Annotated in this window: 53 protein-coding genes (1 of these 53 running past the window's edge); 31 read left to right on the top strand and 22 right to left on the bottom strand. The window is 31.4% G+C overall.

Annotation, left to right across the window (positions count from 1 at the left end):
- Window positions 1–63: 63 nt before the first annotated feature.
- Window positions 64–1,131 (bottom strand): 3-deoxy-7-phosphoheptulonate synthase, encoded by a 1,068-nt coding sequence (locus EV01_RS00820; RefSeq protein ID WP_032518024.1) that lies wholly within the window; start codon window positions 1,129–1,131, stop codon window positions 64–66.
- A gap of 97 nt (window positions 1,132–1,228) precedes the next feature.
- On the opposite strand from EV01_RS00820, the gene acnB reads away from it, so the two are divergent.
- Together acnB and EV01_RS00810 are read left to right on the top strand one after the other, a co-directional pair.
- Entirely contained in the window at window positions 1,229–3,802 is a 2,574-nt protein-coding gene (acnB, locus tag EV01_RS00815) for a bifunctional aconitate hydratase 2/2-methylisocitrate dehydratase (RefSeq protein WP_080725734.1), read from the top strand.
- A 9-nt stretch (window positions 3,803–3,811) separates the two neighbouring features.
- Window positions 3,812–5,170 carry a ClC family H(+)/Cl(-) exchange transporter gene (locus EV01_RS00810; protein ID WP_032518025.1) on the top strand — a complete coding sequence of 453 codons (1,359 nt, stop codon included), beginning with the start codon at window positions 3,812–3,814 and terminating at the stop codon, window positions 5,168–5,170.
- A gap of 10 nt (window positions 5,171–5,180) precedes the next feature.
- Here the strand turns inward: EV01_RS00810 and purU are convergent, their stop codons facing one another.
- Window positions 5,181–6,035, bottom strand: a complete 855-nt coding sequence (gene purU / locus EV01_RS00805; protein WP_032518026.1) for a formyltetrahydrofolate deformylase — start codon at window positions 6,033–6,035, stop codon at window positions 5,181–5,183.
- Window positions 6,036–6,083: 48 nt separating this feature from the next.
- Between purU and EV01_RS00800 the strand changes: the two genes are divergently transcribed.
- Window positions 6,084–7,166 carry an FAD-dependent oxidoreductase gene (locus EV01_RS00800; protein ID WP_032518027.1) on the top strand — a complete coding sequence of 361 codons (1,083 nt, stop codon included), beginning with the start codon at window positions 6,084–6,086 and terminating at the stop codon, window positions 7,164–7,166.
- Here the strand turns inward: EV01_RS00800 and dnaK are convergent.
- Window positions 7,163–9,061 carry a molecular chaperone DnaK gene (gene dnaK, locus EV01_RS00795; RefSeq protein ID WP_032518028.1) on the bottom strand — a complete coding sequence of 633 codons (1,899 nt, stop codon included), beginning with the start codon at window positions 9,059–9,061 and terminating at the stop codon, window positions 7,163–7,165. The two genes, EV01_RS00800 and dnaK, sit on opposite strands and share 4 nt — an antisense overlap.
- Window positions 9,062–9,178: 117 nt before the next feature.
- Here dnaK and EV01_RS00790 point away from each other — a divergent pair, with 117 nt between their 5' ends.
- On the top strand, window positions 9,179–10,039 hold the full coding sequence (locus EV01_RS00790) for a shikimate dehydrogenase (protein ID WP_032518029.1): 861 nt from the start codon (window positions 9,179–9,181) through the stop codon (window positions 10,037–10,039).
- Between the two features lie 105 nt (window positions 10,040–10,144).
- Window positions 10,145–10,594 (top strand): 30S ribosomal protein S6, encoded by a 450-nt coding sequence (rpsF, locus tag EV01_RS0109215; protein ID WP_032518030.1) that lies wholly within the window; start codon window positions 10,145–10,147, stop codon window positions 10,592–10,594.
- 21 nt (window positions 10,595–10,615) lie between these two features.
- Here rpsF and EV01_RS00785 read toward each other — a convergent pair whose 3' ends face one another.
- On the bottom strand, window positions 10,616–11,830 hold the full coding sequence (locus EV01_RS00785; RefSeq protein ID WP_032518031.1) for an argininosuccinate synthase: 1,215 nt from the start codon (window positions 11,828–11,830) through the stop codon (window positions 10,616–10,618).
- Window positions 11,831–12,114: 284 nt separating this feature from the next.
- Between EV01_RS00785 and EV01_RS0109225 the strand changes: the two genes are divergently transcribed.
- Genes EV01_RS0109225 through EV01_RS0109230 form a run of 3 tightly spaced genes read left to right on the top strand, consistent with a single transcriptional unit; the run spans window position 12,115 to window position 13,708 of the window.
- The gene (locus tag EV01_RS0109225; protein WP_032518033.1) at window positions 12,115–12,393 is read left to right on the top strand and encodes a DUF3134 family protein; all 279 of its coding nucleotides are present in this window, start codon (window positions 12,115–12,117) and stop codon (window positions 12,391–12,393) included.
- Window positions 12,377–13,453 (top strand): phospho-N-acetylmuramoyl-pentapeptide-transferase, encoded by a 1,077-nt coding sequence (gene mraY, locus EV01_RS00780; RefSeq protein WP_032518519.1) that lies wholly within the window; start codon window positions 12,377–12,379, stop codon window positions 13,451–13,453. The genes EV01_RS0109225 and mraY overlap by 17 nt, the downstream gene beginning before the upstream one ends.
- 9 nt (window positions 13,454–13,462) lie before the next feature.
- Window positions 13,463–13,708, top strand: a complete 246-nt coding sequence (locus tag EV01_RS0109230) for a hypothetical protein (RefSeq protein WP_032518520.1) — start codon at window positions 13,463–13,465, stop codon at window positions 13,706–13,708.
- On the opposite strand, the gene EV01_RS00775 is transcribed toward EV01_RS0109230, so the two are convergent.
- The 3 genes from EV01_RS00775 to EV01_RS00765 form a co-directional block, all read right to left on the bottom strand.
- Complete coding sequence (locus tag EV01_RS00775; RefSeq protein ID WP_032518036.1) at window positions 13,642–15,051, bottom strand: glycosyltransferase; 1,410 nt, start codon at window positions 15,049–15,051, stop codon at window positions 13,642–13,644. The two genes, EV01_RS0109230 and EV01_RS00775, sit on opposite strands and share 67 nt — an antisense overlap.
- Window positions 15,052–15,252: 201 nt before the next feature.
- Complete coding sequence (uvrA, locus tag EV01_RS00770) at window positions 15,253–18,156, bottom strand: excinuclease ABC subunit UvrA (RefSeq protein ID WP_032518037.1); 2,904 nt, start codon at window positions 18,154–18,156, stop codon at window positions 15,253–15,255.
- A gap of 54 nt (window positions 18,157–18,210) precedes the next feature.
- Window positions 18,211–19,890: an AAA family ATPase gene (locus EV01_RS00765; RefSeq protein ID WP_032518038.1), complete on the bottom strand. Its 1,680-nt coding sequence runs from the start codon at window positions 19,888–19,890 to the stop codon at window positions 18,211–18,213.
- Window positions 19,891–19,958: 68 nt separating this feature from the next.
- Between EV01_RS00765 and EV01_RS00760 the strand changes: the two genes are divergently transcribed.
- The 7 genes from EV01_RS00760 (at window position 19,959) to purF (ending at window position 29,561) form a co-directional block, all read left to right on the top strand.
- Window positions 19,959–21,815 (top strand): ABC1 kinase family protein, encoded by a 1,857-nt coding sequence (locus EV01_RS00760; RefSeq protein WP_032518039.1) that lies wholly within the window; start codon window positions 19,959–19,961, stop codon window positions 21,813–21,815.
- Entirely contained in the window at window positions 21,816–22,388 is a 573-nt protein-coding gene (locus tag EV01_RS00755) for an alpha/beta hydrolase (protein ID WP_032518040.1), read from the top strand.
- A 6-nt stretch (window positions 22,389–22,394) separates the two neighbouring features.
- On the top strand, window positions 22,395–23,498 hold the full coding sequence (gene thrC, locus EV01_RS00750) for a threonine synthase (protein WP_032518041.1): 1,104 nt from the start codon (window positions 22,395–22,397) through the stop codon (window positions 23,496–23,498).
- 336 nt (window positions 23,499–23,834) lie between these two features.
- Window positions 23,835–25,001, top strand: coding sequence for a DNA polymerase III subunit beta (gene dnaN / locus EV01_RS00745; RefSeq protein WP_032518042.1), 1,167 nt, complete (start codon window positions 23,835–23,837; stop codon window positions 24,999–25,001).
- A 1-nt stretch (window position 25,002) separates the two neighbouring features.
- Window positions 25,003–25,710 (top strand): PRC-barrel domain-containing protein, encoded by a 708-nt coding sequence (locus EV01_RS00740; protein ID WP_032518043.1) that lies wholly within the window; start codon window positions 25,003–25,005, stop codon window positions 25,708–25,710.
- A 3-nt stretch (window positions 25,711–25,713) separates the two neighbouring features.
- Window positions 25,714–28,053: a phosphoribosylformylglycinamidine synthase subunit PurL gene (gene purL, locus EV01_RS00735; protein ID WP_032518044.1), complete on the top strand. Its 2,340-nt coding sequence runs from the start codon at window positions 25,714–25,716 to the stop codon at window positions 28,051–28,053.
- A 47-nt stretch (window positions 28,054–28,100) separates the two neighbouring features.
- Complete coding sequence (gene purF, locus EV01_RS00730; protein ID WP_032523311.1) at window positions 28,101–29,561, top strand: amidophosphoribosyltransferase; 1,461 nt, start codon at window positions 28,101–28,103, stop codon at window positions 29,559–29,561.
- On the opposite strand, the gene EV01_RS00725 is transcribed toward purF, so the two are convergent.
- The 3 genes from EV01_RS00725 to queG form a co-directional block, all read right to left on the bottom strand.
- Window positions 29,558–31,999 carry a DNA gyrase/topoisomerase IV subunit A gene (locus EV01_RS00725; protein ID WP_032518045.1) on the bottom strand — a complete coding sequence of 814 codons (2,442 nt, stop codon included), beginning with the start codon at window positions 31,997–31,999 and terminating at the stop codon, window positions 29,558–29,560. The two genes, purF and EV01_RS00725, sit on opposite strands and share 4 nt — an antisense overlap.
- A gap of 76 nt (window positions 32,000–32,075) precedes the next feature.
- The gene (locus EV01_RS00720) at window positions 32,076–32,939 is read right to left on the bottom strand and encodes a tetratricopeptide repeat protein (RefSeq protein ID WP_032518046.1); all 864 of its coding nucleotides are present in this window, start codon (window positions 32,937–32,939) and stop codon (window positions 32,076–32,078) included.
- The gene (gene queG / locus EV01_RS00715) at window positions 32,936–33,889 is read right to left on the bottom strand and encodes a tRNA epoxyqueuosine(34) reductase QueG (RefSeq protein WP_032518090.1); all 954 of its coding nucleotides are present in this window, start codon (window positions 33,887–33,889) and stop codon (window positions 32,936–32,938) included. Before queG ends, EV01_RS00720 begins: the two co-directional genes overlap by 4 nt.
- 136 nt (window positions 33,890–34,025) lie before the next feature.
- Between queG and EV01_RS00710 the strand changes: the two genes are divergently transcribed.
- From EV01_RS00710 to EV01_RS00685, 6 genes are all read left to right on the top strand, one after another.
- Window positions 34,026–34,760, top strand: a complete 735-nt coding sequence (locus EV01_RS00710) for a DUF502 domain-containing protein (RefSeq protein ID WP_032518047.1) — start codon at window positions 34,026–34,028, stop codon at window positions 34,758–34,760.
- Between the two features lie 3 nt (window positions 34,761–34,763).
- The gene (gene nusB, locus EV01_RS00705) at window positions 34,764–35,393 is read left to right on the top strand and encodes a transcription antitermination factor NusB (protein WP_032518048.1); all 630 of its coding nucleotides are present in this window, start codon (window positions 34,764–34,766) and stop codon (window positions 35,391–35,393) included.
- A gap of 58 nt (window positions 35,394–35,451) precedes the next feature.
- On the top strand, window positions 35,452–36,711 hold the full coding sequence (ftsY, locus tag EV01_RS00700; RefSeq protein WP_032518049.1) for a signal recognition particle-docking protein FtsY: 1,260 nt from the start codon (window positions 35,452–35,454) through the stop codon (window positions 36,709–36,711).
- 67 nt (window positions 36,712–36,778) lie between these two features.
- Entirely contained in the window at window positions 36,779–38,122 is a 1,344-nt protein-coding gene (locus EV01_RS00695; protein ID WP_032518050.1) for a PP2C family protein-serine/threonine phosphatase, read from the top strand.
- Between the two features lie 62 nt (window positions 38,123–38,184).
- Window positions 38,185–39,564, top strand: coding sequence for an argininosuccinate lyase (gene argH, locus EV01_RS00690; protein WP_032518051.1), 1,380 nt, complete (start codon window positions 38,185–38,187; stop codon window positions 39,562–39,564).
- 116 nt (window positions 39,565–39,680) lie between these two features.
- Window positions 39,681–40,328 carry an RNA recognition motif domain-containing protein gene (locus EV01_RS00685; RefSeq protein ID WP_032518052.1) on the top strand — a complete coding sequence of 216 codons (648 nt, stop codon included), beginning with the start codon at window positions 39,681–39,683 and terminating at the stop codon, window positions 40,326–40,328.
- On the opposite strand, the gene dusA is transcribed toward EV01_RS00685, so the two are convergent.
- Window positions 40,325–41,329, bottom strand: a complete 1,005-nt coding sequence (gene dusA / locus EV01_RS00680; protein WP_032518053.1) for a tRNA dihydrouridine(20/20a) synthase DusA — start codon at window positions 41,327–41,329, stop codon at window positions 40,325–40,327. The genes EV01_RS00685 and dusA overlap by 4 nt on opposite strands.
- Before the next feature lie 22 nt (window positions 41,330–41,351).
- Here dusA and msrB point away from each other — a divergent pair, with 22 nt between their 5' ends.
- The 5 genes from msrB to rsgA all read left to right on the top strand — a co-directional run bounded on the left by msrB (window position 41,352) and on the right by rsgA (window position 44,932).
- On the top strand, window positions 41,352–41,846 hold the full coding sequence (msrB, locus tag EV01_RS00675) for a peptide-methionine (R)-S-oxide reductase MsrB (protein WP_032518054.1): 495 nt from the start codon (window positions 41,352–41,354) through the stop codon (window positions 41,844–41,846).
- Window positions 41,847–41,921: 75 nt separating this feature from the next.
- Window positions 41,922–42,641: a nucleotide exchange factor GrpE gene (grpE, locus tag EV01_RS00670; protein WP_032518055.1), complete on the top strand. Its 720-nt coding sequence runs from the start codon at window positions 41,922–41,924 to the stop codon at window positions 42,639–42,641.
- A gap of 29 nt (window positions 42,642–42,670) precedes the next feature.
- Entirely contained in the window at window positions 42,671–43,795 is a 1,125-nt protein-coding gene (gene dnaJ, locus EV01_RS00665; RefSeq protein WP_032518057.1) for a molecular chaperone DnaJ, read from the top strand.
- Window positions 43,795–44,028, top strand: a complete 234-nt coding sequence (locus EV01_RS00660; protein ID WP_032518058.1) for a sulfurtransferase TusA family protein — start codon at window positions 43,795–43,797, stop codon at window positions 44,026–44,028. The genes dnaJ and EV01_RS00660 overlap by 1 nt, the downstream gene beginning before the upstream one ends.
- Window positions 44,015–44,932, top strand: a complete 918-nt coding sequence (gene rsgA / locus EV01_RS00655; RefSeq protein WP_032518059.1) for a ribosome small subunit-dependent GTPase A — start codon at window positions 44,015–44,017, stop codon at window positions 44,930–44,932. Before EV01_RS00660 ends, rsgA begins: the two co-directional genes overlap by 14 nt.
- Here the strand turns inward: rsgA and EV01_RS00650 are convergent.
- Genes EV01_RS00650 through murC form a run of 3 tightly spaced genes read right to left on the bottom strand, consistent with a single transcriptional unit; the run spans window position 44,898 to window position 47,583 of the window.
- Window positions 44,898–45,248, bottom strand: a complete 351-nt coding sequence (locus EV01_RS00650) for a YbaB/EbfC family nucleoid-associated protein (protein ID WP_032518522.1) — start codon at window positions 45,246–45,248, stop codon at window positions 44,898–44,900. The genes rsgA and EV01_RS00650 overlap by 35 nt on opposite strands.
- A 17-nt stretch (window positions 45,249–45,265) precedes the next feature.
- Window positions 45,266–46,159, bottom strand: coding sequence for a UDP-N-acetylmuramate dehydrogenase (murB, locus tag EV01_RS00645; protein ID WP_032518061.1), 894 nt, complete (start codon window positions 46,157–46,159; stop codon window positions 45,266–45,268).
- A complete protein-coding gene (murC, locus tag EV01_RS00640; RefSeq protein WP_032518062.1) occupies window positions 46,156–47,583 on the bottom strand; it encodes a UDP-N-acetylmuramate--L-alanine ligase in 1,428 nt (475 codons plus the stop codon). Before murC ends, murB begins: the two co-directional genes overlap by 4 nt.
- Window positions 47,584–47,777: 194 nt before the next feature.
- Between murC and gap the strand changes: the two genes are divergently transcribed.
- Window positions 47,778–48,800: a type I glyceraldehyde-3-phosphate dehydrogenase gene (gap, locus tag EV01_RS00635; protein WP_032523314.1), complete on the top strand. Its 1,023-nt coding sequence runs from the start codon at window positions 47,778–47,780 to the stop codon at window positions 48,798–48,800.
- Window position 48,801: 1 nt separating this feature from the next.
- Here the strand turns inward: gap and thiL are convergent, their stop codons facing one another.
- Entirely contained in the window at window positions 48,802–49,788 is a 987-nt protein-coding gene (gene thiL / locus EV01_RS00630; protein WP_032518063.1) for a thiamine-phosphate kinase, read from the bottom strand.
- Window positions 49,781–50,872 (bottom strand): peptidylprolyl isomerase, encoded by a 1,092-nt coding sequence (locus tag EV01_RS00625; RefSeq protein WP_032518065.1) that lies wholly within the window; start codon window positions 50,870–50,872, stop codon window positions 49,781–49,783. Before EV01_RS00625 ends, thiL begins: the two co-directional genes overlap by 8 nt.
- Before the next feature lie 43 nt (window positions 50,873–50,915).
- Here EV01_RS00625 and efp point away from each other — a divergent pair, with 43 nt between their 5' ends.
- On the top strand, window positions 50,916–51,476 hold the full coding sequence (gene efp / locus EV01_RS00620; protein WP_032518092.1) for an elongation factor P: 561 nt from the start codon (window positions 50,916–50,918) through the stop codon (window positions 51,474–51,476).
- A complete protein-coding gene (accB, locus tag EV01_RS00615) occupies window positions 51,476–51,982 on the top strand; it encodes an acetyl-CoA carboxylase biotin carboxyl carrier protein (protein WP_032518066.1) in 507 nt (168 codons plus the stop codon). Before efp ends, accB begins: the two co-directional genes overlap by 1 nt.
- Here accB and pdxA read toward each other — a convergent pair.
- The 5 genes from pdxA to EV01_RS00585 form a co-directional block, all read right to left on the bottom strand.
- Window positions 51,959–52,993 carry a 4-hydroxythreonine-4-phosphate dehydrogenase PdxA gene (pdxA, locus tag EV01_RS00610; protein ID WP_032518067.1) on the bottom strand — a complete coding sequence of 345 codons (1,035 nt, stop codon included), beginning with the start codon at window positions 52,991–52,993 and terminating at the stop codon, window positions 51,959–51,961. The genes accB and pdxA overlap by 24 nt on opposite strands.
- A 22-nt stretch (window positions 52,994–53,015) precedes the next feature.
- A complete protein-coding gene (locus tag EV01_RS00605) occupies window positions 53,016–53,894 on the bottom strand; it encodes an oxidoreductase (protein ID WP_032518068.1) in 879 nt (292 codons plus the stop codon).
- A gap of 263 nt (window positions 53,895–54,157) precedes the next feature.
- Complete coding sequence (locus tag EV01_RS00595) at window positions 54,158–54,559, bottom strand: HNH endonuclease (RefSeq protein ID WP_032518070.1); 402 nt, start codon at window positions 54,557–54,559, stop codon at window positions 54,158–54,160.
- Between the two features lie 147 nt (window positions 54,560–54,706).
- A complete protein-coding gene (locus EV01_RS00590) occupies window positions 54,707–55,156 on the bottom strand; it encodes a DUF6554 family protein (protein ID WP_032518071.1) in 450 nt (149 codons plus the stop codon).
- A 55-nt stretch (window positions 55,157–55,211) separates the two neighbouring features.
- Entirely contained in the window at window positions 55,212–55,724 is a 513-nt protein-coding gene (locus EV01_RS00585) for an AbrB family transcriptional regulator (protein ID WP_032518523.1), read from the bottom strand.
- Between the two features lie 133 nt (window positions 55,725–55,857).
- Here EV01_RS00585 and EV01_RS00580 point away from each other — a divergent pair, with 133 nt between their 5' ends.
- Window positions 55,858–56,055, top strand: coding sequence for a hypothetical protein (locus EV01_RS00580; RefSeq protein WP_025880040.1), 198 nt, complete (start codon window positions 55,858–55,860; stop codon window positions 56,053–56,055).
- Between the two features lies 1 nt (window position 56,056).
- Here the strand turns inward: EV01_RS00580 and EV01_RS00575 are convergent, their stop codons facing one another.
- The gene (locus tag EV01_RS00575) at window positions 56,057–57,193 is read right to left on the bottom strand and encodes a pyridoxal-phosphate-dependent aminotransferase family protein (RefSeq protein WP_032518093.1); all 1,137 of its coding nucleotides are present in this window, start codon (window positions 57,191–57,193) and stop codon (window positions 56,057–56,059) included.
- Window positions 57,194–57,280: 87 nt separating this feature from the next.
- Here EV01_RS00575 and cbiD point away from each other — a divergent pair, with 87 nt between their 5' ends.
- Window positions 57,281–57,671 carry the 5' portion of a cobalt-precorrin-5B (C(1))-methyltransferase CbiD gene (gene cbiD, locus EV01_RS00570; protein ID WP_032518073.1) on the top strand. 722 nt of this gene lie beyond the right edge of the window, so only the first 391 of its 1,113 coding nucleotides appear in the window; it begins with the start codon at window positions 57,281–57,283; its stop codon lies beyond the right edge, outside the window.

The following is a 57,671-nucleotide window of genomic DNA, read 5'->3' on the forward strand; positions in this document are numbered from 1 at the left end:
TTTTAGGAATAGATAATTTCATTGTTCCAATTTGTTCAGCATTATTTTTTAATTTTTTTATAACTAACTAAGTGAATTGTATAGAATAGCTAGTAAATTTTTTGTTGTTTCTATATCTATACAGGCATCCGTAATGCTTCTGCCAAACTCGAGATCCTCTTTTTTTAAAAGTTTTTGATTCCCTTCCTTCAAATGACTTTCTAACATAACTCCTAAAATATTTTTTTCACCATTACTTATTTGAGAAGCTATATTTTTTAGAACTTCTGACTGTTTTCGGAAATCTTTATTGGAATTTCCATGACTACAATCAATCATCACTTTATATGGAAGATTACATTGCCTCAATTCAGCTGAAATTCTTTTAACGTGATCACTCTCAAAATTTGGACCTTTTGAACCGCCCCTTAAAACTATATGTCCATCTGGATTTCCTGTAGTATTTACAATAGAAGCCATTCCGTTTTCATTTACACCTAAGAAATGATGAGATTTTGAAGCTGACTGCATTGCATTGATTGCAGTAGTAAAAGAACCATCTGTTCCATTTTTAAAGCCTATAGGCATTGATAATCCTGATGCCATTTCCCTATGTGTTTGACTTTCAGTAGTACGCGCACCTATAGCTGTCCAACTTATTAAATCGGCAATATATTGGGGAACAATTGGATCTAGTAATTCTGTAGCAGCGGGTACGCCACGGGTAGCTAGATATGAAAGTAAACTTCTCGCCCTTCTTAAACCAGTATTAATATCATAAGAATCATCTAGATGAGGATCATTTATCAATCCCTTCCAGCCAATAGTAGTTCTAGGCTTCTCGAAATATACTCTCATGATTATTTCTAATTTATCATTATAAATTTCTCGAAAGTTTTGGATATATTTTGAATATTCCTTCGCCGCCTCTAAATCATGAATTGAACATGGACCAACAATGACTAAAAGCTTTTGATCATTATGATGCAAAATGTTTTGTATCGATCTTCTAGTTTTAGATACTGTATTAGCAGAGGCGTTATCTAAAGGTATATCATTATGTAATCTGCTTGGAGGTATTAATGGACGCGTTTCAACAACATGTAAATCTGACGTCTTTTCTAAAGCTGAATTATTTGATGATGTCGTCATTGATTAATTAAGAAGTTTGAATATTTAAAAAAGCATTTATGAATACTCTCCTTTTCAATATTAAAAATAACAATAGATTAGGCATTAAACCTTACTAATGAAGAATTTGGAAACATTGCTAAAAGATTATGCAAATCACGTAGCAGAAAGAGCTGCCAAAGGTATACCTCCTTTGCCTTTAAATGCTGAGCAAACAAATTGTATTACAAAATTATTGGAACATGATAATACTTACAATTCATCTTATTTACTTGATTTACTGATAAATAGAGTACCACCAGGAGTTGATGAGGCTGCTTATGTAAAAGCAAGCTGGCTTACAGCTATTGTTAATTCCGAAAAATATTGCAAATTAATTAATCCTGAAAAAGCAATTGAAATATTAGGAACAATGATAGGCGGATATAATGTAAATTCTTTGGTTGAAATACTTAAAAGAGAAGATAATTTACTCGCTAAAAAAGCGGCAGAAGTTTTAAAAAATATTATTCTTGTTTACGACTCAGCTAATGAGATTTATGAATTATCTCAAAATAATACTTATGCAAAAGAAGTTGTAAATAGTTGGGCAAATGCAGAATGGTTCAAAAATAAAAAAGTTCTAGGGAAAGAGATTACTTGTTTAGTATTTAAAGTTGACGGGGAGACGAATACAGACGACTTATCTCCGGCTGTACATGCAACAACACGCCCTGATATTCCGATGCACGCATTGGCTATGTTGGAATTTAAAAAACCTGATGGACTTAAGATTCTTGATAATTTAAAAAAACAAAATTTACCAATAGCTTATGTAGGAGATGTTGTTGGAACGGGGAGTTCTAGAAAATCTGCTATTAATTCGCTCATTTGGCACATAGGAGAAGATATTGATTGTGTTCCAAACAAAAAAACAGGTGGAATAATAATTGGTAGCAAAATAGCCCCAATTTTCTTTAATACAGCACAAGATTCCGGGGCTTTACCTATTGAAGCTGATGTATCTCACATGAAAACAGGAGATGTAATAAAAATATATCCATATGAAGGTATTATTAAAAAAATTGAAAAAGAGTCAAATACTGAAGAATTAATAAGCAAATTCAACTTATTTCCATCAACTCTTACTGATGAAATTCAGGCTGGCGGAAGAATTAATCTTATGATTGGAAGATCTCTTACGGACAAAATAAGAAACAAATTAGATTTTCAACCGAGTGAAATATTTATCCGACCACAAAATCCAACCGAAAGCACTGACGGCTTTACTCAAGCTCAAAAAATAGTAGGCAAAGCATGCGGCTTAGATGGAGTTAGGCCAGGAATGACCTGCGAGCCAATTATGACGACAGTTGGTAGTCAAGACACTACTGGGCCAATGACTAGAGATGAACTAAAAGAATTAGCTTGTTTAGGATTTACTGCAGATTTAGTAATGCAAAGTTTTTGTCATACGGCTGCATATCCTAAACCAGTAGATCTAATTACACATAAAGAATTACCTGATTTTATATCTCAAAGAGGTGGAGTAGCTCTTAAGCCTGGAGATGGCATAATACATAGTTGGCTTAACAGAATGCTTCTTCCCGATACTGTTGGTACTGGTGGAGATAGTCATACAAGATTTCCACTTGGCATTTCATTTCCTGGAGGCTCTGGCATTGTTGCCTTTGCCGCTGCAATAGGGTCAATGCCATTAAATATGCCGGAATCTATACTGGTTAAATTTAAGGGTGAATTATTACCAGGAATTACTCTAAGAGATTTAGTAAATGCAATCCCTCTATTCGCTATTAAAAAAGGACTCTTAACTGTTGAGAAAGAAAATAAAAAAAATATATTTAACGGCAAAATTATGGAAATTGAGGGATTGCCAAACCTAAAACTTGAACAAGCTTTTGAACTTACTGATGCTACTGCAGAACGCTCCTGCGCTGGTAGCACAATACTTTTATCCCAAGAAACTGTTCAAGAGTACTTAAGGAGCAATATTTGTCTGCTTGAAAAAATGATCGAGAGCAATTATGAAGATTCAAAATCGATTTCAAGAAGAATCAATGATATGAAAAATTGGTTAAAAAAGCCATCATTAATTCAACCAGATTTAAACGCTCAGTATGAAGAAATCATTGACATTGATTTAGCAAAAGTAACACAACCTATAGTTGCTTGCCCTAACGATCCAGATAATGTAAAAGAAATCGCTGATGTAGCAAATACAAATATTGACGAGGTTTTTATAGGTTCTTGCATGACAAATATTGGTCACTACAGGGCAGCTGCGAAAGTTCTTGAAGGTGTACAAAATTTAAAATCTAAATTATGGATTTGTCCACCAACTAAAATGGATGAAGAAACTCTAAAAAATGAAGGTTACTATAAAATATTCGAAGATTGTGGTGCAAGGTTAGAGTTACCAGGCTGTTCTTTATGTATGGGAAATCAAGCCAGAGTTGATGAAGGTTCCGTGGTATTTTCTACAAGTACAAGAAATTTTGACAATAGACTTGGCAAGAATGCACAAGTCTTTTTAGGGAGCGCTGAATTAGCAGCAGTTTGCGCACTGCTTGGAAAAATACCTGAAGTTGAAGAATATCAGGATATTACTAAAAATAAAATTAATCCATATTCAAATGAACTTTATCGCTATCTTCAATTTGATGAAATAAAAGATTTCAGCTTGACAAAGTAATCATGAACTATGCAAAACTTTATAAAAGATAATATTCAAAAAACAAGTAATAATTCTTCTCGTAGCATCAAAAAATTATTAAAGCAGAGATCTCTAGTAGTTGCATTTTCGCTTTTATTGACAGGTTTAGGGGCCTCAATTACAAGCATATCTTTTAAAACTGGAATCTATTTTATTAATAATTGGAGATTAGCATTATTAGACCAATTCCCATCTATTGCTGTCTTACCTATTTTTGGAGCTCTGGGAGGAGCTATTGCAGGATATTTGATCAAGAATATAGCGCCTGCTGCAAAAGGTTCAGGCGTGAGTCAAATCATGGGTTTCTTAAGACATAAAAAAGTTCCAATGAATTTAAAAGTAGGTTTAGTAAAGCTCATTTCAGGAATTATTGCTATAGGTAGTGGATTCCCTTTAGGCCCAGAGGGTCCATCAGTTCAAATGGGAGGATCAGTAGCTTGGCAAATGGCCAAGTGGCTCAAAGCTCCTACAGCATTCAGAAGAGTAATAGTTGCAGCAGGCGGTGGTGCTGGAATAGCTGCGGTATTTAGCGCTCCATTAGGAGGGTTTGTCTATGCAATAGAAGAGTTATTAAACTCTGCTAGACCAGTAATTTTGCTATTAGTAGTAATTACAACTTTTATTGCAGATTCATCTGCTGATATTATTCAAGCCTTGGGTTTAGATCCTAAAGCAGGAGGCTTTGATTTTAACCTGGGATTTTTGATTCAAAAAGAATATGACCCATCGGTTTTTTTCTTGCCTGTAGATTTTATTTACTTAGTTTTATTAGGAATAATTATTGGGATGTTTGCAGAATTGTACAGCAGATATGTTTTGTTAATGCAAAATCTTGGGAAAAAATGGTACAAAAATAAATTTGTTTTAAAAATGAGTATCTGTGGACTTACTTTAGGAAGTATCTACTCTTGTTTACCCAGTACATTTCATAATTTAGATGAATTACAGAAAATAATAGCTGAACAAAATACAAGTATTGGAATTGCTTTATTAGCAGTTTTAGTACTGTTTATCACGACAGGTTTAGCTGCTGCATCTGGAGCTCCAGGAGGATTATTCTATCCAATGCTTACTTTAGGAGGATCAATAGGACTAATAATGGGAAGCGGGGTAGAAATTGCGACAGGGCATGCTCCAAGTACATACATTTTTGCGGGAATGGGAGCTTTCGTAGCTGGATGTTCGCGAACACCAATAACAGCAATGTTTTTAGCTTTTGCTTTAACAAAAAATTTATTGATAATGAAACCTGTCTTAATCAGCTGCATTGCCAGTTTCTTGATAGCAAGAGCTTTTAATGAAGAATCAATTTATGAAAGACAAATACAAATAGAATTAGAAGACTAAGAAAGTACCTTCAATCAAAAACAGCGGTTTTGCTGTTATAAACAAATACTTGATGATTTAGATGTAATCTAACCGCTCTTGCTAAAGCTATTCTTTCAATATCTCTTCCTTTTCTTATCAAATCATCAACTTCATCCCTATGACTTACATTAACAGTGCATTGCTCTATTATCGGGCCTTCATCAAGATCTTCAGTAACATAGTGAGCAGTAGCACCGATTAATTTAACACCTCTCTTCCATGCTCGATGATATGGTTGTCCTCCCTTAAATGCAGGTAAGAAAGAATGATGAATATTTATTATTGAAGGAAACTTTTTTAAAAAAGAATCACTCAAAATTTGCATATATTTGGCTAATACAACAAATTCAATTTCATATTCTTTTAATAAATTCAAAATTTGATCTTCAACAATAGATTTATCAATTTTAAAAGTATCAATATGGACAAATTTTGCATTAAAGTCATTTGCAATATTTTCAAGATCAGAATGATTAGAAATTATTAACGGCACTTTCATTTTGAGTTCACCATTTCTTACTCGCCAAAGTAAATCAATCAAACAATGATTTTGTTTACTCACGAAAATAGCAACATTTGGAATTTCATCAGAATAATTTACGTTAAATTTTCCGTTTACTTCATCTGCAATTTTTTGAAATTCATTATAAATTTCATCTCTATTAAAAAATGCTTTATTACTATTCCATTCAATTCGACTAAGAAACAAACCCGCGTCTTGGTCCGTATGATGATCAGAATGCTTTATATTGCCACCATAGTTTGAAATCCAACTTGTAAGTAAACTTACTAGACCAGGACGATCGGGACAAACAATTTTGAATATAATTGAAGGATGTTCCAAAAAATCTTTAACTATTAAGTCAAATAAGCAAGTATATCTAATATATCAATGAAAAGCTTAAAAGAAAATTTTCAAAAAAAACATATAGTTATTATTGGATCAGGAATTATTGGAAAATTTAACGCCTTAGAATTGTCAGAATTAGGTTTTCAAATAACAATAATAGATCCATCTCAACTCCAAAATAGTAGCAATGCAGCTTTAGGCTTACTGATGGGTAATATGTATCAAAAAAGAAGAGGGAGGAGCTGGGACCTAAGGAAGCAAAGCATTGAATTATGGCCAAAATGGATTGAATTCCTGCAAAAATTTAATAATAAATTAAATATCGAAAAACCATTAATACAACTTACTACGAATGAAGAAAAATTTAAAAAATTAAAGAAATTTATTTATGAAAATAATAATCTAGACTTACAAGTTCTTGAAAGAGACTCGCCTATTATTGCAAAGATAAATAGAGCATTTCAGACAAACAATATAAGAGGAATGATGTCCATCAAAGATGGAAAAATTAATGCTAAATCATTACTTAAGACATTAGATAAATATCTAAATAATAAAAAAATAAATTTTTTAAAAGAAGAAATAATAAAAATCAGAAAATCAAACAAACAGTGGATTTCTACAACAATTAACAATGAAGAAATTAAATCTGACATAGTTATTTTGTGTAACTCTTTAAAAGCGGTTGATTTAATAGATAACCTATCTCATAACATCAAATTAAAGCCTGTCTTAGGTCAAGCTATAGAAGTTGATATAAATGATGCAGAAGTTGATTTATTATCTCTACCAAAACAATTCAACATAGATGGTAAAAATATAATTCCAAAATCAAAAAACAAGCTAATTATTGGTTCAACTGATGAAAATAGTACTAAACCCGAAGAAAATATATTTGAAAAATTAACAAATTTTCTCGATAAAAAACCAAGTTGGCTTGCCAAAGGTAAAGTCTCTAAAAAGTGGTTTGGTATAAGATCAAGACCAGATGGAGAACCTTCACCAATTATGAAAAATTTAGAAGATGGACTGATTATATGTACAGGTTTTTATAAAAATGGGATTTTACTTGCACCAGCTTGTTCTAAATGGGTCGCTAATGAAATTAAAAAATACCTTTCTTAATCTTTTGTTTCAGTAAAGTCTGCATCAATAACATCATCTCCACCTTTTTCATTTGAGTCATTCTGATCAGGCCCACCAGCTGCAGGAGGCTGATTTCCAGGTTGCTGATAAACAGATGAACCAACTGCATAAAGTTCTTGCTGAAGTTCTTCAAGAAGTTTTTTCATTGATTCATAATCTTCTTTAGATGTGGCCTCTTTTAAGGCATTGCTTTTTTCTTCAACCTTAGACTTTGCCTCAGCATCAATTTTATCTCCCAATTCACCAAGTTGCTTTTCTGTCTGATAGACAAGTGTTTCAGCTTGGTTTTTTAGATCAATTTTTTCTCTTTTTTCTTTATCTGCTGAAGCATTTGATTCAGCATCTTTTACCATTTTTTCTACTTCATTATCGGACAAAGTAGAAGCACCAGTGATAGAGATACTTTGCTCTTTACCACTTCCTTTATCTTTAGCAGTAACACTAAGAATACCATTTGCATCAATATCAAAAGTAACTTCAATTTGCGGAACACCTCTAGGAGCTGAAGGTATACCATCTAATCTAAAGGTTCCTAAACTTTTATTATCAGAAGCCATTTCTCTTTCACCTTGTAATACATGAATTTCTACATTTGTTTGACCATCCACAGCAGTTGAATATGTTTCAGACTTTTTTGTAGGAACTGTAGTATTTCGATTTATCATTTTTGTCATTACTCCCCCTAAGGTCTCTACACCTAAAGAAAGCGGAGTAACATCAAGCAATAATATATCTTTAACTTCTCCTGCTAGAACTCCTCCCTGAATTGCAGCACCAACAGCTACTACCTCATCAGGATTTACAGTTTGATTTGGTTCTTTACCTATTATTTTTTTAACTAAATCTAATACAGCGGGTATTCTAGATGAGCCTCCAACCATTACAACCTCGTCAATTTCAGTAGTAGAAATTTTTGCATCACTTATAGCTCTCTCAACTGGAGTCTTGCATCTATCAATTAATGAAGCGGCTAATTCCTCAAACTTTGCTCGAGTTAGGTTCAAATCTAAATGTTTTGGACCTTCAGGAGTGGCTGTAATAAAAGGTAGATTTATCTCACTTTGGGTGGCATTTGAAAGTTCAATTTTTGCTTTTTCTGCTGCTTCAGTAAGTCTTTGTAAAGCTTGCTTATCTTGTCTAAGGTCGATCCCCTCATTTGATTTAAAGGTACTAGCTAAATGATCAACGATACATCTATCAAAATCATCTCCCCCAAGATGAGTATCACCCGATGTAGAGAGAACTTCAGTTACTCCATCACCAGCTTCAATCACTGAGACGTCGAATGTTCCTCCCCCTAAATCAAAAACAAGAATTTTTTCATTTTCTTTATCTAAACCATATGCTAAAGCTGCAGCAGTTGGCTCATTGACAATTCTTAGAACTTCTAAACCTGCAATCTTACCTGCATCTTTTGTGGCCTGTCTTTGAGAATCATTAAAATAAGCTGGAACCGTAATTACAGCCTGTGTAACTTTTTCACCAAGGTATTTACCCGCATCATCTGCTAACTTTCTTAAAACTTGAGAGCTTACTTCTTCAGGAGAAAACTGCTTGTCTAAAATAGGGCATTTTAATTTAACACTTGAGCCAGACTTTTCAACAGAGTAACTAACTTCTTTAGATTCTTCATTAACTTCATCGACTCTTCTACCAACAAAACGCTTTGCAGAATAAAAAGTATTTTCAGGATTCATAACAGCTTGTCTTTTAGCAATTTGTCCAACAAGCTGATCTTGATTCTTTGTATATGCAACAACTGATGGAGTAGTTCTGAAACCCTCAGCATTTGCTATTACAGTGGGTTTACCACCTTCCATAACAGCGACACAACTATTAGTTGTTCCTAAATCGATTCCTACAACCTTACCCATGGGTAAATTCTTATATTTGATATTCTCCATAATCGGTCATCGGGGTCATTATTGTTACTCAGAGACGGGGTGTGGTTCCCGAACAGGTCTTTATTTTTTAAGAAAAAATTTCTAAAAATGATTTCAAGCAAAACATCTTTTATTGCATTAATCGGTAATCCAATAGAGCATTCTTTGTCACCGATTATGCAAAATGCTGCACTTCAATATTTAGGTCTTGATTTAATTTATATTGCCATACCTTGCAAAGATGAAGATCTTGAATTAGTTCTGAATTCTTTAAAAAAAATTAATTGCAAAGGTCTAAATATTACAATTCCCCACAAAGAAAAAGTATTTAACCTCTGTAGTGAAATTTCGCCTATTGCAAGAAAATTGAAAGCAATTAATACTCTAAAGTTAAATTCTGAAAAAGAATGGAGCGCAACTAACACAGATGTAGAAGGTTTTATTTATCCGTTAAAAACATTGAAATTAACAAAAAAGAAATCTATTGTTCTTGGCTCTGGTGGTGCAGCACGATCAGTTATTCAAGGATTAATAAATTTAAATCTTTCAAGAATTTCAGTAGTATCAAGAAATAAATCACAACTAGATGACTTAATAAAAAATTTTGAAAATCAGATTGAACTTGAAGGTTTGTTAAACAATGATAATCAAGCTCAAAATTTAATTGAAGAGGCAGATTTAGTCGTAAATACAACACCAGTAGGAATGAACACAGCAAAACATGAAATGAATGTATTGCCATATGGGGAGTCTTTTTGGAGACCTCTTAACTCAAAAACAATAGTTTATGATTTAATCTACAATCCTTCTCCTACTCATCTATTGAAATTTAGCGCTAACAAAGGATGTATGACTATCGATGGTTTGCAGATGCTTGTTGCTCAGGGATTGAAATCATTATCATTCTGGACAAATGGCTTAGAAGTACCTTTTCATATTATGAATGAAGCAATCAAAAATTATCTTTAAAATAAATGATGCTAATTTTCAAGGAACTGCACATCATGATGTATCGTTAAAGATGAACAGACGCTCATCACATCAATTCATGAGCCAAAGACCTTGTCTGAAACTATGAAAGATCAACAATCTTATTACGAAACCATGTACATCCTCCGCCCAGATATTGCGGAAGATGAAGTAACTAACCACATTGATAAATACAATAAACTTTTAGAAGAATTTGGCGGTTCCATTCTCGATAGTCAAATGAGGGGTAAAAGAAGATTAGCCTATCCAATTTCAAAACATAGAGAAGGTATTTACGTTCAACTAAGTCATCAAGGTGATGGACAACATATTTTCAAAATTGAAAAGGCAATGAGACTTAGTGATGATGTTATAAGATATATGACCGTTAAACAAGAAGGACCTTTGCCAACTCCAAGACCTTCTACTCAAAATTCAACTCAAAAAGATGATAAAGATAAAGAAAATCCAGAAGCCAAAGCTAAATCTAAAGAAACACAACCTTTAGCGAGCGCAGATACTTCAACTTCGGCACAAGATGATATTGCAACCTAATAAAATGCATAATCTTAAATATTAATCTTTTGTTTTTGAATTTAATTCAGCCCATATTTTATTAGACATACCCCACATATAAATAAAACCCTCTGCTAAAGAGTGATTGAAAACATCCTCTTTGTTGTAAGTTGCCAAATCTTCCCTGTAAAGTGAATTATTTTCCGACATTCTTCCAATTACTATTGCGTTCCCCTTATGAAGTCTAATCTTTACTCTTCCATTAACTGAAGTTTGCGTCGATGAAATAAATGCATCTAAACTATCTTTAAGAGGTCCAAACCAAAAACCTTGGTAGACTAATTGACCCCATTTTTTTTCTACTATTCCTTTAAAGTCGATAACGTCAGGGTTTAATGTAATGCTCTCTAATTCTTTGTGAGCTTTGATTAAAAGTAAAAGGCCAGGTGTTTCGTAAATCTCTCTACTTTTAATTCCGACTACTCTATCTTCAATCATATCTATTCTTCCAAAACCATGCGCACCTGCAAGATCATTTGCTTTTTGAATAATCTCTAATGAAGTTAAAAATTCATCATTAATTCCAACTGGAAAACCATTTTTAAAAATAATTTCTATTTCCTGAGGGGAATCAGGTGCATTATCAATTGATGATGTCATCGCAAATATATCCTCAGGCGCTTCTTGCATTGGGTCTTCTAAAATCCCCGCTTCAACACTTCTACCAAGTAAGTTAACGTCTATTGAATAAGGTGATTTTTTTGATACTGGGGCAGGAATACCAAATTTTTCTCCATATACTATCGCCTCCTCCCTACTCATATTCCACTCCCTTGCAGGAGTAATTATTTTCAAATCAGGGCCTAAAGCATTAATTGCCAAATCAAATCGAACCTGATCATTGCCTTTACCAGTACATCCATGAGCTACCGCATCAGCATTAATCTCTCGAGCAATATTTACTAGATTTTCAGCAATTAAAGGCCTTGCAAGAGCTGTAGACAAAGGATATTTATCTAAATATAGTGCGTTTGCTCTAATAGCTGGAAAAGCATATTTCTCAACAAATCTATTAACTAAGTTACCAACAATTGATTTAGACGCACCAGAATTTAAAGCTTTTTGTCTAATAAATTCTAAATCCTCGCCTTGTCCAAGATCTGCTACAAAAGTAACCACTTCTGAAATTCCATATTCATTTTTTAAGTATGGAATACAAACACTCGTATCTACCCCACCAGAATACGCTAGTACAACTTTGTTTGCCTGCTGCATCTAAATTTGCTCCATAAATTTAAATTTTTTACGTAATTAAGAATTTGAAAATTTATTAAAAACTAATATTATTGTAACTAAAAGAGCTGGACCAAAAACTAGTAATAATAGAAGAAAGTTATTAATTATTAAAACATTAGGATTCAAGTATCCAATAAGTTTGAATAATCCAGACAGAGACAATGAAATTAGCCAGATAAAAAAATATTTTAAATTTGCTTTATCAAACAAAGTTTTTCGTGTGCATCATTATGTATTATCTTATATATAGAACATAACCTTTAATGGACTCAAATACACTGAAACTTAGATTAGACGATATTTCTGAAGTCAACCCTGCTTTAACTTGCTACCACAGAGATGATCCAGCTCCTGTATTGCCATTAAGGGATGAACCTGATCTACTATCTTGGCTTGAAAATACAGGAAGACTTGTTGCGGAAAAAGAAGGTGATTCACAAGAAATTAGTACTATAGAAGAAGAAGAACTTTCAGCTCTTATGGGAGAAAAAGAAGATTATAAGACTGAAGAAGACCCTTCAGAGGATGATTGGGAAGATTAAAAAGTTTAACGCTAAAACATTAATAATATTAAATACTTTCGCTTTATTAATAACCTCTTATTTTTTTAATAATTTTATTCTTCTAGGAGTTTATACATTATTTTTTTTTATTTCTTTATTAGCAACAAAAAATGGTCTAAAAATAATTAGAAAATTTAATTTAATTCAAAATATTAGAACTGAAGGGCCCTCTAATCACTATAAAAAAAGTAATACACCAACAATGGGCGGAATTTTTATGATAGTTCCTTTTTTATTTTTTCTTTTGATAATAACTGTAAATTTAGGTTCTCAAGAATTATTTCTGTTATTTCTGACTGTTTTTGGTTTCTTTATAACAGGGTTTTTAGATGATTATTTAAGTATTAAATACAAAGAAAATACAGGGTTAAAAGCAAAAGAAAAATTTATTCTACAAAGTATTATCTCAATAGTTTTTATAATACTAGCCTATGAAAAAAATTTATTAAATCCATCAATAACTATATCTCAATCCTGGGGAATAAATATGAATATTTTCATATTACCAATTTCTTTTTTAGTGCTAGTTGGCCTTAGTAATGCAGTAAATTTGACTGATGGACTAGATGGATTAGCAGCTGGATGCAGTGCGATTGTCTTTTGTGGATTAGGAACAGAAATATTAATGAAAGAACAGCAAGAACTTTTTATTTTTAGCATCTTTTGTTATTCAATGTCCGGCATATGTTTAGGATTTCTCAAGTACAATAGTTATCCTGCAAAAATATTTATGGGTGACACAGGATCTCTAAGTATTGGTGCAATACTGGGTTCTATAGCGTTATTAACCGATAGCATTTTTACCTTATCTATTTTCTCAGGAATATTTATTATTGAATCATTGTCAGTAATGATTCAAGTAAGTTTTTTTAAAATCACAAAAAAATTATTTCAAAGAGGTAAACGCATATTTTTAATGACTCCACTACATCACCATTTTGAACTTCTAGGAATTAAGGAACAAAAAATAGTTGAAAATTTTTGGAAAATCAACATTTTACTTGTAATTTTAGGTATAGTTTTAAAAATCAATCTTTAGAAATTTGTTATGAGTTTTTTTACATGGAAAGATAATGGATTAACAAGTGATTGCTCAAGTCTTGATGCAATGGCATCAAGATTCGAAGAAACTGCCAACTTAATGAAAAAACTATCTAAGAAAGGTTTCAAACTAAAAAAAACTCATAACAATCAAGTAATTCTTCACCCTGATCCTAAAGTATTCGATCAATGGGGTTTTATTAGTGAAGAACTTCCTTTTAAACAACTCTGTTTAATATCAGATGAAGAATAACTATTTGATCTTGAAAACTCTTCTGTAAGTATTGATAAATAATTTCGTACATGAGTGTTCCAACTAAAATGCCTATTAACACCTTCAATACCATTTCTGCTCCATAATTTCCACTGATTATTGTTAGAAATTCCTTTTTCAAGAATAACTTTCAACTCATTAATATCAGTAACATCAACTAAAAGTCCATTTTCACATTTTGAGCGAATTTCTTTTGGTCCTCCATCATTTGTTGATATTATTGGTAACCCACATGACGAAGCCTCAAGAAGTGTCAAGCCAAAAGGCTCTGTTAAAGCTGGATTTACAAATACACCCCCTCTGCTTGCAGCCCACCTATATAAAGCAGGTATCTGACTTGGAAGATGCTGTTTTGGATAAGCCACTTTTCCATACAAATTATATTTATCAATCGTTTCAAAAATATTATTGAAAACACTTTTTTGTTGAGGATCAAGTTTTGAAGTATTATCTCGACAACCCAAAATTAAAATTAAATTAGCTTTTCTTTTTAATTTTTCAGATCTTCCATATGCCTCAATCAAAGAGGGGATATTTTTTCTTCGTACAGCTCTAGAAATATTTAATAATGGAGGTTTCGTAGGATCCTTTAAAAAAGGTTGCATCATATTGTCAATTTCGGCTGTCTCTGTAGTCGAGTGAATATGATGAAACTTATTATGGTCGATACCAGGAGGAATTACTCTAGCTTTGTGAGGTGAAAAAGAAGAATATTGGGAATATTGATACACTGACTCTTGTTTAGTGCTTGTAACAACAATATCTGCAGACTTCAATGCTTTTTCTTCTGCCTCAATTCTTTTACTTATAGAATAAAATTTTTCTATTTGATAATTTTTTAAACCAGTATCAAGCAGTTTCCTTTTTTTCTCTCTGCCTAAAGAATGACCAGTAAAAATAAGAGGAACGTTTAAGGATTTACTTAGTTTAACTCCTACATATCCAGCATCTGCATAATGTGCATGAATGAAATTAGGCTTTTTGTTTTTTTTATAGTAAGAAATTAGTCTTTCAGTTAAATGATCTAAATAAGGCCAAAGCAATTCCTTTCTTAAATATTTATTAGGTCCAAATTTGAATCTTAAAATTCTCACTCCAGGTTCTACAAATTCTTCTTCTTGAGAATATTCATCGTCTACTTTAGGGTCTGTTATTAAACGAGTAACTAAATCTACTTGATCAACTTCTGAAGTATTAGCCAAGCTTTTAATTAACTCTAAAACATATTGTGTTTGCCCTCCTGTATCTGCATCCCTGCCTAACTCAAGATTTTTAGAACGTATAAGACCATGTAAATGTAAATGTAAAAATTTCAACCTCATTCAGTAAAACCTCCGATCAACGGCCTTTAATACAAATAAGCTGATTTTTCTAAGGAAATATTAAGAAAGCATTATGATTTGAAATTTTTTTTACATGAAAGTTTTCAAAAACGCAGTCATAGAGGAATGTTATACCCCTTTAAAAAAGAATTTCATATTACTGAAATATTTAAAATAAAAAGAAATGCAACAAGGATTTTCTTATTTCAGAACCTTTTTAAGATATTTTGCTGTATGACTTGTAGGACTTTTAGCTACATCCTCGGGAATACCTTCTGCAATGATTTCTCCTCCTTTATCCCCTCCATCAGGTCCTAAATCGATAATCCAATCTGAACATCTAATAACATCTAAATTATGTTCAATAACAATTACTGAATTACCTTTATCTACCAAACGTTGTATCACATCCATTAATTTATGAACATCATAAAAACTTAACCCTGTAGTTGGTTCATCAATCAAATATAAAGTTTTTCCAGTAGCCCTTTTTGACAATTCCGTAGCCAACTTAACTCTTTGAGCCTCTCCACCAGATAATGTAGGAGCTGGCTGGCCTAATTTGACATATCCTAAGCCAACATCAACCAATGTAGATAATCTATCAGCAGCTTGAGGTATAGCAGAAAAAGTTTCTGCAGCTTGTTCAACAGTCATCTCTAAAACGTCAGATATATTGAAACCTTTATATTTCACCTGAAGAGTTTCCCTATTAAAACGAGCTCCTTTACATACTTCACATTGAACATACACATCAGGTAAAAAATTCATTTCAATTACATTGACTCCCTGACCTTTACAAGCTTCGCATCTTCCTCCTTTCACATTAAAGCTAAATTGACCAGCCTGATAACCTCTTGCTTTTGCTTCTACTGTGGCAGTAAATATCTGCCTTATAGGATCAAAAGCACCTGTATATGTAGCAGGATTTGATCTTGGAGTTCTTCCTATTGGAGATTGATCAATAACGATAACTTTGTCAATTGCCTTTATACCCTTTAACTCTTTTACACCCTGAGGAAAAGGGACTTTTAATCCTAGCGAATGACATAATGCAGGATGAAGTAATTCATTTATCAAAGTGCTCTTCCCACTTCCACTCACACCAGTTACAGCAACTAATCTTCCTAAAGGAAATTCAACAGAAATATTTTTTAAATTATTTTTAGAACAATTATTTAAAATTAAACTTTTTTTTACAGATGATCTACGTTCTTTTGGGGTAGGAATCGATTTTCTACCACTAAGATAAGCTCCCGTTAATGACTTTTCTGAATTTAAGACATCTTGATAAGATCCTTTAGCAATAATTTCCCCACCATAAACACCTGCCCCTGGTCCAATATCTACTAAATAATCTGCGGATTTCATAGTATCTTCATCATGTTCAACGACAACCAAAGTATTTCCCAAGTCTCTTAAGCTTTTTAATGTTTCTAATAATCTGTCATTGTCTCTCTGATGCAAACCAATACTTGGTTCATCTAGTACATATAAAACGCCAGTAAGACCTGCACCTATTTGTGTAGCCAATCTAATACGCTGAGCCTCACCACCAGACAAAGTCATAGCTGGTCTATCTAAAGTTAAATAATCTAAACCTACATTAATTAAAAACTTCAAACGTAAACGAATCTCTTTTAAAACCAATTCTCCTATCTGCTTTTGTTTTTCTGATAAATATACACTGTCTTTCTTTGTCTTACCTAAGCCCATGATGCGCTCTACGTGATTTAGGGTTTCAGAAACGCTTATAGAAGTTAAATCAGTAATGTTATAAGGACCAAGTTTAACTGCCAAAGCCTCAGGTCTTAATCTTTTTCCAGAACATGTCTTACAGGGAACTAATTCTAGATACTTTTCTAATTTTTGTTTAACTGATTCCCCATTGGCTTCATTTAATTGCCTTTCCAATATTGGCAAAATCCCCTCAAAAGGTCTTTCAAAACCACTAGAAGTTTTAAAACGACTATCAGCTTGAATTAATATTGGTTTATCTGATCCCAAAAGTAATACTTTTTTTTGCAAATCACTTAAATCTTTCCAAGGAGTTTTTAATTCAAAACCATAAGCTTGTCCTACAGAATAAAGTAAAGAGAAGTAATAAGTATTATCTTTTTCACTCCAAGGAGCTATTGCAGCATAAACAGGTAATATTTTATCAGGTATAACTCTATCAGCAGTAAATTTTTTTAAATAACCAATCCCATGGCAATCTGGACAGGCCCCATATGGGCTATTAAAAGAAAATAATCTAGGAGAAAGTTCTTCAACAATAGATCCATGTACAGGACATGCATAATTTTCTGAGTAAAGTTTTTCTCTTTCTAAGTTAGAAGGTAAGTTTTCTCCTTTTTTTGGAACAACTTCTACTATTGCTAAGCCATCTCCTCTTTTGAGACAAGTTTGTAGAGAATCATTTAATCTTTCTTGTATGCCATCTCTTGCAATTAATCTATCGACTACTACCTCAATATTATGAATTTGATTTTTATCTAATTCAATACTATCAGCAAGTTCTCTTACCTCTCCATTGATTCTAACCCTGGCAAATCCTTCAGCAGCTAGTCCGCTTATTAATTTTGTATGTGTTCCTTTCTTACCTCTTACAACAGGAGCCAACAATTGGTACCTTGTTCCTTCTGGTAAAAGAAGAATTTGATCCACCATTTCATCTATTGTTTGAGGCGCAATTGGAATCCCACAATGGTGACAATGCGGCTCACCAGCACGACCAAACAATAGTCTTAAATAATCTTGTATTTCCGTTACTGTTCCAACTGTTGATCGAGGATTATGACTTGTGGATTTTTGATCAATTGAAATAGCAGGTGATAACCCTTCAATATTGTCAACATCTGGTTTATCTACTTGACCTAAAAATTGCCTTGCGTATGCAGAAAGACTCTCAACATATCTTCTTTGACCTTCAGCAAAAATAGTATCAAAGGCCAAAGAACTTTTACCACTTCCACTCACACCTGTAAAAACTATAAATTTATTCCTAGGTAGAGAAAGATCAATATTTTTTAAATTATGCTGACGAGCTCCTCTAATATTAATTGAGTTATCTTCTCCAAAACCATTATCAACTTTATTAACCATGTTTAAATCTAAATTATGATTTAAAAAGGTTATTATAGTGGAATTTTTTTTATTTTACGCAGCGGAGCAATCAAGAAGTTTAGAAGCATATTCGTTTACTTCGCATGAACCTCCACCTATGAGTTCTATTAATTCATTTTTTCTTTGATTTTTTGTAGTTAGTTTTGCGATTGAAGTATAAGTTATCCCATTAATTACGTTTTTATTAACTTTGAAATGAGCTGATCCCCTAGCAGCGAGGAATGGCTGATGTGTAATACATAAAACTTGTTGATTTTTTGAAATTTCTTTTATAAGCTCCACCAAAGAAAATAGAGATTTACCACTCAAACCACTATCAATTTCATCTAAAAAGAAAGTATTGGGTTTTTTAGAAATACTAGATTTAATAGCTAACAAAAATCTTGACATTTCTCCGCCAGAAATAACATTTGATAATGGAGCAAGCTTCTGATCAGGATTAGCCGAGAACAAAAAATTTATATCATCAATTCCATCACCAGAAGGCTTACATTCAGAAAATTGAATTGAAAAATTTGCATTTTCTAAGCCTAAATTTCTTAAAATTGAAATTACTGAATTTTGTAACTGTTTAGCAATTTTTTTTCTTTCAGTAGATTGAATAACAAATAAAGAATTTAGATTACTTTGTAAATTCTCAATTTGAGCTTTTATCCTGGAAATCTCATTATCTTGATCATTTTGTTGAAAATACGTTTTTAATTGATCGCGCTTTTCAATTAATTGAGTTAAATCCAATGAAAAAGTTCTCTCTAAGTTTTTTAAAAAGAATAATCTTTTTTGTATTTCTGGAAGATTAGATTCATAATTTTCTATTTCTTGCAAATATGATTTTAGTTCAAAAATTAAATCTTCAATATCAGCATGAATATTTAATAACTTCTCTCTAAATTTTTGAATCTCTAAATCAAAATCTGCTGTTTTATTTAAAATCTTTAGTGATTGATTTATAAAAGAAGTTACTGAAGGTTCATCGTGACTGAAATTATTTAACTTTTCTAATGATGATTGAATTGAATTATTAATTTCAAGATTATTTACAAGTTTATTTTCTAATAACTCTAATTCTAAAATTTCTTCACTTGAATTTAAATCAGCTTCTTCTAAACTCTCCAACATATGTTTAATTGCCAAATTTTTTTCATCTAGCTTCTTAGAAAATTCTATTTTTTCATCCATTAAGCTTTTTAAAACTTTAGTTTCGCCCCATATACTTTTAATCCTTTCGCTAGTATCTCTTGATTCTTGAGAACATAAGTCATCAATAATTAGTCTTCTCTTATCTAAAGAATCAAAGATAAAAGTGTCAGATTGACCTGCGAAATCTATTAGAAATCGTCCAAGTTTTTCTAATAATTGTCTATTAATTGGTAGATCATTAAGGCTATATTTGGATATAATTTTTTTATTTTTTTTGTAAGATTTTCTTTTAATTTGTAGTTCTGAAGAAGATATTTCAAAACCATTACTAATTAACCAACTATTAATTTGAAAAGAAGAAGAAAATATCGCCTCAATAACGCAAAAATCTTTTCCTGGACGTAATAAATGTTTTAGAGGTATATTAGTTCCACCAAATAAAGCATTTAGGGAATCCAAAATTAATGATTTTCCTGAACCTGAATCACCAGTTATGATATTCAAACCTTTTTCGAAATTAATTTCTATAATTTCTATTAATGCAATATTTTCTATTTTTAGTTGTACTAACATGATAAATCTTCCATATAAAAAAATTAACTTCTTTTTTAAAAAAATAAAGGTTTTAAATATATAAAGTTATGAAAGAAGATTTTACTGATTTTATTGAGGTATCTGGACTCTTAAATTACGATCCAGATACAATTTCCAAAATTTACAAAAAAAATCCTAAAAGACTTTTAAAAAGACTTTGGCAAACACTCATACCTATTTTTGCTTACATATTCTCCGTGGGATGGGATAAATTAACTGGAAGATTGAAAAATGAACAGCAAGCAAGATTTAGAGCACGAGAATTAACAAATTTATTAGTAGAACTTGGGCCTGCATTTGTTAAGGCAGGCCAAGCTTTATCAACAAGGCCAGATATAATTCCAGGTATTCTTCTAGAAGAATTATCTGAATTGCAAGATCAACTCCCTGGGTTTGATGGTAATAAAGCTATGGAATTAATAGAAGAAGATTTGGGATACAAAATAAATGAGATTTTTTTAGAAATTGATAAAGAGCCAATTTCCGCTGCTTCTTTAGGTCAAGTACATAAAGCTAAATTGAAAAACGAAGAGATCGTTGCAATAAAAGTTCAAAGGCCAGGATTGAGAGAACAAATAACCCTAGATCTCTACATAGTTAGAAATATTGCTCTTTGGCTAAAAAACAATATCGGATTAATAAGAAGTGATCTAGTTGCTTTGATTGATGAATTAGGCAAGAGAGTTTTTGAAGAGATGGATTATCTAAACGAAGCTGCAAATGCAGAAAAATTTAGAGATATGCATAAACATAACAAAATGATTGCCGTGCCAAAAATTTATAAAGAAATAACTTCAAGACGAGTATTAGCAATGGAATGGATAGACGGTACAAAATTAACAAATTTAGAAGACGTAAAAAAAATAGGAATTAATCCAGATGAAATGATTGATATAGGAGTGCAATGCAGTTTAGAACAGCTTTTAGAACATGGATTTTTTCATGCAGACCCACATCCAGGTAATTTATTAGCCTTAGAAGATGGAAGATTATGTTATCTAGATTTTGGAATGATGAGCGAGGTTTCCAGAGAATCTAGATCAGGATTAATTCAAGCAGTAGTTCATTTAGTTAATAAAAACTTCGATAAATTATCTCAAGATTTCGTAAAATTGGGATTTTTATCAGAAGAAGTTAATTTAGAACCCATTGTTCCAGCATTTCAAGATGTTTTCATTAACGCAGTCGAACAAGGAGTTTCGAAAATGGATTTTAAAAGCGTTACAGACGATATGTCTGGTGTTATGTATAAATTCCCTTTCAGGCTACCCCCATATTATGCGCTTATAATTAGATCATTACTTACTTTAGAAGGAATAGCTTTAAGCGTTGATCCAAGCTTTAAGATATTAGGCGCGGCTTATCCATATTTTGCAAGAAGATTGATGGAAGATCCTGATCCACAATTAAGGGAAAGCCTTAAAGAAATGCTTTTTGATAACAAAAAATTTAAATGGGACCGTTTAGAAGATCTACTTTCTAACGCTGCAAAGCAAACAAATCTCGATTTAGAAAAACTATTAGACGAAGTTATAAATCTTCTCTTTTCTCCAAATGGAGGATTTCTTAGAAATGAGATAGTTGAAGGTTTAACAAATCAAATAGATTTACTTAGTCTAAAAATATTGAAAAGTTTGAATAACTATCTTCCGCAATCAATTAAATTAAATACTATTAACGAAAATAACAACTTGAATGACCTTGTAATGTATGTAGAGCCATTAAGAAACTTTTTAGAAATTTTACAAAAAGTACCCGGATATTCAATTGACATTTTTCTAAAAAGGGTTCCAAGACTTATAAATGAACCATATACAAAAGAAATGGGTATAAAAATTGCAAAAAAAGTAACTGAAAAAGGAGTAGTTAGACTTGTTAAGATTGCTGCTGGTGCAAATATCTAAATGAAGCTTAGTAAAATTTTAATATTTAAAATATTTTTAATTTTAGTAATTTCTCCATTATTTTTAAATGTTCCAAAAGCTAATACTGCTGAAGAAATTAAAATTACATACAGCATATTTTCTAGAACTATTAAAGTGAATTCTTTAAAAACTTTTGCTAAAGAAGGTAAAGCTACAAGAAAATTAAAAAGAATTTTGAAAGCAACTGGTTCTTCTGACAAAGAAATTAGATCAGTATTAAATAAAGATTTTGAGATTCCAATTACAATTGCAAGCAAATTAGTTTATTCAGAAATAGGTAATATTGTTTTATCAAGGCTTTCATCAATTATCCATCCACCCAGAGCAGATGACGAGAAAACGGGTGTATTAGCTCTCAGATCAAGCGTTATAAAAGGTATTGACTTGGGAAATGGCAAAATAAATCTGATCAGATTTTTTGAAGGTTATCCAACTAAAACTGTTATTTTAGATGTAAATGCTTTAAGCAAAGTTATGAATAAAGTAGAATCTATTTCAGAATTATTAGATTTTTTCACAAATTCTCCTCTTGATAAAATTAAAACAAATTAAACAATTATGGTGTTAATAAATAAAATCAAAAATAAACTTCGTATTAATTACAGAAAAAAAAAGTGGCCAGGTCTTATAGAGGCATACAAACAATATCTCCCAGTGACGAAAAAGACTCCTATTATTTCTCTAAATGAAGGAAATACACCCCTTATTTTTAGTGAATCAATTAGTAAATTAATTGGAAATGGAATAAAAGTTTTTTTAAAATATGATGGTCTCAATCCCACAGGATCTTTTAAAGACCGTGGAATGACTATGGCCATAAGTAAAGCAAAAGAAGAGGGTCGTCAAGCTGTTATTTGTGCAAGTACAGGAAACACTTCTGCTGCAGCTGCTGCTTATGCATCCAGAGGAGGATTAAAACCTTATGTTTTAATCCCAGAAGGATTTGTTGCACAAGGAAAACTTGCACAAGCTTTAATGTACGGAGCTGAAATAATCTCAATTAATGGAAACTTCGATAAAGCCCTTGAAATTGTAAGAGATTTATCTTCTGAACATCCAATAGAACTAGTAAACTCTGTAAATCCATATCGGATACAAGGACAGAAGACAGCAGCGTTTGAAATTGTTGATGATTTAGGTATTGCACCTGATTGGCTTTGTATTCCAATGGGAAACGCAGGAAATATAACTGCTTATTGGTTAGGGTTTAAAGAATATTCGAGAATAACAAGAAATTTAAAATTGCCAATTATGATGGGTTTTCAATCGGAAGGATCTGCTCCATTAGTAAAGAATATAATAGTTAAAGATCCTGAAACAATTGCAACTGCTATAAGAATTGGTAATCCAGTTAATAGAGAAAAAGCAAAAATCGTAAAAAAAGAAAGTAAAGGTGACTTTCAGTCTGTCACAGATGAAGAAATCATCAATGCTTATAAAATTCTTGCTAAAGAAGGAGTATTTTGTGAGCCCGCTAGCGCGGCATCACTTGCTGGACTAATAAAAAATAAAAATAGAATCCAAAAAGAATCAACCGTAGTTTGTGTTCTTACTGGAAACGGTTTAAAAGATCCTGATTGCGCTATTAAAAACAATGACGCTATTTTCAGAAAAAACATTGAACCATCGTTAAAAAACATAACAAAAATCTTAGGATATTAAAATCCAAAAAGATAACTGTCTGTGGAAATCAATTAAAAACGGTATTTTTTTGTGGAATAAAATATAAAAATTTATTCAAATTGTTGAATAATTATTTTTTTATTTAGAAAATTTACATTTAATAAACAAATTATAATATTTTTCCACTTGTTCAAATATTTATAAAGAAGCAAAACAACTGTTTTAATTCAAAAATTCCACAATTTCCACAGTAACTACTACTATTAAATTATTTTTTATTAAATAGTTAATTTATATTAGAAAAAAAGAAAAGAAGTTCATTGAATTTAATTTACGAAAAAAGTATATTGTGTTTGTAAAAAGTAAAAAATTCCGATGGAGATTATTTGTAATCAAAATGAGTTAAATAATGCCATTCAATTAGTGAGTAAAGCAGTGGCTTCCCGGCCAACTCATCCCATTCTTGCAAATATACTTTTAACAGCTGATCAAGGAACAAATAAAATTAGCTTGACAGGATTTGATCTTAATTTGGGAATTCAAACTTCTTTCGACGGAACTGTCAAAAATAGTGGAGCTATTACGATACCTTCAAAACTTTTATCTGAAATAGTAAACAAATTACCTAATGAAACTCCAGTTAATCTTGAAGTAGATCAGAATTCAGAAAATATTCTAATAAAAAGTGATAGAGGATCTTTTAACCTCAAAGGTATACCGTCTGATGATTACCCTAATTTGCCATTTGTCGAAAGTGGTACTTCTTTAAATATTGACCCAATTTCTTTTTTAAAAGCTTTAAAATCAACAATTTTTGCTAGTAGCAATGATGATTCAAAGCAATTGCTTACAGGAGTTAATTTTACTTTTAAACAAAATTATTTAGAGTCTGCCTCTACAGATGGTCATAGACTAGCGGTTGCTTTGATAGGTAATGAAGAATATTTAAAAAACATACAAAATAAAGATAACTTAACCTCAGATGAAAATGATTTATCAGTTACTATTCCTACTAGATCTTTAAGAGAAATAGAAAAACTAGTAACCTTAAGAAACTCAGAAAATTTACTTAAGTTTTTTTATGATAAGGGACAAGTAGTATTTATTTCTACTAATCAATTAATTACAACAAGAACTCTTGAAGGTAATTACCCTAATTATTCACAATTAATACCTGATACTTTTTCCAAGATTTTAAATTTTAATACCAAACGATTAATTGAAGCCCTAGAAAGAATAGCTGTTTTAGCAGATCAACAGAGTAGTGTTGTTAAATTTAAATTGGATAATACAGATTTAGCTTCAATAAGTGCTGATGCACAAGATATTGGAAATGCCAATGAATCAATACCAGTTTCTTATTCTGGAGATGATTTTGAAATTGCCTTTAATGTTAGATATCTATTAGAAGGTTTGAAAGTAATCACTTCTGAAAATGTAATTTTGAAGTGTAATCTTGCAACTACACCCGCTGTTTTCGTACCAGAAGATAATCTAAATTCTTTTACTTATTTAGTTATGCCTGTTCAGGTTCGTTCTTAAGTTGAAATTACCTAAAGAAATTTTATTAAGTGAATTATTAAATTATAATGTTAAAGGCAATATGGCCCTTAATTATGGAAATGGTGAAAATGTTTGGATGCATCCTCCTGTTCATCGAATTCTAGGATGGTTTTCTAGACCTTCAAATTTTAATTTAAAAAGAAATGTTTGGAGATTAAATCAAATTAGTCAAATAATAGATAATGAAATTTATGTCAAAGGTGATCCAGCTATTTCTGATTTAGCAACTTTAAATAGGTTTCCAACTTTAATTGAAGCTAATTTGATAAATAAAGATGGATCGAAAATAGGTTTAATAGCAGATTTTTTATTTGAAATAAAAACGGGGAAAATTAAATATTATTTAGCCTCTCGATCGAATCCTAAGATTCCAGGCTCTAGTAGATGGAAATTAAATATTGAAAATATTACTGATCAACAACCTGGTTTAGTATTTTGTAATTGCGATTCTTTAGATGATTTATCTTTAATGAAATCTAGTTTAAAAAATGAATTTTTCCAAAAAGGAAAAAAAATTATTGATAAATTCGATGATATGAAAAATATAGCCTCAAGTAGATTAGAAGATTGGCTTGAAGAAGATGAAGATATAAACCAAAACTTGGATTTTAATCAAAAGACTTTTTATAATGAAGAGATATCATCAAGATCTTTCAGAGATAATAGCGAAGATGACCCTTGGATCTAAATAATGATAAATTCAGAAAAAAATGATCTATACGATCTCAATGAAGTTCTTAAATTTGAAAATTTAACAATTAATGATTACGAAGAAATTTGTAATAGATTAAAGAGAAAACCAAACAGGACAGAATTAGGAATGTTTGGTGTTATGTGGTCCGAGCATTGTTGTTATAGAAATTCAAAACCTTTATTATCTAAGTTTCCAACAACAGGAAAAAATGTTTTGGTTGGTCCTGGAGAAAATGCTGGCGTTATTGATGTTGGAAATAATCAAAAACTTGTTTTTAAAATTGAGAGCCACAACCATCCTTCAGCAATTGAACCTTTTCAAGGAGCGGCGACAGGTGTCGGAGGAATATTAAGAGATATTTTTACAATGGGAGCAAGGCCAATTGCAGTATTGAATTCATTGAGATTTGGCAATCTTGATAAATCATCAAATATCGATCTACTAAGAGGAGTTGTATCTGGTATTGCACATTATGGCAATTGTGTGGGTGTGCCTACTGTTGGAGGGGAAATTGACTTTGATGATAGTTATTCTGGAAATCCGTTAGTTAATGTTATGGCTTTAGGATTATTAGAAACCAATGAAATTGTTTGCTCTGGAGCTAAGAATGTAGGATCGCCAGTACTTTATGTCGGCAATACTACAGGAAAAGATGGTGTCGGTGGAGCTAGTTTCGCAAGCTCAGAATTAACTAGTAGTTCATTAGATGATAGACCTGCTGTTCAAGTTGGTGATCCTTTTATTGAGAAAAGTCTTATAGAAGCTTGTTTAGACGCTTTTAAGACTGGAGATGTAATTGCAGCTCAAGATATGGGAGCAGCAGGTCTAACTTGCAGCAGCGCAGAAATGGCTGCAAATGGAAATTTAGGTATATTTATAGATTTAGATTTGGTTCCCTCCAGAGAAGATAATATGTCTTCCTATCAATATTTATTATCTGAATCTCAAGAAAGGATGTTGTTTGTTGTTAAGAAAGAAAAAATTAATGATCTTATTGAAAAATTTAATAAATGGGGATTATATGCCAATGTCATTGGTGAAGTAATAGAGAATAATGAGGTCGTTATTTCTCATAAAAGTAAAATTGTTGCTCAGATACCTACTTCTGCTTTATCAGATGATACTCCTGTAAATGTCCATAATGTAATTAATAAACCACCTGATTACTTGTTGAAGAAATGGGAATGGAAAGAAAATAATTTACCAGAAATTAAGCAGCAAAAAATATTTTCAATGAAGGAAAATAAGAATTTGTCTTTTGCACAAATTATATTTAAGCTTCTTTCAAATCCTTCGATAGCCTCTAAAAGATGGATTTATAAACAATATGACTCTCAAGTTCAATCAAATACAGTTTTTAAACCTGGAGAATCAGATGCAGCTGTTATAAGACTAAGAGAACAAAATGAAAAAAATAAAAATAAAGTATTTTCTGGAGTTGCTGCTTCAGTAGATTGTAATAGTAGATGGGTTTCTCTTGATCCTTATAGGGGTACCATTGCTGCTGTTGCCGAGTCTTCGAGAAACGTTAGTTGTGTAGGTGCTGAACCAGTTGCAATTACAAATAACTTGAATTTTCCCTCTCCTGAAACTGAAATAGGATATTGGCAACTTTCATCTTCATGTGATGCAATTACTGAAGCCTGTAAAGTTTTAGAAACTCCTGTTACAGGGGGCAATGTTTCTTTATATAACGAATCAAAAAATAAAGAGAATGACATTACTCCTATAAATCCTACTCCTGTAATTGGAATGGTTGGGAAGATAGATAATGTTCTAAATGCCGTAAGTAGTGGATGGAAAAATATTGATGATCAAATTTGGTTAATTGGTTCACATGAATCAGAAACAACAATAGCAGCAAGTTCTTATTTGGAATATATTCATGGAGAAATTACAGGTCGTCCTCCAAAATTAGATTTGTTAGATGAAAAGTTTTGCCAGAGTTTTTTAAGAAATGCAATTTTAGAAGGTTTTGTAGTTTCATCTCATGATATTAGCGATGGCGGTTTAGCTATAGCTTTATCAGAGTGTTGTATTTTATCTTCAAAAGGTGCAATGATAGTTTTACAAAAAGATATTAATAGAAATGATAATTTATTATTTGCAGAAGGTGGTTCAAGGATAATTTTTTCAATAGATAAAACGAAAGAAAAAGAATGGCTAAATTATCTTAAAAAAAATCAAAATAATTTCAAATCAAGTGTTTATGTAGAAAAAATAGGTAATGTTATTAACGAAAGTCTAGAAATAAAAGTTCAAGATAAAAATATATGCAATATTAGGGTTGAGGAATTAACCGAAAAATTTAATAATAGTATTTCAGATAACTTTTAAATATGAAGAAATTTTTTCAACTATTAAAACTTTTGAGTAATTAAGTTATGTGCGGAATAGTTGGAATCGTTTCTTCAGATGACGTAAATCAACAAATTTATGATAGTCTTTTGCTTCTCCAGCATAGAGGTCAAGACTCAACAGGCATAGCAACAATGGAAAATACTATTTTTCATATACACAAGGCTAAAGGTCAGGTTAATACTGCATATAGAACGAGAGATATGAGAAATTTAATAGGGAAAATTGGCTTGGGCCACGTTAGATATGCAACAAAGGGATCAGCAGAAAGTGTAGAGGAAGCACAACCTTTTTATGTTAATGCTCCTTATGGAATTGTTTTGATACATAATGGCAATTTGACAAATACAAGAGATTTAGAAAAACAATTATTTAGTATTGATAAGCGGCATACTAATTCTTCAAGTGATACTGAGATGCTACTAAATGTATTTGCGACAGAATTACAAGAACAAATTCATAATCAAGAACTAGAACCTGATATAATTTTTGATGCTGTTAAATCTTTACACCAAAGAATTCAGGGTTCATATGCTTCGATAGCATTACTTTCTGGACATGGTTTATTAGCATTCAGAGATCCTTTTGGGATAAGACCCTTAGTGATAGGAAAAAGAGTTTCATCAACCACTAAAAAAGAAGAATGGATGGTTGCTAGCGAATCTTTAGTGCTTGAGAACAACGATTATCAAGTGGTAAGAGATGTTGATCCAGGAGAAGCAATTTTTATAAATCTTAATGGCGAGTTTTTTTCTAAACAATGTAGTGAAAATCCAATCTTAGTTCCTTGTGCTTTTGAATATGTTTATTTAGCAAGGCCAGATTCAATTATGAATGGGATTTCTGTGTATAAAGCTCGTTTAAAAATGGGAGACTATCTTGCGGAAACAATAAAAGAAACAATAAATTCTGGAGATATTGATGTTGTAATGCCAATTCCTGATTCATCGCGACCTGCAGCTATGCAAGTTGCAAGGCAGTTGGGTATTGAATATAGAGAAGGTTTTTTTAAAAATAGATATGTTGGGAGAACATTTATTATGCCTGGCCAGCAGAAACGTAAGAAATCCGTAAGACAAAAATTAAATGCTATGAGTGCAGAGTTTAAAAATAAAAATGTATTAATTGTTGACGATTCTATTGTTAGAGGTACTACTTCAAAAGAGATTGTTCAGATGGCTAAAGATGCAGGAGCAAATAAAGTTTTTTTTACTTCAGCAGCTCCACCAGTTCGTTTTCCTCATGTTTACGGAATTAATATGCCTAATAGAGATGAATTAATTGCTCATGATAGAACAATCAGTGAAATTGCTAACCAACTTGCAATTGATGATCTTGTTTATCAAAGTGTTGAAAATTTGCGCAAATCTATAATAAGTGAATCTATTATTCAAGATTTGGAGATGAGTTGTTTTACTGGATCTTATGTAACAGGTACAGTAAATCAGGAATACTTAAATTGGGTTGAAAATGAATATAAATCTTAGTTGAGAATATTTTCAAGTCGAAAACAATTTTCAAGAAATTCGTCTTTATTTAATTCTAAAAAATCAATTAAAAAATTTGTTTTATTATATTTAAAATTCAATTTATCAAGATTTAATCTTGCAGATTTATTTTTATTAGTTTCAATATCAAGGTAATGTTTGCTAGGCAATATTTTTAAAAAGAAATCGTTTTTTAGTTGCGTTTTTTCATTTAAATATCCCAAACGCGATTCATTAGCGTTATAAATTTCATTACTACTTAAGCAAAAAATTGTGCCAAGCTTAGTAACCAAATAAATATTGTCTCCGTCTTGTAATGGACAACAAGAAACAATCTTTTCAGAAGGTAAAAGTTTTGCAAGCGTTAATCCTTGAGATTGTTTTGTAGTTGGGGTTAAGAATTTATTTGTTAAATTAAATTTAAAAATTCTTCCTATTGAAGTTAATATTATTAAATTTTTTTCTTCATTAAAAATAAATGAATCAATAGTCTTTACATCTTTTTTTAATTTTGTAATTGTGAACGATCTATTACTTTTAATCATATCCTTATCAAATAAAACTTTTTTGAATCTTCCATCCGAATTTAAGACACATAAATAATTGTTAATTCCTTTTTTGATTGAATGGAAATTTATTATTTCATTTGGATCAATATTTCCTAATATTTTTTTATCTATTTTAAAGTCATTATTAATATTAGACTCCCAATCAATGTTAAAAACTTTTCCAGTACAAGTGATTCCAATAATTTTGATATCCTTTTCAATATTACATATAAATTTTTGAATATTTTTATTATCTATCGCTTTATTCGTTTCATCAAATGATTTCTTATAATTATTTAAAATCATCTTCCTTAAATAAAGTCTATTGTCGATGCATAATTTAGTTTTTTTATTTATAAAAATTTCTAATATTTGATTATTTAGTGTTTCTAATTCCTCATTCTGATCAATATTTTTAAGTATTTTCGTTTTTCTTTTTACATTATATTTTTTCTTTAATATTAATAATTCTTCTATTAGTAATTCTAGTAATAAGTTTCTTTCATTCAATAACTTTTGATAATAGTTCTTTTTATCTTGTAAAAATCTTATATCATTTTCAATTTGATTTTTTTCTAGATTTGTTAATTTTTTTAGTGGCATATCTAATACCGAATTTGCTTGTTTTTCACTTAGAAAAAACTTATTAACTAATTTTGATTTAGCTTCTGCAGAATTCTTTGATTCTTCAATAATCTCAATAATTTGTTTTATGTTTTTTGTTGCTTTGGATAAACCTTCTGATATTTCTAGTTTTTCAAGAGTATTTTTAAGAAAATAATTTGTTCTTTTTCTAATTGTTTCTTCTCTAAATTTAAGAAAATAGTTTAAATATTGCTTTAGGTTTAGTTGAACAGGTTTTCCTTTAATTAAAGCTAAAAATATTGCGCCAAAGTTTGTTTGGAGAGTTGTTCTTTTATATAAACTAGAAATTATAAATTCAGCATTAGAGTCTTTTTTCAATTCTACTACTATTCTCATTCCATCTCTGTCGCTTTCATCTCTAATATCAGAGATTCCATTAATTTTACCGGAATTAACAAGTTCAGCTAGTTTTTCAATCCAACCTGCTTTACTGATTTGATATGGAAGTTCTGTAATTATTAATGCATTTCTTTTGTGCTTACCTTTACCTAAATTTAATTCTTCTGTATTTATAACCCCTCTTATTAATATTGATCCTTTACCCGTTTTATAAAGCTTTTCTATTTCTTCACTGTAAATTAATTCCCCTCCTGTAGGAAAATCAGGCCCTTTAATTATGTTAGAAAGTTTTTTATCACTTAAATCCTTATCCTTTATTAAAGCTATCAAAGCATCTACCGTTTCCCCTAGGTTGTGAGGAGGAATGTTTGTTGCCATTCCAACAGCAATACCTGATGATCCGTTCAACAATAGAAAGGGAAGTTGGGCAGGAAGAAAATCCGGTTCTTTTTGAGAACCGTCAAAATTATTTGAAAAACTTACCGTTTCTGATCTAATTTCCTCAAGAAATCCTTTATGGGCTATAGGCGCTAATCTGGTTTCTGTATATCTCATTGCTGCTGGTGGATCATTATCTACGGATCCAAAATTTCCATGTCCATCTAATGTGGGATAATTTGTTGAAAAATTTTGTATTAGCCTTACTAGCGCATCGTATACTGCTTGATCTCCATGAGGATGGTACTTTCCAAGTACATCTCCAACAACTCTTGCACACTTTCTAAATGGTCTATCTGGCGTTAAACCTAATTCGTACATCGCAAATAGTATTCTTCTCTGTACAGGCTTAAGTCCATCTCTTGCATCGGGCAGAGCTCGCCCAACTATCACACTCATCGCATATTCCAGGTAAGAACGTTGCATTTCTTCTTGGAGAGAGATAGAAGTAAATTTTTTCTTATCCATTAGAGAGCGAAATGAATATGTATTGATTAACTAAGTTAAGACTAATAGGTAAACAAATATTTACCAGTATTGAAAATTAAGAAGATGTATTGATTTTAGATTTCGCCAGTATTATATCTTTTTCAAGTTGTTCATTTGCTAAAAGTAATTCAGTTGAGGTTTGTATTTTTTCCCCCCATAACTGTTCTTTTCTATAATCATAATCAACATATTTGGGATCTTTAGATAATGCTTTTTTTGCTAGTTGGAGCGCCAATTCAGTATCTTTAACTCTTAAACATGAGGCAAGACCTAGTAATGGTTCAGCATTGTTTTGGATTGAGATTGCTTGTTCAAAAAGTTTTATTGATAGATTTATATTGTTTTTTTCGAAATATGCTAAACCTTGATTATTAATTGCTTGCCAGAAATCAGGTTTAATTTTTAAAGATTTATCAAAAATCATAATAGCTTTTGAGTAATTTTTTTCCATTAATAAAATATTTCCCAATTGAAAAATAGCTCTATAGTTATTTGGGTCAAATTTTAATCCTTTTTCTAAAGCAGTCTTTGCATTTTTTTCTTGTTTAATTTTTAAGTAAATATTACTTTTAGCAAAATATATTTTGCTAGTGTTTGGATTTATTTTTTCCGCATTATTTAAGGAATTTAATGCCTGTTTGTATTGTTTGTTAGCTATCTGTGTCTCAGATAAAATTAACCACAGTTCTAGATCGTTTGGATTTATTTTTACTGCTAATTTTGCTAAGTTAAGACTTTCTTCATAAAGTCCAAAATATAGAAGTTGATATGCATTTTTTCCCAAAGATAGGCTCTCTTTTTGTAAGTTTTTTATTGTTGGGTAATAATAATATGGAATAATTGACTGAACTTTTTCTATTTTAAAAAAGAAAAAACTAATTAAAAATAAACATATTATATTTTTTAAATACTTTTTCATATTTTTGCTTTTTTCTTCTTTAGATTTGCTTTAATGTTTCTTTTCCACATCCATGGTTTAATTCTTTTTAATGTGGTGTTTTTAAGATTGTCTTCCCAAGTTTTATCATCCCAATATAATGATTCAATATTAAGATTTTTAATCCATTCTTTTGGAGCAGTCTCAAAAGTATTGTTGTATGGTACTGATTTATTCCAAGGGCATACATCTTGACAAATATCACATCCCGCAACCCATCCATTTAATTTTTCTTCTATTTTTTTTGGAATAGTTTTTTCCCTGCTTTCAATCGTATGATAAGCGATGCATAGATCAGATTGTATTACAAAGGGTTCTACTATTGCCTTTGTAGGACAAGTTTCAATACACAAATCACATTTTCCGCAAAGTGATTGATGAGGTTTATCTGGTATTAAATCTTTTGTAAGAATCATAAAACCTAAAGTAAACCAAGAACCATTTTTCGTACTAATTACATTACTATTTTTACCTATCCAACCAAGACCTGATTCTTCGGCCCATGCTTTTTCAAGAAGCGGGGAGGAATCAACACATATCTTCCATTTGCAATCAGGAATTTCTAGATTAATCCAACTACCAACATTTTTTAATTTTTTGTAAATAACTTTATGATAATCTTCTCCTTGGCTGAATTTCCCTACTTTGAAGACGTTGTTATTGCTATTTGAATTAATGTAAGAAAAACCAACGCTTAGAACACTTTTTGCATCTTCAAGAAGTGAGTTTATATCTTTTCTTCTTTCTGCTTCCATCCATTTCATTTCAGCATGGTAGTTATTTGATAACCATCTTTCTAATGCATTTGTTCTTAATTTAATGCGCGAACTACCTGGAATCGAAGCAATTCCAGCCATTGAAAAACCCTCAAAAAGTGCTCTTTCTTTTAATTTGTCACTTATTTCTTTTTTGGTTTGAATGTTATCGATCATTTCTTTATTATGTATTGCATTTCTCATAACAGTTATTTTTTAAACAAGAAACTAATAAATAATTAAAAAAAACGTATCCTAACTAAGTAAAAACAGTTAAATTATTAGTAAAGTAAATATAGTTTGAAAGGTTATTTTGAGTGACTCTAATCAAAATCCAGATTTAAACCTAGGATCTAGGCTCCAACAGGATTTAAAAAATGATCTTATTGCCGGATTGTTAGTTGTCATACCCTTGGCAACAACAATATGGCTATCATCTTTAGTTAGTAAATTTGTTTTAACGTTAGTTACTTCTGTTCCTAAGCAATTAAATCCTTTTATTACTTTAAACCCTTTATTACAAGATTTAATTAATCTTACTTTGGGTTTAACAGTTCCTTTGTTAGCTATTTTGCTTATAGGTTTAATGGCTAGAAATTTTGTTGGAAGGTGGTTATTAGAATTTGGAGAGGGTACCTTATCAAAAATTCCCGTAGCTGGGGCGGTTTATAAAACGCTTAAACAATTACTTGAAACTTTTTTAAGTAATAAATCTAATCGATTTAGAAGAGTTGTTTTAGTTGAATATCCACGTGAAGGACTTTATAGTGTAGGCTTTGTGACTGGAGATGTTGGTCCGTCTCTTCAGCCAGAATTGGAAGAAAAATTGCTAAGTGTTTTTATACCCACAGCACCTAATCCAACTACTGGTTGGTATACATTGGTTCCTGAAACCTCTGTTAAGGATTTAAATATTTCTGTTGAAGATGCTTTTAGAACAATAATTTCGGCAGGGATAGTTAATCCAGATGAGAAAAATAATACTACAAATCCAACATTTTCAAAATTATTTTCTCAGTTACGTGCTTCCACTAATACTTCCTCTTAATTGATGTATTATAATAAATCACTTTCTAGAGAATTATCTTTAATTTCTCTAGGTCTGATAAAAGATAAAGGTAACCTCAAATTAACAAAAATTCAGATTGAAAATATTTTTGAATCTGCTTTAGATTCTCTAATAAACCACTGTAGAGATGAATTAGATAATTGTGAAATAGATTTAGAAAATGCATCACAAAAAATATTAGATAGTGAATTGCAGGAAGGATCAAATTCTTCTTTTTCAAACGTTAGAGACGAGTTAAAAAAATCTTTAAAAAAAATTGAAACTGTCATGAACACACTTTCATTAACCTTAGACTTTCCAAAATTAATTGTTTCTAGTGGACAAATTGATATTAGAGAAGATGTGAATAAGAGGATTAGCAAAATTATTAATAACCTCGCTACTATTGACTCTGATATTGATCAAGTCATGGATGGATGGAGATTAAAAAGATTACCAAGAGTTGATCGTGATATTTTGCGATTAGCATTTGTGGATATTAATTTTTTGGACACCCCTATTGCTGTTGCTTGTGATGAGGCTGTTAATTTAGCTAATAAATATAGTGATGTCCAAGGAAGAAAATTTATTAATGGAGTTTTAAGGAGATTACAAACAGTAAAATTGCAATAATTTTTTGATATAAATAAATAGTGCTTTAAAATTTTATTGATTACGAATAAAAATATAAATGACTAATACTGATTCTGATAATTCAAGAGAGTGGGCGGCAGAAGCTTATGCCCTCTTAAAAAAAAGACAAGAGGAGCAAAAACAAGAATTAAAGAATCAAGAGGAGCAAAAACAAGAATTAAAGAATCAAGAGGAGCAAAAACAAGAATTAAAGAATCAAGAGGAGCAAAAACAAAATATAGGCGATCCTGGTATTAGAGATAATATTCAGGAATCAAATAAAACTATATCTGAACCTGAGTTAGGAGAATTTGATGATAATTTTACTTGGTCGGCAATGGTTTTAGCTGCTCAAGGAAAAAAAAAGAATCAAATATCGCTAGATGAAATTAATTGGTTAACTAAATTAAGAAGAGGGTTAGAGGAAACAAGAAAAGGATTTGTCACTGAATTATTAGAAAAATTGGGAGATGATCCTCTAACTCCTGAATCTCTCGATGATTTAGAGACTCTATTGATAAGGGCAGATGTTGGGATTGATTCAACTGATAAAGTTATAAGTTCACTCAGAAAAAAATTAAACGAAGAAGTCGTGGGTGGAGAAGCAGGAATAAAATTCTTGAAGAGGGAATTAAAATTAATCATCGACAAACCAATAAAAAATTCTGGTAATGATCTTTTAGTTCCTCAAAAGGGTAAGCTAAATGTTTGGTTATTAGTAGGAGTTAATGGCGTTGGTAAAACAACAACATTAGGCAAATTAGCATATTTGTCTTCAAAAAGTAACTATAAAACATTGATTGCAGCTGCTGATACCTTTAGGGCTGCGGCAGTGGAACAACTAAAAGTGTGGGGTGAGAGAAGTAATGTTGATGTTATATCTAATCAATCAAAAAACGCTGATCCAGCGGCGGTGGTTTTTGATGCAATCAATTCTGCAAAAAAAAGAAATGTTGATTTATTACTAGTTGATACAGCAGGTAGATTACAAACGAAAAATAATTTGATGGACGAATTAGCAAAAATAAAAAAAATTATTGATAAAAAAGTACCAGATGCAATCATTGAATCATTATTAGTTTTAGATGCAAGTCAAGGCCAAAATGGCTTAAAACAAGCAAAAAGTTTTGCTAAAACAGCAAATTTAAGTGGAGCAATTATTACTAAGTTAGATGGTACTTCAAGAGGAGGCGTTTCTTTAGCCGTTTCTGAAGAAGTAAATTTGCCCATAAGATTTATTGGGGCTGGAGAAGGGATAAAAGATTTAAGGCCTTTTAATAGTTATGAATTTGTGGAGGCTTTGCTTGCAGATCAATAAATATTTAATCAAATTTTTTTAAAAATTTAATTTTAATGTTAAAACATATTTATCTATTTAATTTGTGGTGACAAATAATCAAAAAGAAAAATTATTTTCTAATAAATTTATTCAAAAATTTTTAGATAATGAATCTAAAGTATCTTTAAAAAATAAATATAAATTTTCTGAAATTGCTTCTTCATTGGCATATTATTTAAAATCTTTTTCCAATATAAATAAATTTTTAGATTATATATGCTTAATTTTTAAACATATTTTTAACGAAAAAATAATATTAATTATTCCCTTAAATAATAATAAAGATATATGGTATGAAAATATTAAAATTTCTGCTGATAATGAAAATTTTAAAATTCAAGAAGAAATTAATAGTTTTATCAAACAATTTAATTTTTCTAAAAACTTTAAAATAAAAGAAATTTTATCCTTTGAAAACTCTTTAAAAAATAATTTTTTAGGGTACAAAATCGAAACAGATAAAATATTATCCCGAGGTAAATGCAGAGGTTTTATTTATATTTTTAGCAAAGATTTTTCTAGTGAGTCCATTATAGATGATTCTAATTTTAATTTTATACAAAATTGTCTTGCCGTTGGATTAGAAAATTACTATTTAATAAAAACAAATAAAAAGCATGAAAATGTAGAAAGAGAAATTTCTACAGGAGCTGAAATTCAATCTCGATTACTTCCTGATTATTGTCCAATTATTTACGGTTTAGATCTTGCAGCTCATTGTAGACCTGCACTCCAGTTAGGCGGAGATTACTATGACTTCATGTGTTTGAAAACGAATATTTCTGAAAAAAGAAAAGAAAAAGCTAGATGGGCTTTGGTAATAGGTGATGTTATGGGTAAAGGTATTCCAGCTGGCCTTCTAATGACTATGCTAAGAGGAATGTTACGTGCCGAAGTTCTTACAGGTTTGCCCCCAGATAGAATTTTGCATGATTTGAATCAATTAGCGATAAACGACTTAGATCAATCGCATAGATTTGTGACATTGTTCTATTCAGATTATGATCCTAGAACTAAAAAATTGAGGTTTGCTAATGCGGCACATAATCCTCCTTTACTTTGGAAAAGCTCAGATCAGAAAATTATTAAATTAGATGCAGAAGGATTTGTTCTTGGATTACAAAAAGATGCTGAATATAATTGTGGCGAAATTAAGCTTCATGAAAATGATTTAGTTCTCTATTACACTGATGGAGTAATTGATACTTCAAATTCTTTAGGTGAAAGATTTGATGAGGAAAGGTTAATTAAAACGCTCACAAAATTATGTAAACAATCTTATTCATCTCAAGAAATCTTAAATAAAATCTTTAAAAAGTTAGATGACTTCACTGGACAAAATAGACATTTGGAAGATGATGCATCTATTGTTGTTTTTCAATTAAAGTAGATAATTTTTGTCACCTATATAAAAAAATGCTTTATTAGAGATATCTAAAGTTATTAGTTGATATGGCAAAAGTTTGGAGTAAAAGGTTTGATAATTCACTTAATCCTTTTATTGAAAAGTTTAATGCTTCAATTGGCTTTGATAAAAAGCTTATTTTAGAAGATATAGAATGCTCAATTGCACATGCAAAAATGCTTGGAAAAACTCAAGTTTTATCGTCTTCAGAGGTTTCGCAAATTATTAATGGTCTTGAGACAATTAAAGATGAGTATTTAGAGGGTAAATTTTCTCCTAACCCACCTTCTGAAGATATTCACTACTGTATTGAAGAAAAATTAATTAGTTTAATAGGTGAAACTGGAAAAAAATTACACACAGGCAGAAGCAGAAATGATCAAGTTGGTACAGATCTAAGATTGTGGCTAAGAAAAGAAATTGATATTATTGAAAGTTTAATAATTGATTTGCAAATATCCTTTTTAAATCTCGCTAAATCTAATATTTATACATTAATTCCTGGATATACACATATGCAAAGAGCCCAACCATTATCTCTGGCTCATCATTTATTGGCTTATTTAGAAATGCTTCAAAGAGACCGCGAAAGGTTTAAAGAAGTAAGAAAAAGAGTCAATGTTTCCCCATTAGGAGCTGCAGCATTAGCAGGTACAAAAATAAAAATAGATAGGAACTTTACAGCTAAAGAATTAGGCTTCGAAAAGATTTATAAAAATAGTATTGATGCGGTTAGTGATAGAGATTTTTGTATAGAGTTTGTTTCCGCATCTGCTTTGGTAATGTCTCATTTAAGTAAAATTTCAGAGGAAATAATTTTATGGGTAACTGATGAGTTTTCTTTTGCAAAATTAACAGATAAATGTGCTACTGGGAGTAGCTTAATGCCACAGAAAAAAAATCCAGATGTTCCAGAATTGATAAGGGGTAAAACGGGAAGAGTTTATGGGCATCTTCAAGCATTATTAACTATGGTCAAAGGAGTACCACTTGCATACAATAAGGATTTTCAAGAAGACAAAGAGCCAATTTTTGATACAGCAGAGACAATATCTTCCTGCATAAAAGCGATGACTATTTTAATTAATGAGGGGATTGAATTTAATATAAAAAATTTAGCTGCTTCGGTGGAAAATGACTTTTCTAATGCTACAGATTTGGCTGATTACTTAGTTGGTAAACATGTTCCCTTTAGGACCGCTTATCAAGTTGTGGGTGAAATTGTTAAGTATTGTTCAGAGAGAAAATTGTTATTAAGAAATCTTAAAATTGATGAATTTAAAAAATTTCATTCCGGATTTGATCAGGATGTTTTTGCGGAGCTTGAACCTCTTAATGTTGTTAAGTCTAGAATAAGTGAAGGAGGAACAGGGTTTACCCAAGTAGAAAAAGAGATAAAAAACTGGCAAAAAAAATTGTTAATTTGAATATCAATTGTTTTTCTACAACAAGGGTATACTTTGAAGTAGAATAGTAATGTAATGTTATAGAACTACTAAATGTAGTTTTTTTAATTAGGTAATTTTTCTTTGTTGAGTTTAAAGTGAGTATTTTTGTTGGCAATTTGCCTTTCCGTGCAGAGCGTGAAGATGTTTTACAATTATTTGCCCCTTTTGGTGAAGTTTTAAATTGTTCCCTTCCTCTTGAAAGAGATACTGGAAGAAAAAGAGGATTCGCATTTGTTGAGATGGCGGATGAATCAATTGAGTTAGCAGCTATTGATGGTTTGCAAGGTAGCGAGCTTATGGGTAGGCCTTTAAGAATCAATAAGGCTGAGCCAAGAGGATCTGGTGGATCTCGAAGAGGAGGAAGAGGCGGCTACGGCGGTGGAAATAATAGCGGTGGTTACGGTGGTGGCTACGGAGGTGGAAATAATAGCGGTGGTTATGGTGGTGGCTACGGCGGTGGAAATAATAGCGGTGGTTACGGTGGTGGAAATAATAGCGGTGGTTACGGTGGTGGCTACGGCGGTGGAAATAATAGCGGTGGTTACGGTGGTGGCTACGGTGGTGGCTACGGTGGTGGCAATTCTGAACACAATAACTCTTATACTAATAAATCTTCAGGAGCAGAAGGTTGGGAAGATAGAAGTTATGGAAACTCTTCTGAAAATGCTGAATATGAAAGTGGTAGAAGCAGGAGAAAAAGAGGCGTTTCTAATGAGAACAATGTTTCAAACGAGGAAACTTAATAGCCCATTTCTTTAAGTCTAGTTGTTATTTTCAGCAGATATTCAATGTCTAATTCTTTTTTTATAGATTTATTTGAAATTTGATTCCTCCAAATTTTTGCTTTTGGAATACCTTCAACTAAATTTATTAGATGCTTACAAATATCCCAAGATTTTCCTCCATTACTTAAGTGTTTTTCTATGTATGGAATCAAGGAGAATATAATTTCTGAAGCAGATTTGGCTTTTTTGTTAATACCATAAATTTTTTTATCAATTTCAGACCATCTTAAAGGGTGTTTATATATCGATCTTCCAATCATTACACCATCAAAATCACATAAAGCCTTTAAGGATTCATCGATATTTGTAAAGCCCCCGTTGATTTCTATTAATAATTCTGGATTTAATTTTTTTAATTTTTTTACTACATCGTATTTAAGTGGAGGTATAGTCCTGTTTTGTTTTGGATTGAGACCTTTTAATATCGCTTTTCTTGCATGAACTGTAAATCTGTCTGCACCAGCATTTGCTACATCCCTTACAAAATTATTTAAATTTATGAAACTATCATCGTTATCCACACCGATTCTGTGTTTGATCGTGACTGGTAAGTTGCAGTTATTTTTTAACGATTCTATGCATTTTGCTACTTTTTCAGGATCTTTCATTAATGAAGCGCCAAAATTGCCTGAGCAGACTCTTGGACTTGGACAACCAACATTAAAGTTTATTTCGTCATAACCCCAATCTTGTGCAATGCGAGCAGCTTCTTTAAGAATTACAGGATTGTCTCCACCGAATTGAATCGATATTGGGTGTTCTTCATAATTAAAATCTAGAAACTTTTCTTTTTCATTTGTATAAAACAAACTTTGGGCCACAATCATTTCCGTATATAAAAGGGCTTTAGAGCTTATTTTTCTCATTATCATTCTGAAATGTTTATCGGTACAATCCATCATTGGAGCAATACTTAATTTATGAATATTTTTCATAGAATTAGGTTGATACAAATTCATTACTTTTATGTGATTTAAATATATGAATCAATTTCAAACAAGAAGATCTTTTATTCTAATCCCTATTATGTCAATCTTAAAAATAATCTTTAAGCCCATGAAAGTTTTAGCCTCTTCAATTGGTTCTAAAGAAGAGTGGAATTTATCTAAAGATGAATGGAAATCTAGGCTTAGTTCAGAATCTTATTATATTTTAAGGGAGGAAGGGACTGAAAGAGCTTTCAGTAGCCAGCTAAATTCCGAAAAAAGAAAAGGGGTTTTTCACTGCGCAGGATGTGATTTGCCACTCTTTCTTTCTGATAAAAAGTATGATAGCGGCACAGGATGGCCAAGCTTTTGGGATTCAATTAATGGATCAGTTGAAACGAAGGTTGATTTCAAACTCATTGTCCCGAGAACCGAATATCATTGTTCTAGATGTGGAGGCCATCAAGGGCATGTCTTTAATGATGGTCCAGCCCCCTCAGGAAAAAGATACTGCAATAACGGGTTAGCATTAAGGTTTGTTCCTGATTAAACATTTGTGCGGCCTTCCGCAACTTGTTTTGTGCGTCATTTTAATGGAAAATAGTCTTATTAAATTTTTAGAAAAATGATTGAAAATCAATCAGACAATGTTGAAAATAAAGATAATGATATTTCTGATCAGGATAGTCCTCCCGAAGTTACTCCATCTCCAGAAGATGCATCGATTGAACTTGATGAATCATCAAATCAAAAATCAGAAGAAATAAATACTGAAGAACTAAAAAATACTATTTCTAATAATGATGCAAGGTTAGAACAGTTAGAAAAAGAGCATGAAACTTTAAAAAATCAATACGTAAGAATTTCAGCAGATTTTGATAATTTTAGAAAAAGGCAATCTAGAGATCAGGATGACTTAAAAATCCAACTTGTTTCTAAAACTATAACTGCAATTCTTCCTATTGTTGATAATTTTGAGAGAGCAAGACAACAACTTAAACCAGAAAGTGAAGAAGCTCAAGCTCTCCATAGAAGTTATCAAGGATTATATAAACAATTAGTAGAGGTTTTAAAACAACAAGGAGTTGCGCCGATGAGAGTTGTTGGTCAGCAGTTTGATCCTAATTTACATGAAGCTGTATTAAGAGAGCCTAGTGAAGAGTTTAAGGAAGATGAGATTGTAGAAGAATTACAACGAGGATATCATTTAGAAGGTAAGGTTTTGCGTCATGCTTTGGTTAAAGTTTCCATGGGACCTGCAAAACAAAATTCACAAGACGAATTAGAAAAGGATAAAGTTGAAAGGGATATTGATTCAGAGGAAAATACTTCTGAAGATGTATAAAGTTCAAATTTTTACTTGAGTATTATCTAATGGCTGATTTTTACCAAATACTTGGAGTCTCAAGAGATGCTGATGCGGATACCTTAAAAAGGGCTTATAGAAAATTAGCTAGGCAATATCATCCTGACGTAAATAAAGAACCTGGTGCTGAAGATAAATTTAAAGAAATTGGCAAAGCTTATGAAGCGTTGGCCGATCCTGAAACAAGAGCTAGATATGATCAGTTTGGAGAGGCCGGCCTTGGAGGTGCTGCTGGAATGCCTGATATGGGTGATATGGGCGGCTTTGCAGATTTGTTTGAAACCTTTTTTAATGGCTTTGGTGGACAAAATCCACAGGGTGGAAGAGCTCAAAGAAGAGGCCCTCAACAAGGAGACGATTTAAGGTACGATTTGAATATTGACTTTAAAGATGCAATATTTGGTCAACAAAGAGATATTAAAATTCCTCATCTTGAGACATGCGAAATTTGTAAGGGAACAGGTGCCAAGCCAGGAACAGGTCCAAAAACTTGTTCAACATGTGGAGGAAGTGGACAAGTTAGAAGAGCTACGAGAACACCTTTTGGTAATTTCACACAAGTTGCTGAATGCCCTTCCTGTAATGGAGCTGGTCAGATAATTGCAGATCCCTGTATAAGTTGTGGCGGTAATGGAGTAAAGCAAATTAGAAAAAAATTAAGAATTAATATACCTCCGGGAGTTGATACTGGTACTAAATTAAGAGTTTCCGGAGAGGGAAATGTTGGTTTGAAAGGTGGACCACCTGGAGATCTGTATGTTTTTATCAAAGTTAGGAATGATTCAAAACTTAAAAGAGATGGTGTGACTATTTACTCAGAAATAGCTGTGAGTTATTTACAAGCTATTTTAGGAGATACTGTTGAAATTAATACAGTTGATGGAAATGTTAATTTAAAAATTCCAAGTGGTACTCAACCAAATACAACTCTCTCGCTTGAGAATAAAGGGGTACCTAGACTTGGTAATCCAGTTGCAAGAGGAAATCATGAAGTTTTAGTAAAGGTAAAATTACCAACTCGTATAACTGACGAAGAACGAAAGCTTTTGGTGGGTTTAGCTTCACAATATTCAGATAAAAATATTAATTCTAGTACTGGATTATTTAGTAAATTATTTGGAAAAGAATCCTAATGGCTTTTTTAAAGCACTTGGATCTTAAATCGGTTCCATGTCCTTTAAATGTTGTCAAAATGAAATTGGCTTTAGAGAAGTTATCCAAAAATGAACAACTGATAATTGAACTCGATAAGGGGGAACCAGAAGAAATGGTATTAAAAAATTTAAAAGATATGGGAAGTTTGTTTAAACAAATCAAAGAAAATGAAAAATTTATAACAATAAAAATATTTAATGAAAAAAAATAGTAAATACTTAGGTTTAGTTACAAAAAAATTTAATGAATTTTTTTTAGTTGACTTAAAAAATCAAGGAAATTTCGGGGATATTGAGAGGTTTTTATGTAAGGTAAGAAAGTCTATAAATTTCAAAGATCAACTCATTTATGTAGGAGACCAAGTAGTAATTGATAATATTGATTTAATAAGCAAACGCGCAGTAATAACAAGTGTAAAAAAAAGAAAAAATTTATTAGCTAGACCCTCAGTTGCAAATATTTCTAATATTTATATTACTTTTTCTGTTGCAGAGCCAGAGTTAAATTTATCTCAAGTTAATAGGTTTTTGATATCAGCAGAATCGATGGGAGTTGAAGTGTCATTAGTTTTGACGAAGTGTGATTTAATTTCAGATAAAAGAAGATTGTTCTTGCTTGATAAATTCTATAAATGGGGTTATCAAGCAATAACTTTAAATTTAAGGAAATCTGATCATTTTAAAAATTTATTAGCTGAGTTAAAGGAAAAAGAGTGTTCAATCTTTATGGGCCCATCCGGTGTTGGTAAAACTACTTTGCTAAATATGTTAATTCCAGGCTTACAAAAAAGTACTGCTCCAGTTTCCAATAAAATCAAGAGAGGTAAAAATACCACACGAAATGTTGAGTTATTTTCCGTCTCAAATCAAAGTTATATTGTTGACACTCCTGGTTTTAATATGCAAGATTTTGAGGTTGATATTAGGTTGTTGCCAAATCTTTATCCAGAAATATATAAACAAATACTCGATGAAGAAATTAAGTGTAAATTTCGTAACTGCTTACATGTGAATGATGAAGGTTGCAATTTAAATAAATCTTTCGAAAGATATTCTTTTTACAAAGAAATGATCGAGTCTTCTAAGAGTCACTATTATCAAAACCAGGAAGATTAAGATTTAATCCACCAGTCAAGTCATTCATCCTTTCTTTCATAGTTGTAGTAGATAATTCATGAGCTTTTTGAATAGCTTGTAAGATATTTTGCTCTATTTTTTCTTTATCTGAATTTAAAATATTTTCTTGCACTTCTACCTTTAAAGGTAGTTGGTTGCCACTTATCCAGACTTTGATCATTTCATCATCACTTTTTCCTTCAATCTCCATATTTTCAAGTTCATCTTGTAATTTTTGAGCATCTTGCTGAATTTGTTTTGCTTTTTTAAAAGCTTCTGTAAGTTGTCCAAAGTTAGGAAGTCCAAAACCCGCCATTTTGTAAAAAAGTTTCTTTAATTAGGATAGTCAAAACCAATCATTCTTACTTCAGGTTGCAAAAAAATTCCTTTGTTTTGTAGTACTTTTTGTTGAATTACAGTTATTAATTCATAAATATCTTTTGAACTTGCTGACGAATTATTAATTATAAAATTTGAATGCATTGAAGAAACTTCTGCACCCCCAACTTTAAATCCCTTTAAACCTATATCGTCAATTAATTTTGCTGCATAATTATTCTCAGGATTTTTAAAAACACTGCCAAAACTTGGTTGGTGATATGGCTGTGTTTCCGTCTTTAATTTAAGGTTATTTTTGGTTGTTTGAATTAATTGTTCCATATTTCCATTAGGCTCAAAATGAAGTTTTGCACTAATAATTGTTAAATCATTTCTTTGAAAAGAGCTAAATCTATATTGAAACTTAATATCTTTTTTATCAATTTCAAGTTTTTCATAAGTTGTATTATTAATAACCGTCACAGAAATAAGATTTTTCGCTAACGATAATTTTCCTGTCCCAGCATTCATATAAATTGCACCTCCTAGTGTCCCTGGAATCCCGACAGCCCATTCACCTCCTTGTAATCCATTTTTAGCAAGAGAATTAGATAATGTTGGGAGCATTACACCTGCTTCCGCTTCAACAATTCCTGAATATGGCTCTATAGTTAATGACCTCAATTTTTTTGTACATATAACTAAACCTTTTATGAAAATATTATTGATTAAAAGATTTGAACCCGCACCAATTATTTGGCATTTTTGTTTGTTTAAATGAGCCCATTTTATTAGATATGAAAATTCGTCTAGATTTCTTGGCTCAGCAAAATATTCAGCTACTCCTCCCACTTTTATAGTCGTATAACTACTTAGATTAAAGTTCTCAGAAAAAATCTTTTTAATCATAAATTATTTAAGCTTTTAAATTTTTTTTCATTTAAAATCGACCAGAAATTATGACAATCCCCAGCCCCCATATTTAAAATTAAATCCCCTTTTTGAGTTAATTCGTAAAAATTCTTAGCAATTTCATGATAATTATTTATATAACTAACATTTTTGTTTTGTTTATAAATTAGATCAGCGATAATTTTTGAAGTAATTTGATCTTCGTTTTTTTCTCCTGCTCCATAAATTCTTGTTAAGTAAATAACATCTGCTTTTGATAATTCTTCAGCAAATTCCTTACTAAATTGCTTTACTCGAGAGTATCTATGAGGCTGAAATATTGCTATTAATCTACTTTTTTGAGGTTCATTATTATTCTTTTGCTTAATAAATAATCTCCCTAATTTGATCGTCTCTTTTATTTCGTTTGGGTGATGTGCATAATCATCATATAAATTCCTCTCATTAAGTTGCCCTTTAAATTCAAATCTTTTTTTTGGGAGCTTAAGGTATTTTATATTTTTCTTAATTTCTAAAAAATCTACACCTATCATTCTTGAGGCTGCTATGGCAGCAGTGATATTCGATAAATTGTGTAGGCCTGGAATTGGAATGTTTATATTACTTATGAAATTTCCATTTTCATAATATTTTCCAATAGTGTGGCTTTTATTAATTTCAGTAGGAATTAAGGCATAAGCAACGTTTATTGCTCTAGTGTTTGACCACTTATTATCAGAATTAAAATTGTTCCTTATGATTTCGCAATCAAAATTAATTAATAATTGTTTAGAATTTAGAGCGAAGTTTTTAAAGGAAGATATTACTTCTTCTAGATCAGAGAAATGATCACAATGATCAAAATCAATGTTATTAATTATTCCAATTTCAGACTTATAGTTAATTATTGTGCCATCAGACTCATCAACTTCAGCTACTAAGAATTTTGTATCTTCTAAATAACAATTAGAATTGTAGATAGGAATTATTCCCCCAGTTATTGAAGAAGAATTATGTGTACATAAATCAAGCAGTGTGGAAAGAAATGTACTTGTTGATGTTTTTCCATGGCTACCCGCAACAGCCAATGAAGTATAAGACTGCATTAAAAGTGAGAGAATCTCTGAACGATGTTTTACTGTTAAATTTTTTTTTCTGCAATACATTAATTCTTCATTTTCTGGCTTGATAGCTGTGCTTACAACAAAATTAATCAATTTGTTGTTAAATTTTGAAGTTATAAATTCAATATTTTGTCCAATTTGAGAATTAAAGATAATTGCACCTAATTTTTCTAATTTATTCGTTTCATTGTTTTTAACTAAATCAGATCCTGAAATTGAATATCCCTTTTTTAGTAAACCCATTGCAACTGCTGACATTCCAATACCTCCCACTCCAATAAAATGAAAATGATTTTTAGGTATTAATTCTTTGTCCAATGTTTATCTTTTCCTTAAATTAAAAATAACTTCAAAGTAAAATGTTGGTATTTTTTCTTAAAAAAAAATGATTTTTTTTCTGGAATTAATACAAAACTAGACTTATTTGCTTAATAAATTAAAAAAACCTTACGTTATTGCACAAAATTCAGTATGATCAGCAACTTAGGTTAATCATTTGGAAATTATTAGTTATGACTTTGCGTGTTGCAATTAACGGGTTTGGCAGAATTGGTCGAAACTTTATGCGTTGTTGGCTCAGTAGAGGTGCTTATACCAATATTGAAGTAGTAGGTATTAACGTAACTTCAGATCCCAAGACTAATGCTCATCTTTTAAAATACGACTCAGTCCTTGGTCAGCTTGATGGCGTTGAAATTCAGTATACTGACGACACTTTTGTAATAAATAATAAGACAATCAAGTGTTTTTCTGATAGAAATCCATTGAACCTCCCCTGGAAAGACTGGGGTGTAGATTTAGTTATTGAATCAACTGGAGTTTTTAATACTGATGTTGGAGCAAGCAAGCACTTAGAGGTGGGAGCAAAAAAAGTTATCTTAACGGCTCCTGGGAAAGGGGCTGGTGTCGGTACTTATGTAGTTGGGGTTAATGCTGATACATATAATCACAAAGACTATGATATTTTGAGTAATGCTAGTTGTACTACCAACTGCTTAGCTCCAGTAGTGAAAGTTTTAGACCAAACTTTTGGGATTAATAAGGGTCTGATGACTACAATTCATAGCTATACAGGTGATCAAAGAATTCTAGATAATAGTCATAGAGATTTAAGAAGGGCTAGAGCCGCTGCAACTAATATCGTTCCAACCTCTACAGGAGCCGCCAAAGCAGTTGCATTAGTTTACCCAGAAATGAAAGGCAAATTGACTGGAATTGCAATGAGGGTTCCAACACCCAATGTTTCTGCTGTGGATTTCGTTTTTGAATCTTCTAAATCTGTCACAAGCGAAGAAGTAAATAATGCTCTTAAGGAAGCATCTTTAGGTTCAATGAAGGGTATTATTAAGTACGGTGATGAACCTTTAGTATCAAGCGATTATGCAGGTACCAATGAATCATCTATTGTAGATAGTGACCTTACTATGTGTATCGGAGATAATCTTGTTAAGGTTCTTGCATGGTACGACAATGAATGGGGTTATAGTCAGAGGGTTGCAGATTTAGCAGAGATTGTTGCTAAAAATTGGGAATAACTTAAAAGTGTTTAAAAGGTGTATTTTTTAATAACGCATCCTTTTTATTATTTTTAAATTCTATTGATGGTTCACCATTAGCAAAATAGCCGATTTTGGTAATATTTTTATCTAGTCTAGTTAAATTCTTTGCCCATTTTTTGGGCAATGAGAAAACTAATTCGTAATCTTCTCCACCAAAAAAATAATATTCGTCCCATTTATCTCCTTTTGGCCAATCTTTATCCTTGGGTATTTTTTCATAATTCAAAATTGCTTTACATTTGCTAGCAATTGCTAAATCTTGTATGGCTTGAAATAGACCATCACTACTATCAGTACAACCTAATTTGTTAATCGTTTTATTGGAGCGAGTTTTAAGAAGATTTTTTAGAAAATCTGGGTAAACTTTAGGCTGACAAAAATGTTCGATTGACTTATTGATTAATCTCTTATTAAGAGAAACATTATCATCAAAATTTATTTTACTCTGTATCATAAATCCTAATTTGCTAAGACCATGAATTCCTGTAGTTAAGATAATATCCCCTGGTTTACAGGCATTTCTTCGTAATTGAAGTTCTCCTTGAACCCCAAAGGCTGCTATTGATATAGTTTTTTGATTACCCTTGGAGCAATCTCCTCCAAGAATTATCCCACCATAATTTTTTAAAGCTTTATTGATTCCTTTATACAACTCTTCAACCCAAATCCATTCAGTGTCAGCTGGTAGAATTAAACTTACTGTAATTCCTATAGTTTTCTTACTGCCACTGGACAATAAGTCAGAGATGTTGCTCACAACTGCTTTCCATCCAAGGTCTTTAGGGCAAATAGTAAGTTCATTGAAATGAATATTTTCAACCAAAGAATCATTATTGACAAGTAAGTCGTTATTATTAGATTTGATTAGAGCGCAATCATCTAAAACTTGATTTTTAGGCATAAACTTTCCAAGCCTATTAATTAGTTCTTTCTCCCCTATATCTTCTATTGTTTCTTTATGCATTTAACTTGAGGTACTCAATCCCCTCCAAAACATCAATTGAGATTATTGTGTCATCTTTGGTTAGCTCTTCTAATACATCAAAACCATCTACTACATAACCAAAAGCAGCATTTCTTCCGTCAATTAAATTGCGACCTGCTGGATTTAATTCTGCTTCATATAAAAAGAAGAAAAATTGTGATGACCCGTCATCAACCGCCGTATTTGAATGGGACCAGCCAAGAGTTCCAAGTGTTGCGAAAGGTAATGTTGGTGTTTCTGTGTAAAGACCTAAATCTTCAAAAGTTTGATTATAAAAAGTTTCTTTTTCATCAGGAATTCTAATTTCTAAAGGAACGTGACGTTCTTCATTTGTTTCGGGATCTACATAACCAATTGCCTCACCAATTGGATCGCCTGTTTGTAGTACAAAAAATTCTTCTGCTCTATTGATGGGTAAATCTTTATAGAAATTTTTTGAGGATAAATCTATAAATGCTCCTGCTGTAAGTGGTGCATTAAACCCATCTACAATAGCTTTCATATCTCCTTTAGAGGTTTTAATATTAACTTTTGCTCGACCTAATAATCTTGGAAGATTATCAAACTCTTCTGGAATATCGTAAGGAAATTTATTTGGTAGGAAATATTCTTCTAATCCCCCTATTTTGTCTAAAGCTTCTTTTCGTGTTGCTATAAATGAATATTTATCTTTCGATTTCGAATAATCTTGAAGGCTATCAAAGTTTTCTTTGAGTTCCAAAAATGTTTTCTCAGCAATCTTCTTTTTTTCAATTGGTAATTCTTGGACTATTCGATTTTGATATTTTTTTAGCAAAGATTGACATTTTGTAACAGTTTTCGCAAGCGCTGGCCATCTTCCTCCTCTAACAAGGTCACTTGTTTCTTCCAGTTTGTGTTGAATTTCTTGTAACTCAACTTGCTTGATGGGGAGTGCGTTTCTGAGGATTGCATTAGGGTCTTTTACTGCATTTCCAGTAGGTAAATCAGCTAATACTTGAATTGGTTTAAAGAGAAAAACGTGTAAAATTACGATTAATAAACTCAAAAAAAGTTTGTTCTGATTTGATAAGAATTTTTGCATAGCACTCTTGCAGGTTTATGATCCTTGGGGATGTAATACAGGAATGATTTCCAGTAACGATTTTCGCACAGGTACCACCATTGAATTGGATGGACAAGTTTGGCGTGTTGTAGAATTTCTACATGTCAAGCCTGGCAAGGGTTCTGCTTTCGTGCGAACAAAATTAAAATCAGTTCAAAGCGGCAACGTAGTTGAAAAAACTTTTCGTGCCGGAGAATCAGTACAGCAGGCTATCCTTGAGAAGTCTAACCTGCAGCATACTTATGTGGAGTCTGGTGATTATGTTTTTATGGATATGTTGAGTTTTGAAGAAACAAGACTATCCTCTGAACAAATTGGTAAAGGCGCAAAGTATTTGAAAGAAGGTATGGAAGTTAATGTTATTTTCCATAATGGTAAAGTTTTAGAAGTGGAACTTCCAATATCTATTACCTTGAAAGTTACAGAGACCGATCCTGGAGTAAAGGGTGATACTGCTAGTGGGGGCACGAAACCAGCTATTCTAGAAACAGGTGCTCAAGTTATGGTTCCTTTATTTATTTCTGTGGGAGAAATGATTAAAGTTGATACTCGTAACGATAGTTATCTTGGACGTGAAAATTAATTGCTATGAAATTAGATCATGAAGACTTAGATCGCATAATAGAGAAAATCTCTTCTAGCGATTTTCAGGAATTTTTACTAGAAGGAGAAGATTTCAAACTCGAAATAAAACGGCATTTATTAGATCAGAATCAAACTACTACTAATTTGGTTTCTAATACTGCATTTGATGGACAAAAAATTGCTAATCAAAAATCCATAAATGATAATGTATCAATAATTAATGAGCCCGAGGTGCCTCAAGTGGCTCCTCCTGGACGCTCAGATCTCACTGAAATTACTTCTCCTATGGTTGGTACGTTTTATAGGGCCGCAGCGCCTGGGGAGGACCCATTTGTTGAAGTGGGAAATATTGTTAAGGTCGGCCAAACTATTTGTATTTTGGAAGCTATGAAGTTGATGAATGAAATTGAATCTGAATTTAACGCTGAAATAGTAGAAATTCTGGTTGAAAATGGAACGCCAGTGGAATTTGGTCAAGTTTTAATGCGAGTTAAACAGTCTTGATTTTCTAGATAATTCTATTGCCGCTTTTATAGCCTCAATCATGCTTTGAGATTGAGCGATTCCTTTACCTGCAATATCAAATCCTGTCCCGTGATCTGGAGATGTTCTTATAAAGGGTAAACCTATCGTGGTATTTACTGAGTAATTAAGAGCTATAACTTTCATTGGTATTAAACCTTGATCATGATACATAGCTAGAATGCCATCATGTTTTTCAGCATCTTTGTCTCTCCAAGCTTTTGCGGAAGAATTCCAACAACTATCTGGAGATAAAGGCCCTAATAATTTAATTTCTCTATTCTTTTTATTCCAAGTGACTAATGCGTCATTGAGCCAATCTTTTTCTTCATTCCCCAAAATACCTTCTTCGCCAGCATGAGGGTTTAATCCGGCAACTTTGAAAGTAGGTTTATCAACATAGGCACTACAAAAATCTTTGAAAAGATTTAATTTAGAATGGATTACTTCTATATTTAATTTCTTGGGGACTTCTTTAAGAGCTATGTGGGTTGTAGCGAGTAAAGTATTGAATCTCCAACCTGTAATAGGTGATTTTGCTGTGAATAACATTCCAACATTGTTTACTCCACAAGATTTCGCTAATACTTCAGTTTGCCCAGAAAAGTAATGACCTGCTAAAGACCATGATTTCTTGCAAATTGGGCCAGTTACAAGTGCTGAATCAGGAGTCTGTTTTACAATCTCAATTGCTTTTTTTAAGTAATAAAAGCTTGAATTACCATAATTTGATTTCTGATTATTACCAGATGAAGAAACTTCGAGATCATAAATTTTAAAATTATTAGGGTTTGCGAGGTTTTCTAAACCTAATGATTTAAGGTGATTATGTGTATTTTGTAAATTTTTTTTTGAACCTACTAAAATGTATTCAATGTTTTTAGGTACTTCATCAGACCAAAGAGCCTTCAAGATTATTTCAGGTCCAACCCCAGACTCATCTCCCACGCTTAAAATTATTTTAAATTTATTATTTTTATTCTTAAGATTCATAAAAAGTTCTTGAATTTATTTTTTAACCATTCAAGTAGCAATTTTTTAAGCCAATTTTATAGTTTCTATAAATTAGTTTATATCCCAGTGTTTCGCATAAAAGTTTATTAGAAACCCTTCTATTTTCCATCCAAAAAGATTGAGCAATTGGGGATAATTCTTCCTTAATATCTTCAAATAATATTGGCTTTGGCATTTTTAAACCGAGTAAATCGTAGCAATATTGGATAACTTCAATTTGAGAACAAGGTTCGTCATCTGCAATATTAACAATCTGGTAAAACTTTAGGGAATTTTTATTTTTTAATAGATAGATAATTGCATTTGTAATATCAGCAACATGAATTCTTGAGAATACCTGATTTTTTTTAGTTATAACTCGAATTTTTCTATTTTTTATTGCTTCAAAAGTGGATCTTCCAGGTCCATAAATACCGGGTAATCTAAAAATTTGCACAGGTAAACCAGATTCAATCCATTCTTTTTCACAATTTAATCTCTTGTGGCTCCTTTTTTGAAAAGGGTTAGGTTGATCAATTTCAGAAACCCAACCACCTTTGGTGTTCCCGTATACTCCTGTTGTAGATAAATATCCAACCCATTCAAGAGATAAACTTTTTAGTTTATTTTTAAGACTTCCTAATACGGGATCATTACCATTTTTGTCGGGAGGCACGCAACTAAGAATATGTGTAGCTCCATCAAAAATTTTTTCATTAGGAATAGTACCGTTTTCACTATTAAAAACGAAACTATTTGGATCTTTATTTTCAGTTCTCGAACTTGTTAAAGCATTACAACCTAATTGTCTTATTTTTTTTGCAAAGAAACTACCGCTAAAACCACATCCAAAGATTAAAAACTTAATTTTATTATTTAGTAAACTTGCTGTGTTCTTCATACGGAGCTAGGATAGTACATATGTATTAATTAATCATGAAAACAGCTCTTAAACCTCATTTAAAATCAAAAACATTCTGCATTAGCAAAAGTTATGTTCGTTTGATAGAAAAAGAAATCAATGCAATTAAATTTAAATTCTACCAAAAATTATTTCTCCTACTCATTTCATTTTTGACAATTTTAATATTCCCAGAATCTCCAAAAGAATTGGGAAATATATGTGAGAGCTATAACTCTAGAAAAATATGTAACGTTTGGTAGTTAAGCTGCTTTATATTCTGATTTATCTTTTTCGTAAGTTTTATTATTTACTTTGAAAGTAGGATTTGCCCATTGCAGTAATCTTATGGCTAATCTTAAATCTCCTTCTAGCCAAGCTCTTATAGCCATCGCTCTTCGAGGATCATAAAATTTTTGTCTCCTATACCAATACAAAGCATTTTCATTTGATTTATCACCATTACAGGAAAGACATGCAGGTACACAATTTTCTGTTGTACTTAAACCTCCTTGGCTACGTGGTAGTACATGATCTATAGATTCAGATGGTTTTCCACAATATATGCAACTTTTTCCAGTAAATCTATGAATTGATTTTCGCCATTGTCTGAATCTGAATTTAGGACATAAATCCTCTAAAAACACCGCATCATTAATATGCATTCAGGCTATTTAATTACATGAATGATGGCTTGTAAATATCAAAAGTCAATATTAATTTATTATTTTTAGTTGAAATTAGTACTCAAAAATAGAATTTAGTGTTTATGGATACAAAATAAAATTAACAATACGTAAAAAAATTTAAAATTAATAACTATATCTTTCTATAGTTTCATCTGAAAAATCTTCATTAGCTTCTTCTAATTCTTTTTCTAACCTTTTCCTATTGTTTTCTCTTTCTTGAGCTTCTTTTTCTTTTCTCTCTTCTTCTTTTTGTAAATCTCTTATTAGTTTTCTATTCGGATGAAGTTGATCTAGAAATTCAATACAATAGCTAAAGGCTTCTCTGTCTCTTATCACTGATTCAGTAATTTGTGCTGCTGCTTGTTTGGGTGAGACTTTGAAAAACCCTCCTTTTTGCTTTTTTATATATGTATATGCTGCCTCCCAACTGCTTTCATGATCATTACCTCCATCTCTCATAGTACAAAAAATTTCTGCACCAAAAGAGCCTGCGTAAACTTTAGATGTTTGAAGTGATAGGGTAGGAATCATCCCAAGGGTTAGAAAAATTAATTTTTTTTTAAAATCTTTCATTCAATTTTGCCTCCCATTTAAAAATATCTTTTATTGGAAATATGTCTATAGAGATTTAAGATTTTATTAATCCAAATAAGTTCAAGCATTTTACAACTAAGGGAAGAATTAGAAGAACAGTAATCAACCTTACTGCGTGTAGAGTTGCAACTGCAGCTCCTACGCCATATTCAGACCCTACAAGACTCATACCGCTGATTCCTCCTGGTGCAGCCCCAAGAATTGTAGTAATTATATCTATATTAAGTAATCTGCTTGTCCATAAACCAATTGCTAAGCCAGTAATAACTAAAGTAAAAGTTATTAAAATTGCTGGCCTCCATAAGATTTGAAGATCAACTAATGATTCTTTAGTTAAGGATGTACCAATAACTGTACCAATTCCAATCTCTAATATTGTTCTTGTTCCAGTTGGCCACTCAGCTAAATTTACTTTACCACTAATGCTGAGTATGCTTGCTCCTATTAAAGCGCCTGCAAGAGGAGCTGCTGGAATGCCTGTTTTTAGAGCTAATGTACCAAAAATGGTACCGGCAATTAGATAATAAATTAGATTTATGTTGGGCATAGATATTAATGATGTTTGGTCATAATATTAGAAAATTATTTTTTTGCTTGGGTTTATAGTCAAATTATATTTTTCTTTTCCTCTCATAATGTCCCTTTTTTTTGGCATAATATTTAACAAAGGATGAATTTTTATGTCTTCACAAATTTCATACAAAGATAATAAAAACCGTATAAAGAAAAAATTATCTTTTTTTGAGGGTGGCCATCAGCTAGAAAAATTAGAATTTGCACTTGCAATAGCACAAACTAACGGTGATGAAAAAAAATCAATCGTTCTTAGAAAAAAAATTGTTGAACTAGGCGGAAATGTTGAAGAGCCAGGAACCTAAATTAATTTCCTTCAAGCAATCTAGATGCTACAACTAATGCTTCACCAGCTTGTTGGGCTGTTATTTTACCAAGGCTGAGAAGCGTATGACTTATAGCAGAAATTACAGTAATAATATCTCTATCATTAACATAACCTAAATGTCCGACTCTAAATATTTTCCCCTTCAAATGATCTTGACCACCAGCAAGTAAAATATCAAAATTAGTCTTTATTATTTTTCTAAATTCTTCAGCATCTACTCCTTCTGTTTTTATTGCAGTAATTGCAGGGCTTAAATAATTTTCATCAGCAAATAATTTTAGATTTAAAGCCTTTACAGCATTGCTCATTGCTAGTTTATGTTTATTGTGTCTGAGGAAAATGTTATCTAAGCCTTCTTCTCTCATCATTTTTAAAGCTTCATCTAAAGCAAAAACCAAATTAACTGCTGGAGTATATGGATTACTATTACTTAAAAGACTTTTTCTGTAGGATTTTAAATTTAAATAAAATTTTGGTAAATTAGATTTTTCTGCAGCTTCCCATGCTTTTTGGCTCATTGCTATAAAACTAAGCCCTGGTGGTATCATATATCCCTTTTGTGATCCTGAAGCAACAATATCTAATTCCCATTCATCTACAGGTACATTGCAAGCTCCAAGACTTGTAACGCAGTCAACAATTGATAAAGCTGTCTTGTGTTCCCGAATATATGAACTTATAGTTTTAAGATCATTAATTACACCTGTTGAGGTTTCAGAATGAGTCAAAATAACCGCCTTTATTTCTTTTTCTTTATCTTCCTCTAATAACTTTTTGAATTCTTCTGGATCAAGTGGAGTTCCCCATGCGGAATCAATTTTTATTACATCTAAACCAAATTCTTTAGCAACTTTTACCCATCTTTCGCCAAATTTTCCATTTTCTCCACAAATTACTTTATCTCCTCTACTCAAGGTATTAATTATTCCAGCCTCCATTGCGGCGGTCCCACTACCAGTGATTGTTAGAACATCATTTTGAGTTTGATGAAGCCATTGCAAATTTTTAGTAGTACTCTCTACGAGATCTTGGAATTCTTTACTGCGATGGCCTATTGGATGCTTACTTAATGCTTGTAAAACTTTTTCTGGAACTGGTGTGGGTCCAGGAATCATCAATGATAATTTTTGTTGTATGGCCACTTTTTGTTAAATAGGTCATTCTTAGATTAGTTCTCATTAAATATTTTTCAATTACTTGATTTGAAAAAAGGATTTTCTTTACCTTTGTGGGTTGCTGGAGCTGCTAAGTCAGCATTAAAAAAATTAGTAGGGTTACCATTTGAGAATTATGAAGTAATAAAAATTCCTAATGGAAAAAAAGAAATAAAAATTGAGATTCATTCTGTTGGTTTACTTAAAGATGAATCGCATGCATTAGGAATAACCTTTGCAAAGTCAGGCTTAGATCTTGACATTACACAAAACTTAGAAATATGGACAATAGCCTCTTTAGAAAAAATTTCTTTTAATAAGTCTGTTCAAACAATTCCCATAAATATTATTGCAGGATCCGGTGTAGGCATAAAAGAAGATACATCAGAGATATGCATTTCTAATTTTGCAAAAGAAGTTTTATATGCAAATTTATTAG

The organism is Prochlorococcus marinus str. MIT 9401 (assembly GCF_000760095.1).
GTDB lineage: Bacteria > Cyanobacteriota > Cyanobacteriia > PCC-6307 > Cyanobiaceae > Prochlorococcus_A > Prochlorococcus_A marinus_I.

Excerpts from the sequence above, each read along its gene's own strand:
- EV01_RS00820 (WP_032518024.1), bottom strand. The coding sequence starts at position 1,131 with ATGACGACATCATCAAATAATTCAGCTTTAGAAAAGACGTCAGATTTA.
- acnB (WP_080725734.1), top strand. The coding sequence starts at position 1,229 with ATGAAGAATTTGGAAACATTGCTAAAAGATTATGCAAATCACGTAGCA.
- EV01_RS00810 (WP_032518025.1), top strand. The coding sequence starts at position 3,812 with ATGCAAAACTTTATAAAAGATAATATTCAAAAAACAAGTAATAATTCT.
- EV01_RS00800 (WP_032518027.1), top strand. The coding sequence starts at position 6,084 with ATGAAAAGCTTAAAAGAAAATTTTCAAAAAAAACATATAGTTATTATT.
- dnaK (WP_032518028.1), bottom strand. The coding sequence starts at position 9,061 with ATGGGTAAGGTTGTAGGAATCGATTTAGGAACAACTAATAGTTGTGTC.
- EV01_RS00790 (WP_032518029.1), top strand. The coding sequence starts at position 9,179 with ATGATTTCAAGCAAAACATCTTTTATTGCATTAATCGGTAATCCAATA.
- rpsF (WP_032518030.1), top strand. The coding sequence starts at position 10,145 with ATGAAAGATCAACAATCTTATTACGAAACCATGTACATCCTCCGCCCA.
- EV01_RS00785 (WP_032518031.1), bottom strand. The coding sequence starts at position 11,830 with ATGCAGCAGGCAAACAAAGTTGTACTAGCGTATTCTGGTGGGGTAGAT.
- EV01_RS0109225 (WP_032518033.1), top strand. The coding sequence starts at position 12,115 with ATGGACTCAAATACACTGAAACTTAGATTAGACGATATTTCTGAAGTC.
- mraY (WP_032518519.1), top strand. The coding sequence starts at position 12,377 with ATGATTGGGAAGATTAAAAAGTTTAACGCTAAAACATTAATAATATTA.
- EV01_RS0109230 (WP_032518520.1), top strand. The coding sequence starts at position 13,463 with ATGAGTTTTTTTACATGGAAAGATAATGGATTAACAAGTGATTGCTCA.
- EV01_RS00775 (WP_032518036.1), bottom strand. The coding sequence starts at position 15,051 with ATGAGGTTGAAATTTTTACATTTACATTTACATGGTCTTATACGTTCT.
- uvrA (WP_032518037.1), bottom strand. The coding sequence starts at position 18,156 with ATGGTTAATAAAGTTGATAATGGTTTTGGAGAAGATAACTCAATTAAT.
- EV01_RS00765 (WP_032518038.1), bottom strand. The coding sequence starts at position 19,890 with ATGTTAGTACAACTAAAAATAGAAAATATTGCATTAATAGAAATTATA.
- EV01_RS00760 (WP_032518039.1), top strand. The coding sequence starts at position 19,959 with ATGAAAGAAGATTTTACTGATTTTATTGAGGTATCTGGACTCTTAAAT.
- EV01_RS00755 (WP_032518040.1), top strand. The coding sequence starts at position 21,816 with ATGAAGCTTAGTAAAATTTTAATATTTAAAATATTTTTAATTTTAGTA.
- thrC (WP_032518041.1), top strand. The coding sequence starts at position 22,395 with ATGGTGTTAATAAATAAAATCAAAAATAAACTTCGTATTAATTACAGA.
- dnaN (WP_032518042.1), top strand. The coding sequence starts at position 23,835 with ATGGAGATTATTTGTAATCAAAATGAGTTAAATAATGCCATTCAATTA.
- purL (WP_032518044.1), top strand. The coding sequence starts at position 25,714 with ATGATAAATTCAGAAAAAAATGATCTATACGATCTCAATGAAGTTCTT.
- purF (WP_032523311.1), top strand. The coding sequence starts at position 28,101 with ATGTGCGGAATAGTTGGAATCGTTTCTTCAGATGACGTAAATCAACAA.
- EV01_RS00725 (WP_032518045.1), bottom strand. The coding sequence starts at position 31,999 with ATGGATAAGAAAAAATTTACTTCTATCTCTCTCCAAGAAGAAATGCAA.
- EV01_RS00720 (WP_032518046.1), bottom strand. The coding sequence starts at position 32,939 with ATGAAAAAGTATTTAAAAAATATAATATGTTTATTTTTAATTAGTTTT.
- queG (WP_032518090.1), bottom strand. The coding sequence starts at position 33,889 with ATGATCGATAACATTCAAACCAAAAAAGAAATAAGTGACAAATTAAAA.
- nusB (WP_032518048.1), top strand. The coding sequence starts at position 34,764 with ATGTATTATAATAAATCACTTTCTAGAGAATTATCTTTAATTTCTCTA.
- ftsY (WP_032518049.1), top strand. The coding sequence starts at position 35,452 with ATGACTAATACTGATTCTGATAATTCAAGAGAGTGGGCGGCAGAAGCT.
- argH (WP_032518051.1), top strand. The coding sequence starts at position 38,185 with ATGGCAAAAGTTTGGAGTAAAAGGTTTGATAATTCACTTAATCCTTTT.
- dusA (WP_032518053.1), bottom strand. The coding sequence starts at position 41,329 with ATGAATTTGTATCAACCTAATTCTATGAAAAATATTCATAAATTAAGT.
- msrB (WP_032518054.1), top strand. The coding sequence starts at position 41,352 with ATGAATCAATTTCAAACAAGAAGATCTTTTATTCTAATCCCTATTATG.
- grpE (WP_032518055.1), top strand. The coding sequence starts at position 41,922 with ATGATTGAAAATCAATCAGACAATGTTGAAAATAAAGATAATGATATT.
- dnaJ (WP_032518057.1), top strand. The coding sequence starts at position 42,671 with ATGGCTGATTTTTACCAAATACTTGGAGTCTCAAGAGATGCTGATGCG.
- EV01_RS00660 (WP_032518058.1), top strand. The coding sequence starts at position 43,795 with ATGGCTTTTTTAAAGCACTTGGATCTTAAATCGGTTCCATGTCCTTTA.
- rsgA (WP_032518059.1), top strand. The coding sequence starts at position 44,015 with ATGAAAAAAAATAGTAAATACTTAGGTTTAGTTACAAAAAAATTTAAT.
- EV01_RS00650 (WP_032518522.1), bottom strand. The coding sequence starts at position 45,248 with ATGGCGGGTTTTGGACTTCCTAACTTTGGACAACTTACAGAAGCTTTT.
- murB (WP_032518061.1), bottom strand. The coding sequence starts at position 46,159 with ATGATTAAAAAGATTTTTTCTGAGAACTTTAATCTAAGTAGTTATACG.
- gap (WP_032523314.1), top strand. The coding sequence starts at position 47,778 with ATGACTTTGCGTGTTGCAATTAACGGGTTTGGCAGAATTGGTCGAAAC.
- thiL (WP_032518063.1), bottom strand. The coding sequence starts at position 49,788 with ATGCATAAAGAAACAATAGAAGATATAGGGGAGAAAGAACTAATTAAT.
- EV01_RS00625 (WP_032518065.1), bottom strand. The coding sequence starts at position 50,872 with ATGCAAAAATTCTTATCAAATCAGAACAAACTTTTTTTGAGTTTATTA.
- efp (WP_032518092.1), top strand. The coding sequence starts at position 50,916 with ATGATTTCCAGTAACGATTTTCGCACAGGTACCACCATTGAATTGGAT.
- pdxA (WP_032518067.1), bottom strand. The coding sequence starts at position 52,993 with ATGAATCTTAAGAATAAAAATAATAAATTTAAAATAATTTTAAGCGTG.
- EV01_RS00605 (WP_032518068.1), bottom strand. The coding sequence starts at position 53,894 with ATGAAGAACACAGCAAGTTTACTAAATAATAAAATTAAGTTTTTAATC.
- EV01_RS00595 (WP_032518070.1), bottom strand. The coding sequence starts at position 54,559 with ATGCATATTAATGATGCGGTGTTTTTAGAGGATTTATGTCCTAAATTC.
- EV01_RS00590 (WP_032518071.1), bottom strand. The coding sequence starts at position 55,156 with ATGAAAGATTTTAAAAAAAAATTAATTTTTCTAACCCTTGGGATGATT.
- EV01_RS00585 (WP_032518523.1), bottom strand. The coding sequence starts at position 55,724 with ATGCCCAACATAAATCTAATTTATTATCTAATTGCCGGTACCATTTTT.
- EV01_RS00580 (WP_025880040.1), top strand. The coding sequence starts at position 55,858 with ATGTCTTCACAAATTTCATACAAAGATAATAAAAACCGTATAAAGAAA.
- EV01_RS00575 (WP_032518093.1), bottom strand. The coding sequence starts at position 57,193 with ATGATTCCTGGACCCACACCAGTTCCAGAAAAAGTTTTACAAGCATTA.